Source organism: Fuscovulum ytuae (assembly GCF_029953595.1).
GTDB lineage: Bacteria > Pseudomonadota > Alphaproteobacteria > Rhodobacterales > Rhodobacteraceae > Paragemmobacter > Paragemmobacter ytuae.
In genome coordinates this window covers 1068282-1125423 of sequence record NZ_CP124535.1, presented here as the reverse complement: position 1 = coordinate 1125423, position 57142 = coordinate 1068282, and the positions used below count along the sequence as shown (strand labels likewise).

Below are 57142 nucleotides of genomic sequence, written 5' to 3'. Positions count from 1 at the left end.
AGGCCAAGCCAGTTGCCATAGGCCGCGACTTTGTCTTCGGCATCGACGGCGGCGATGCTGTCTTCGCAATCCATGATGGCGGAAAGCGCGGCCTCCATCCGGATATCGGCAAGGCCTGCGGGATCGTCTGCGCCGATGCGGTGGCCGGGGTCGATGCGCAAAACAAGGTGCAGGCCATGGTTTTTCAGAAGGACCGCCGAAGGGGCGTCGGCCTTGCCGCGGAAGCCTGCGAATTGGGTGGGGTCTTTCAGCGCAGGCGTCAGCTGGCCGTCCTTCACCGCATAGCGGGTGACATCGGCATGGCTGCCTTTGGCGAGCGGTGCCACGTCATCAAGAAAAGCCTTGGCCCAGGCGATGACGCGGGCACCACGGGCGGGGTCATAGTCCTTGCCCTGTGGCGCATCGCCCAAGGCATCGGTGCCATAGAGCGCGTCATAAAGCGACCCCCAGCGCGCATTGGCGGCATTGAGCGCGTAGCGCGCGTTCATCACGGGAACCACGAGTTGCGGGCCGGGCATGGCGGCAATCTCGGGGTCGGTGCCGGTGGTGCGGATGGTGAAATCCGGGCCTTCGGGCAGCAGATAGCCAATCTCGCGCAGGAAGGCCGTGTAGGCCGCCGCATCATGGGGCTGGCCTTTGCGGGCGCGGTGCCAGTCGTCGATCTGGGTCTGCATCCGGTCGCGCGTGGCAAGAAGGGCGCGGTTGATGGGGCCAAGCTCTGCCACAGCCGCGGCGAAGCCTTTCCAGAAGTGGTCTGCCGTCACGCCTGTTCCGGGCAGGGCGCGGTCTTCGAGAAAGGCGGCCAGTCTTGCGTCCACTTGCAGGCCGTGGCGATCCAGTCGTTCCATGCGTTTATTCCGTCTTGGGTATTGGGGTCTTCGGTATGCAACGGCACACATATATTCCGGGGCGCGCCGCTCGCAACATCGTGAGGGGAGGGATTTGATGCAAAAATCGATATTTCACTTTCCGAATTTCGCGGGGAATGCGGATAGTTTGATAACTGGCTAAGTTTTTTCTTTCGCGGCGCGGCTGGGGCTGATAGTTAGCGGAATGGCTAAGCAAGATCCCGACCTGTCGCTGCTGTTCCAAGCGCTTTCCGATCCCACGCGGAGGGCGATGCTGGAACGATTGGCGCGGGGGCCTGCGGCGGTGACGGAACTGGCCGCGCCCACGGGGCTGCGCCTGCCCACGGTGATGCGGCATCTGGCGGTGCTGGAGGGGGCGGGGTTGATCGTGACGACAAAGGACGGGCGGGTGCGATCCTGCGCGCTGGTGCCACAGGCGCTGGCCCCGGTGGAGGATTGGCTGGCAGGGCAACGCGCCGAATGGGAGGCGCGGCTGGACCGGCTTGAGGATTACGTGATGCGGCTGATGAAGGAGCGCGAGCGATGACTTCCGAAGACCTGCCGGGGTTCGACCCGGCGCTGGACCTTGTGTTGGTGCGCGAACTGGCCGCACCGCGCGCGGTGATCTGGGAGTGTTGGACCAAGGCCGAGCATCTGATGCACTGGTTTGTGCCACGCCCGCATCGGGTGACGGCCTGCCGTCTGGATGTGCGTGTGGGCGGGGCCTGCGATACGACGTTCGACGTTGATGGGACTGTGATGGAAAATCGCGGCGTCTATCTGGAGGTCGTCCCGCAAGAGCGGCTGGTCTTTACCGACACCTATACCGAGGGGTGGAAGCCTGCGGCAGAGCCGTTCATGACCGCGATCCTGACCTTTGAGGATATTGGGGGCGGGCGGACGCGCTATACCGCCGTTGCGCGGCATCGCAATGCCGATACGGCAAAGACCCATGCCGAGATGGGCTTTCACGATGGTTGGGGCACGGTGGCCACCCAGCTTGAGGCCTATGCGCAGGGGTTGATGAAGTGACCGGCTTTTCAACATTGCGTTTTGCGCGCAGCGTGGCGGCCCCGGTGGCGACGCTTTGGCAAGGCTGGACGGCCCCGGCAGCGCGGGCGATCTGGGCGGCCCCGTCGCCCGAGGTCACGGTGGAGTTTCTGGAGGCCGATACGCCAGTTGGCGGGCGGGAAGTGTCGCTTTGCCATGTGGCGGGGGAGGAGGATATCCGCTGCGAGGTGGTCTGGCTGGTGCTGGAGCCGGGACGGCGGAGCGTGAATTCGGAGGTGATCTCGCGTGGCGGTCTCACGCTTTCGGCGGCGCTGGTGACGGCGGAGGTTCAGGCAGACGGCGAGGGCGCGCGGATCGAGGTGACGGTGCAGCTTGCCGATCTGGCGGGCGGGATGGAGGCGGGCTATCGCACGGGCTTCGCGGCGGGCTTGGACAATCTGGCCGGGGTTGCGGGGCGGATGATGGTGATCTCGCGCCGGATCGAGGCACCTGTGGCGCGGGTCTGGGGCGCGTGGTGGGATGCAGACACCCTTCCGCGCTGGTGGGGGCCCGACGGGTTTTCCTGCCGCACGGCACGGATTGATCTGCGGGCCGGGGGCGAGTGGGTGTTTGACATGATCGGGCCGGATGGGACGGTCTGGCCCAACCATCATCGTTATGGCGCGGTGCTGCCCGAGGCGCGGATCGACTATGCGCTGCATGCGGGCGAGGGAGGGCCGAAACATGCGGATGCCTGGGCGCTGTTCTTGCCGGTAGAGGGCGGGACGGAGGTCACTTTGGGCATGGTCTTTGCCAGTGCCGAGGAATGGCAGGGGGCGAAAGGGTTCGGGGCAGAGGCGCTGGGCTTGCAGACCTTGGGCAAGCTGGCGGCGCTGGTCTAGCGGGGACCGAAGGCGGGATGGGCCGGATGGCCCATCCGATAACGGTGCAGGGTAGGATGGGCGGTCCGCCCCTGCGTTGCAGGAAGGGCGTTCAGGCGCAGAAAGGGCCAGTCGGCGGTGTCCCGGACAAGGCCGTGGCGGAGGATTGCGGGGTGCGTCTCGCCCAAGGCATGGCTGAAATAACCGTTCAGCCTTTGCCAGCGCGCTGAGACATGCACGGCCCCCTCGGCCTTAGTCAGCACGACATGCAGATGTCGGGCAGGATGACGACGGAATGCTGCGTCGCCGGATAATCGCCGAAGGCCGCCGCCCAAGCGGCGCGCAGAAGACCAATCCGGTCGGTCAGCCGGGAACCGCCCCCCACGTCTCGGCGCAGGGGGAAGACATAGGTCCCACCGGGAATGCGCAGGCGGCGATAATCGGTCAGCGTCTGTGGTTAGGCCATGCGGGTTACGGCTTCCTTTCCGCAGTATGGGCCGAATGGCACGTCCTACGCCCATCCCGGCAGCGATCGGAACAATAGCGCACCTCGTCCCAGACCTTTTCCCATTTCTTCCGCCATGCGAAAGGCCGCCCGCAGGTGGCGCAGATTTTTTCGGGCAGGTCACCCTTCTTGCGCATCTTGGCCATCAGAGGTCGAGGCTCATCTGTGCGGCATCGGTGCGCCGTTTGGGCCGGGGGCTGCGGTCATTGACGAAACGGGGATCGGCGCGGCTGGCATGGCGTTCGATGACCTCGGCCACCTCTTCGCGATAGGTCCGCTCTTTCCGCAGGCCCCAGCAGGCGTCGCGGGCGGCGCGGGCGGCGGCGGTGACATCGACGATGGGTTCGGGGTAAAGGCGGCCCAGCACGGCGCGGGCGCCGGGCCATTTCCACGGCTCTTGCAGGAAGGGATCGGGCACGGCGGCGAGTTCCGGCACCCAGCGGCGGGTGAAGGCCCCGGTCGGGTCTTGGTCGTGCCCCTGTTTCACAGGGTTGTAGATGCGGATCGTGTTGATCCCTGTCACGCCCGCCTGCATCTGCACCTGCGGCCAGTGGATGCCGGGTTCGTAATCGGTGAAGCGGCGGGCCAGCACCGCCCCCGTTGCACGCCAGTCGAGCCAGAGGTGATAGGAGGCCACGGCCATCACCATGCTGCGCATGCGGAAATTCAGCCAGCCCGTGGCGCGCAGATAGCGCATGCAGGCGTCAAGGAAGGGCAGGCCGGTCTCGCCCGCCTCCCAGGCGTGAAGGCGGACGGGATCGGGCGTCAGAGGGCGGAGCCTGTCGGCCGCGCGGTGAAGGGCGCGGATTTCGATCTGCGGTTCGCTTTCCAATTTCTGGATGAAATGGTCGCGCCAGGCCATGCGGGACTGAAAGCTCGCCAAGGCGCCGGGCCAGCGCCCGCCGGGCCGTTCGGCGGCGCGGGCGGCGGCGGCTTGCACCACCTCGCGCGACGACAGCGCCCCCAGCGCCAGATGGGCGGACAGCCGCGAACAGGCGCGTTCCCCTGTGAGGGGAGAGGACATGGCCGCGCGATAGGGTTCGCCGCGATGGGCAAGGAAACTGTCCAGAAGCGCCAACCCATGCCCGCGCCCCCCGGCCTGACGATGGGCGCAAGGGTCATCGGGCAGGCGCAGCGCGCGGGCTGACGGGATTGCCCCCGGTTCCACCCCCGCCACCGCCCGCAGCGCCGCCGGAGCGGCGACCTGCGGGGCGGCGGTGAAGGCGTCGCGCCGGCCTGCCCAGCCATTGCGGCTGGCCAGACGGCGGATCACGCCCTGCTGGGGCAGTTCGTCCCAGATCACCCCCGCCGTCCGTGCCCAAGCCGCCACGCGGCGGTCGCGGCCATAGGTCCAGAGATTACCGGTTTCCTCATGGCTCAGGATACGGGCGATGTGGTGCTGGCGGCACAGCCGGTCCAGCACCGAGACCGCATCCCCCACACGCAAGATCAGGGGGGCACCCAGCGCGCCGAGTGAGGACCGCAGATCGGCCAGCGCCTCGGCGGTGAAGGCCCAGTGTCGGGCTGAAGTGTCTGGCAATTGCCAATATTCAGGTTCCACGATGTAAAGCGGCAGCACCGCGCCCAATTCGGCCGCGCGGGCGAGGGCGGGGTGGTCGTGGATGCGCAGGTCGCGCTTGAACCAGATGAGAACATTCATGGAACATCTATCTAGCGGAAGCGAGAGATTCGTAAAGCCCCGGCATGGGCCCGCAACAGGGCGCGGCGCGGCCTTTCTGGAACTACTTCTTTAGAGGTATGCGGTCATACATTGGGATGGTGCGCGACTCTCCTTCGTTAGTCGCGCGGGAAGCCTCTTCGCCCGGACGGCGTAATACGTCATGTTGCGCTTACATCCTTATGGAGGGGGGATTGCCTCCCGCGCCCGCGACACCATGACTGTGACTGCCACCAAACCGGAGAAAGCGCCGCCGCCTCTGAAGGCATGGTTGTGGCGGTCTTATCTGCGGGCGGCGCTGGTGCCGCTGCTTCTGATCGAATTGACCTTTGTGGGGCTTTACTGGGGAACCAGCCGCGTCGTCTATGACCGCAGCGCGGATTCGATCACCGATATCTCGACGGCGGCCTTGGGCGATGCGGCGGCGCGCGAGGCCGAGGTGATCGCGCGGCGGCTGGAAACGATCGCCGCCCTGACGCGGGTCTATGCCGATGAGACGGGGCGGGCGCTGGCCACGCCTGCGCCAGAGGTTTCGGCTGAAGAGCGCGCGAACCATGCCCGCACGCCCGAAGGGGCCTTTTACAGCAAGGCGGATCGGGGCGGATCGGCGGTGTTCTATACGGGCATCGTCCCGGTCGGGCCTGCGGAAGAGGATAAGGTCTGGCGCACCCTCAGCCTTGACCCGGTGATGAAATCGATCCGGGCCAGCGACCCCTTGATCGCGCAGCTTTACGTGAACACGTGGGATTCGCTGAACCGCATCTATCCGTGGTTCGACGTGCTGGCGATCTATCCGCCGCAGATGGATATCCCCAGCTACAATTTCTATTACGAGGCCGATGCCGCCCATAACCCGGAACGCGGCGTCGTCTGGACCGATGCCTATGTGGACCCAGCCGGGGCGGGCTGGATGGTGTCGGCCATCGCGCCCGTCTATGGCGCCACGGACCCGGATCGGCTGGAGGCCGTGGTGGGCCTTGATATCACCACAAAGACCATCGTGGATCAGGTGCTTGACATCGCCTTCAAGGGCGACGGCTATGCCATCCTTGTCAGCCGCGACGGCACCATTCTTGCCCTACCGCCCGAGGCCGAGGGCGATCTGGGGGTGAGCGCGCTCTTGGAACACAGCTATGAAGAGGCGATCCTTCAGGACACGTTCAAGCCCGACACATTCAACATCTACCGCAGGCCGGAACTGTTCGATCTGGCGCAGGCGGTGCAATCGGCGGATGAAGGGGAACTGCACGTCGATCTGGGCCGCCCCATGATCGCCGCTTGGGCCACCATCGCAGGCCCGCAATGGAAGCTGATGGTGCTGACCAGCGAGGAGAGCATCCTTGCGGGTGCCACCACCCTGCGGGATGAACTGGCTTTCGTGTCTTGGGCGATGCTGGTCATTCTGATCCTGTTTTACGGCATCTTCTTTCTGATCCTGTGGCGGCGGTCGGTGGCGATGTCGGCCCGTGTGGCCCATCCCTTGGCCGAGATCGAGCGCAATATGGCCCGCATCACCGATGGTGGCACCTTGGCCGCCGATCACCGCTATGGTGTGGCGGAATTGCAGGCGGTGGGGGATCATCTGGTCCATATGGCTGCGCGTTTGCAGGCGGCGAATGCGGCCAAGGCGAATTTCCTGTCCGCCATGAGCCATGAGTTGCGCACGCCGTTGAATGCGATCCTTGGCTTTTCCGAATTGCTGAAGAACGACACAAGCCAGCCCCTGACGCCCGAGGCGCGGCGGCAGGTGCAAGCCATATCCGATGCGGGCTGGCAGCTTTTGCAACTGGTCGAGGGGGTGATCGAGTTAAGTCGGATCGAACGGGGCGAGGTGAAGAACAGCCGACAGCCCATCTCGGTCTTGCATTTGGCAGGGCAGGCGGTCGATGCGGCGCGACCGGGGCTGAAGCTGCATGACGTGACGCTGAAGGTCGAGGTGCCGGAGGGGGCGTTGCCCAAGGTGCTGGCCGATCCAGAGATCGTGCTGCGCATCCTGACGCATCTTGTGTCGAACGGGGTGAAGTACAATCGCGCGGGCGGGTCGGTGACGGTGTCTTTCGTACAGGAACCGGGGCGTCTGGCCATCAAGGTGACGGATACGGGCATCGGTATTCCAGCAGACCGGCAGACGCGGCTGTTCACGCCCTTTGACCGTCTGGGTCATGAGAATGGCACGATTTCCGGCACGGGGATCGGCCTTGCGATCTGCCGCCGTCTGGCCGATCTGACCGACAGCAGCATCGCTTTCGAAAGCCATGAAGGGCAAGGCAGCACCTTCACGTTGCGGGTTCCGCTGGCCTGAGGGGCGGCTTGCCTTCGCGCGGCGCGGTCCATAGCTTTCCCTGCAAAGGGAGTTGCCTCATGACCGTTTCGCCGCGCGCCATCCATCTGTCGGACTATCTGCCCTACACCCATCTGGTCGAGGAGGTGGCGCTGGTCTTCCGCCTAGCGCCCAAGGCCACGCGGGTGGCCGCGACCCTGCGCCTTGCGCCCAATCCGGCGCGGCCGGGGCGGCATGATCTGCGGCTGGACGGCGAAAACCTGCGCCTTCTGTCCCTGCGGCTGAACGGGGCGGCGTTGGAGTGCGCGCCAGATGACACGGGGCTGACGATCCCGGCCGCACATCTGCCCGATGGACCCTTCACCGTGGAGACAGAGGTGGAGATCGACCCCGAAGGCAATACCGCGCTCGAAGGGCTTTACATGTCGCGCGGCATGTATTGCACGCAATGCGAGGCGGAGGGGTTCCGCAAGATCACCTTTTATCCTGACCGTCCCGATGTGATGGCCCCCTTCCGCGTGCGGGTCGAGGGGGATCTGCCCGTTCTTCTGTCGAACGGCAATCCGACGGGGCAGGGGACGGGATGGGCCGAATGGGTGGACCCATGGCCCAAGCCTGCCTATCTGTTTGCCCTTGTGGCGGGCGACCTTGTGGCCCATTCCGCCCCCTTCCGCACCGCATCGGGGCGCGAGGTCGCGCTGAACATCTGGGTGCGCAAGGGCGATGAGGATCGCTGCGCCTATGCGATGGACAGCCTGATCCGGTCGATGCGCTGGGACGAAGAGGTGTATGGGCGCGAGTATGATCTTGATGTCTTCAACATCGTGGCCGTCGATGATTTCAACATGGGCGCGATGGAGAATAAGGGGCTGAACATCTTCAACTCCAAATTCGTGCTGGCCAGTCCGGAAACCGCGACGGATGACGATTTCGCCCGGATCGAGGCGATCATCGCGCATGAATATTTCCACAATTGGACCGGGAACCGGATCACCTGCCGCGATTGGTTCCAGCTTTGCCTGAAAGAGGGGCTGACGGTGTTCCGCGATCAGCAGTTTTCCGGCGACATGCGGTCCCACGCAGTGAAGCGGATCGAGGATGTGCTGCTTTTGCGCGCGCGGCAGTTCCGCGAGGATGGCGGCCCATTGGCCCATCCGGTGCGCCCCGACAGTTATGTCGAGATCAACAATTTCTACACGGCCACCATCTACGAAAAGGGGGCCGAGGTCATCGGGATGCTGAAGCGGCTGGTGGGGGATGAGGGCTATGCCAAAGCGCTCGACCTTTACTTCACCCGGCATGACGGGCAGGCGGCGACGATCGAAGATTGGCTGACGGTGTTTCAGGATGCGACGGGCCGCGATCTGACCCAGTTCAAGCGGTGGTACACCGAGGCGGGCACCCCAAGGGTGAAAGTCTGGGAGGAATGGGACGGCGCGACCTATACCCTGACCTTTGAACAGGAAAACCCGCCCACCCCGGGGCAGCCCGAAAAGGGGGCGAAGGTCATCCCCATCGCGCTGGGCCTGTTGAACCCCAATGGCGATGAAGTGCTGCCGACGACGGTGCTGGAACTGACGGAAGGGCGGCAGTCCTTCCGCTTTCCGGCGGCGACGCGCCCTGTCCCATCGATCCTGCGGGGGTTTTCCGCGCCTGTCGTGCTGGAGCGTGAGGTTTCCCCCGAAGAACGCGCCTTCCTTCTGGCCCATGACACCGATCCCTTCAACAAATGGGAGGCGGGGCGGGCCTTGGCCAAGGATCTTCTCGCGCGGATGGTGACCGACGGCGCAGCGCCGGGGCCGGATTGGCTGGATGCCATCGCGCGGGTGACATTCGACGAAACGCTGGACCCTGCCTTCCGCGCGCTGGCCCTGCGCCTGCCGGGCGAGGATGACATGGCTGCCACGCTGCATGCGGGCGGCGTGACGCCCGACCCCGCGCGCATCTGGACCGAACGGCGGCGGATGGCGGAGGCGCTGGCAAAGCGGCTTGGCCCGCAACTGCCGGGGTTGATCGAGGCTTTGGCCGAACCGGGGCCGTTCACGCCGGATGCCCGCGCTGCGGGACGGCGGTCTTTGCGCATTGCGGCCTTGAACCTGCTGACGCGTATCGACGGCGGGCGGGCGGCGCAGGCCGCCTATCGGGCGGCAAACAACATGACCGAAGAGGTCGGGGCGCTGGTTGCCTTGCTTGAGGCCGGGGCAGGGCAAGAGGAGCTGGTGGCCTTTGAGGCGCGCTGGGCCAAGGATCGCAACGTGATGGACAAGTGGTTTGCGCTCCAGATCGCCCTTGCCCATCCCGACCGGGCGGTGGGGGTGACCGAGGCGCTTACCCGGCATCCCGATTTCGACTGGAAGAACCCCAACCGCTTCCGTTCCGTGATCGGGGCCTTGTCGGGCAATCATGCGGGCTTTCACCATGCGTCCGGGGCGGGCTATCGGCTGGTGGCGGATTGGCTGCTGAAGCTTGATCCCCTGAACCCCCAGACGGCGGCGCGCATGTCGACGGCCTTTGACACATGGCCGCGCTATGATGCGGATCGGCAGGGGATGGTGCAGGCGGAACTGGCGCGGATGGCGGCAACACCGGGCCTGAGCCGCGATCTGGGCGAGATGGTGGGGCGGATGCGCGGTGTATAAGGCGCGCGCGTCAGCCCTTGGTTGACAGGGTTGGGCTTTGCTGGGGGGCGAACAGGCCGCCGCCTTGCCCTTGGCAATAGGGCTGCGCGCGGGTCCATGCGGCCATGGCGGTGCGTTTCTCGGCGCTGCGGAAGGGCATCCAGTCGCGCCCGATGCCTCTATTGCCGCCGCCCACCACCAGACCGTCACGCGCCACGGCCTTGGCCATCATCCGCGCGGCGCATTCCAGATTGCCTGAGCCATCCTTCAACTCGGCCACGGTATCGGCCTCACATTGATGGTAATCGGCGGATATGGGCGAAATTTGCATGATCCCGATATAGCGCCCCCCGCCCCCCGAGGCCTGCGGGTTCCATGTCGATTCATACCGCGCCACCGCCGACATCAGCCCCGCCCAAAAGGCGCGGCGATCTTCAAGCGAGGCTTCGGCATAGCCGGGGCACCATGTTTCCACGTCGGACGGGATGGTTTCGGCCAGCATCGCGTCATGTTCTTGCAGCGCGGCCAGCGTGTCGCGGGTCCAATCGCGCCCCTCAGGCCGGACATCCCATTGCATCGGAGGGGTGTGGCCGCTGGTGGAGAGGCTGGTCTTCCCCTCTGGCATCACACAGGCCGAGAGCGAGATCGCAGCAAGGAAAAGCGCGGCAAAACCCCGGCCGGACATGGCAAAGAAACGTGACATAGGCAACCAAACGGCAGCGACGCGCCCCCATGCGCGACCTGTGCCTTTGACCAAGCGCCGCCGGACCTGTCCACGGAAACGGATTGTTTCCACAGATCATGGGCGGAAATCCGCTTTCTTCGGGTGTATGGCGGCGACGCTGCCTAGAAATTGCCACAATTCGGCGCGAATTTTGCCTCTCGGTGTAAAGGCTTTGGCGCGCTGCTGCGCCGGGCCAAGTTAAAAGGTGTGACACTGCCATGTCGCGTATGCTTGCCCAGTCGGTCACGGCCGACCTGCTTGTTCGTTTGTTCAACAGGCTTTTGTTCCTGTTGCTCTTGCCAATCATCCTGATCATCGCGCTTGTGCCGACCCTGCGGTCCGTATCGGGCTCTCCGGTGCCGGCCTCGGTCGTGCAGCGCGGCCGAGGGCAGAGATCTAGGCCCGGTTCTGCATCCAAGGCGACTTGAAGCGTCGCGCGTGACGCCCTAGAGATGCCGTCGAACCTGAAACAGGACGGCAGCCCATGCTCGACATCCATACCGAGGCCCCGAAACCCAAGGTTATCGCCGGGGCAACTGGCGATTGGGAACTTGTGATTGGCATGGAAATCCATGCGCAGGTCGCGTCTGAGGCAAAGCTGTTCTCGGGCGCATCGACAGCGGTGGGGGCAGAGCCGAATTCCAACGTGTCTTTCGTCGATGCGGCGATGCCCGGCATGCTGCCCGTGATCAACGAATTTTGCGTGGAACAGGCGGTGCGGTCGGGGCTGGGCCTGAAGGCGCAGATCAATCTGCGATCGGCCTTTGACCGCAAGAACTATTTCTACCCCGATCTGCCGCAGGGCTATCAGATCAGCCAGCTCTACCACCCGATCGTGGGTGAGGGCGAGGTGATCGTCGAAATGGGCCCCGGCATCGCGCGGCGCGTGCGCATCGAACGCATCCATCTGGAACAGGATGCGGGCAAGTCGATCCATGACATGGACCCCAACATGTCCTTCGTGGATTTCAACCGCACGGGCGTCGCCCTGATGGAGATCGTCAGCCGCCCCGATATCCGCGGGCCTGAGGAAGCGGCGGCCTATGTGGCCAAGCTGCGCCAGATCCTGCGCTATCTTGGCACCTGCGACGGCAATATGCAGAACGGCAACCTGCGGGCCGATGTGAACGTGTCGGTCTGCCGTCCGGGCGATTACGAACTTTATCAGGCGACGCAGGATTTTTCGCATCTCGGCACGCGATGCGAGATCAAGAACATGAACTCGCTCCGCTTCATTCAGGCAGCCATCGAATATGAGGCGCGGCGTCAGATCGCCATTCTGGAGGATGGCGGCAAGGTCGATCAGGAAACCCGCCTTTACGATCCCGACAAGGGTGAGACGCGGTCGATGCGCAGCAAGGAAGAGGCGCATGATTACCGCTATTTCCCCTGCCCGGACCTGCTGCCCTTGGAGATCGAGCAGGCTTGGGTCGATGACATCGCAGCCTCGATGCCAGAGTTGCCGGATGCCAAGAAGGCGCGCTTCATGGCCGATTTCGGCCTGACGGATTACGATGCCAATGTGTTGACGGCAGAGTTGGACAACGCGGCCTTCTTTGAATCGGTTGCCAAGGGCCGCGATGGAAAGCAGGCGGCGAACTGGATCATCAACGAGTTGTTCGGTCGGCTGAACAAGGAAGGCAAGGGCGTGGCGGAGAGCCCGCTCTCGGCGGCGCAGATCGGCGGCGTGCTGGACCTGATCGCATCGGGCGAGATCACCACCAAGATGGCCAAGGACCTGTTCGAGATCCTGTGGAACGAAGGTGGCGATCCGGCCGAGGTGGCCGCCAAACACGGCATGAAGCAGGTGACCGATACGGGCGAGATCGAACGTGCGCTGGATGCCCTGATCGCGGCGAACCCCGAACAGGTGGAAAAGGCCAAGGTCAATGCCAAGCTTGCTGGATGGTTCACTGGGCAGGTTCTGAAGGCCACGGGGGGCAAGGCCAATCCTGCGGTCGTGAACCAGATGGTGGCCGCGAAGCTGGGCCTGTGAGGCGCGCGCGGTCGGCGGGAAAGCCCGCCCGCGCCGCGCGCCCCCTTCAAAGACCTGCCCGCCCCCGCTATTTTCGCCCCCGCAACCGACCGGAGCCCGCCTGATGTCGCGTCATGAATATAAGGTCATCCCCGCCCCCCGCCGCGGCACCAAATCGCGCGAGGCGAAGACGACTGAAGACCGCTTTGCGCTGACCCTGTCCAATCTGATGAATGAATTGGGCCGGGACGGTTGGGAATATGTGCGATCCGAAACGCTGCCCACGGAAGAGCGGGTGGGTTTCACCAAGACGCGGGTGGTGGAGCAGACGGTGCTGATCTTTCGCCGGACCATGGGCGCGGTGGCCGTGGTCGAAGATGGTGGGCTGCGCCCGGTCGTGGCCGCCGTTCCGACCGAGGCCCCGACGCCCCGGCTTGGCCCCGCCATAGAGCCTGCACCGGGGCTTGCCCCGTCGCTCCGGGCCGAGTGAGGCTTAGCCGCGCGCGGCGGCGTTTAGGGCCTGCGGCAACACCTCTTCCAGCACGTCAAGATCGCCGGGCTGCCCCGCGCTGATGCGGATGCAGCGGTCAAGGGGGGCAACCCCCGGCATGCGGATGAAAAGACCCCGGTCGATGCAGGCGGACAGCACGCCACGGGCAAAGGCCCCGTCGCGGCCGCAATCCACGGTGACGAAATTGGTGGCCGAGGGCAGGGCGGAGAGGCCATTGGCGGCGGCGATGGCGGCGATGCGGTCGCGCGCGGTGGCAACCTGCGCCTGCACCTGCCCCAGATAGGCCTGATCGGCCAGTGCCGCCATGGCCCCGGCCTGCGCGATGCGCCCCATGCCGAAATGGTTGCGCACCTTGTCGAATGCGCGGATCAGGTCAGGCGCGGCCAAGGCATAGCCCACCCGCAGCCCGGCAAGCCCGTAGCCTTTGGAAAAGGTGCGCATGCGGATCACGCGGGGATCGTCGGCCACGATGCGGGGGGTGGCGCTGGCAGGGGCCAGATCGATATAGGCCTCGTCCAGCACCAGAAGCGCGCCTTGGGGCAAGGCGTTGATCATCGCCTCAATCACCGTGCCGTCATGCCAGCTGCCCATCGGATTGTCAGGATTGGCAAGGTAGAGAAGCCGCGCCCCGGTGGCACGGGCCCTGTCGAGAAGCGCCTCCGGGTCTTCGTGATCGCCGCGATAGGGCACGCGATGAAGATCGGCCCCAAAACCCGCCACATGGAAGGCAAAGGTCGGATAGGCACCGAGCGAGGTAACGACGGCATCCCCGGGCCCTGCGACAAGGCGGACCAGCGTGCCCAGAAGCCCGTCAATCCCTTCGCCGACCATCACATGCGCGGGCGTCACCGCGTGATGGGCGGCGATGGCCGCGCGCAGGTCAGCCATTTCAGGATCGCCATACATCCAGGCGTCCTGCGCGGCGGCGGCCATGGCGGCCACCGCACGGGGCGAGGGGCCAAATCGGCTTTCATTCGCGCCAAGGCGTGCGCGGAAGGGGCGGCCAAGGCTGCGTTCCTGCGTTTCGGGCCCGACAAAGGGCACCGTGGAAGGCAGGCTTTCGGCTAGGGAGGTAAGACGAGGTCCGGTCATGCGGCGCAGGGAAGCAAGCCGCGTGGGGGAGTGCAAGGGGGCAAGAATTTTCATCCGAAAATTCTTGCCCCCCGAAACCCGAAGAATTTTCATACGAAAATTCTTCGGGTCATTTCGCCCAAGAATTTTCGAGAAAATTCTTGGGCTTGGGACAGGCAAGGATCAGTCGCGCAGGAAACGGCGGCGGGCCTCTTCGGCCATGGCCTGCCGCATCTCGACCTGCGCCAATTCGGCCTGAATCGCCATGCGGCGACCGGGGTCCGCCTCTTGGGCGAGCGTTTCCCGCAGGCGAGCGGCCTCTTTCTTCAGCACGATCTCTTCGGGCAGGACGCCCGCCTCTGCCATGATGCGGAAGCCCATGGCATCGCCTGCGCTGATAAAGGCGTCACCCGGACGGTCGGGCAGGGGTTTGCCTTCGCCTTCCAACCCCTGAAGATCGCCCTTCAGGCGGGCCTTCTGCATCTGGCGTTCGGCGAGGCGGGAAAGCCAAGACATGGGCCATCTCCTTTCCTGCCACTATCGCGCTTGGGGCAGCCAAGGAAAAGGGGGCTGCGCGCCCCCTTGCCCCTCCCTGCGGGGGGCTTCCCCCGCAGGATATCTTTCGACAGAAAATCTTAGCCGATCTCGGCCAGACGTTTCAGGGCGGCGTCCAGCTTTGCTGCCTCGTCCTCGCGCGCGGCCAGGTTTGCGCGGGCCTCATCCACCACCTCTTCGGGGGCGGAAGCAACGAAGGCGGGGTTGTTCAGCCGCCCCTTCAGCCCGCCAATTTCCTTGGACAGCTTGTCAAGCGTCTTGGACAGTCGCGCCTTTTCTTCGGCGATGTCGATGATGCCTTCCAAGGGCAGGGCAAAGGCCGCACCTTCGAGGGCGAGCGAGACGCTGCCCTTCGGCGTGGTAGCGGCCTCGGTCAGTGTTTCCACGCGCGCAAGGCGTTTGATCAGCATCTCATTTCGCGCCCAAGCCTGCCGCGCCTCGTCCGACAGCGTGGTTGCGACCAGATCGACCTTAAGGCCCACGGGCACATGCATCTGGGCGCGGGCAGAGCGGATCTCATCGATCAGAGTTGTGACCCAACCCATTTCGCGGTCGGCGGCGGGGTCGGCCAGCGACAGGTCGGCCGTAGGCCAATCGGTATGGACCAGCATCTTGGCGCGGCTGCCGGTGGTGGCCCAGAGTTCCTCTGTGAGGAAGGGCATCATCGGATGCAGCAGGATCATGCAGTGGTCGAGGACCCAAGCCATGGTGGCACGGGTTTCGGCCGCAGCATCGCCATCGAAAAGAGGTTTGGCGAATTCCACATACCAGTCGCAGACCTTGCCCCAGACAAAGCGGTAAAGCGCATCCGCCGCCTGATCAAAGCGATAGTCGGTCAGGGCGTCATCCACCTCGGCCAGCGTGCGGATGGTTTCGCCGATGATCCAGCTGTTGGCAGTGGCGGTGGCCTTGGGGGTGGCGGTTTGGGTGGCGTGGCCCTCCCAGACCCCGTTCATTTCGGCAAAGCGACAGGCATTCCAGAGTTTGGTGCCGAAATTGCGATAGCCCGCGATCCGCTGGGTGTCGAGTTTCAGCACGCCCCCAAGGCTTGCCATGGCCGCATTGGTGAAGCGCAGCGCATCGGCACCGTATTCGTCGATGATTTCCAGCGGGTCGATGACATTGCCCAAGGATTTGGACATCTTCTTGCCCTTGGCATCGCGCACGAGGCCATGCAGGTAGACCGTCTTGAATGGCACCTCATTCACCACGGCAAGCTGCATCATCATCATCCGGGCGACCCAGAAGAAGAGGATGTCTTGTCCCGTGATCAGGACAGAGGTCGGGAAATAGCGCTTCAACGCATCCGTTTCCTCTGGCCAGCCCAGCGTCCCGATGGGCCAGAGGCCAGACGAGAACCAGGTGTCCAGCACGTCGGGGTCGCGGGTCAGGGCCTTGCCGGGGGCCATGGCCTGCGCCTCGGCCTCGGTCGGGGCGCAGAAATGGTTGCCTTCCGCGTCATACCAGACCGGGATCTGATGGCCCCACCACAGCTGGCGCGAGATGCACCACGGTTCGATATTGTCCAGCCAGTGGTAATAGGTCCGCTCGCCGCTTTCGGGGATGATCTTGACCGTTCCGTTGCGGACGGCGTCCAGCGCGGGTTGCACAATTCGAACAGTATCGACGAACCATTGGTCCGTAAGCATGGGCTCGATTACAGTTTTCGAACGATCCCCGAAGGGCTGCATGATCTTCTTCGCCTCGACCAGCGGCACGGGGGCATCGGCCCCTTCGGCATCCTTTTTCAGGGCCGCCTTGCCCAGACGGGCGTCATCGGCGCGGGTCATCACGGCCAGACCTTCGGCGGTGATTTCTTCGACCACGCGCTTTCTCGCCTCGAACCGATCAAGCCCGCGCAGGTGATCGGGGACGAGGTTCAGGGCATCGGCCTCGGTCTCGGACAGAACCTGTTCGCCGCGCGCCACGGCCTGCGCGATCGAGGCCGCCTCGGCGTAAGCCACACCGTCGTCGCGCAGGCGCGCGCGGGTGTCCATCAGGCGATAGCAAGGGATGCCGCCGCGCTTGGCCACGCCATAATCGTTGAAATCATGCGCGCCCGTGATCTTTACCGCACCGGAGCCAAAGGTGGGGTCGGGATATTCATCCGCGATGATCGGGATCAGGCGGCGGTGTTCCTTTGGCCCCACCGGGATCTCGCAGAGCTTGCCGACGATGGCAGCATAGCGTTCGTCCGACGGATGCACCGCCACCGCGCCATCGCCCAGCATGGTTTCAGGTCGCGTCGTGGCGATAGAGATGTAGTCGCGCTCCTCATCCAGCACCACGTTGCCGTCGGCATCCTTTTCGACATAGCGATAGGTGGCCCCCCCGGCGAGCGGGTATTTGAAATGCCACATATGGCCGTCCACCTCGATATTCTCCACCTCAAGGTCAGAGATCGCGGTTTCGAAATGCGGGTCCCAGTTCACCAGCCGCTTGCCGCGATAGATGAACCCCTTGTTGTAAAGATCGACAAAGACGCGGATCACGGCGTCGTGGAAATTACCCTCTTCGCCCGCAGGCGCATTCGGGGCACCCGACATGGTAAAGGCCTCGCGGTCCCAGTCGCAGGAGCAGCCAAGGCGCTGCAACTGGCCGATGATCGTGCCGCGGGATTTTTGCTTTTGCTGCCAGACACGGGCGGTAAAGGCGTCGCGCCCCATGTCGCGGCGCGTGGGTTCGCCCTTCGCCGCCATCTCGCGTTCCGTGACCATCTGGGTGGCGATACCCGCGTGATCCGTTCCCGGCTGCCACAGCGTGTCATGCCCGCGCATCCGGTGCCAGCGCGTCAGGATATCCTGCAGCGTGTTGTTGAAGGCGTGGCCCATATGCAGCGACCCCGTCACATTGGGCGGCGGGATCATGACGCAAAAGCTTTCCGCGCCCGGCTTGGCATTTGCCCCGGCGCGGAAGGCCTTTTCCTCGATCCATTTGGCGGAAATCCGCGCCTCGGCCTCGGCGGCGTTGAAGGTCTTTTCCATCGGCATCGCATGCATCCCTGACTGTCGCGGGGGTTCTAGCGCGCGACGGGGGCGAGGGAAAGCGGCAGATGTCCGTGCGTGGGGTCAGATCAGGGGCAGGCCGTTCAAGGCTTGGATAAAGGTCGCCGTGACAAGCGCCGCATATGCCGCAGCACCGCCCCAGACCAGCGTCACCGCCCCCCGCGCATCGCCCATGCGGGTTGCGATCAGACCCCAGATCGGCAGGCCATGCAGCGCGTGGGTCGCAAGGAAATGCGCCACGCGCAGATCGCCCACCTCGCGCGACCAGCCAAGTATGGGCAGCGCGGCCCCGGTCACGGGCGTGCCCACGAAATGGCCGGGTTGGGCGGACAGATAGCCCGCCGTGATGACCGTGAGCACAAAGGTCAGGATCAGGCCAAGCGCGATGGACAGCCGGAGGCCTTCGGGCAGGCCGGTCGCCCTGTTGCGCCAGATGGAAAGGCCCATGGCAAGGCTTGCCGATGTCAACAGCACGGCAAAGGCCCCCATCAGGCTATAGACGGCGGCAAAGATCGGGTGATCGGTGTTGAAATGCGCCGCCGTGTTCAGGCTGGCCGCGCCCCAAAGCCAGAGGCATTCCGCCACGATGGCAAAGACAACCGCCCCGGTGAACCAGCGCCAGAGGCGGCTTTGGCGTGTCGCGGCGGGCATGAAGCGGGCAAAGAAGGCAAGGGTGATCGCGTAGATTGCCAGCGCATAGTGAAATTTCACAGGCTTCAGCCAAGGGCTGTTGCCGTGGAAGTCCCGCAGGTCCAGCGCCATGGCGGCATAAAGCGGGATCAGGCCAAGCGTGAGGATCAGCGCAAGCAGCGTCAGGGCGGGCGCATCCGTCCAGAGGCGGCGCAGATCGGGCAGGGCGGGGCTGGCAAGTGCGATTGTCATTGGGGTGTTCCAATCATGCGGGCGCGGGCCGTGAAGGCCGCGCGGAGGATGAGAAAGGCAAGAAAGCCTGCAGGACCAAAGAGGAAGGTCAGCGCAAGGCAGGGCAGGATCAGCAGGTGGGGGATGCCCGTCGCCTGCGCGGTGCGGGCAATCCATGCGCCGATCAGCAAATCAAAGGCGAGGTAATGCAGCCAACCCGCCAGCGCGACGGGCGGATCGGTGAAAAGCGCCATCACATCGGCCAGCGACCCGAACCCGCCCGGCGCATCGGCCCAATGCACAAGGATCAGCGCGGCATAGGCGACCGACAGGATGGCCGGGATGGCCAGCCCCGCCACGATCTGCGCCGCGCGGGGGGCGAGGGGCGAAAGCGCCAGTGCCAGCCATCCCAACATGGCCAGCGGCCCGGATGCGGCGAAAAGGACATGGGGATCGGTGGGCATCGTGGGCTCCTAATCTTGACACTGTCAGGATATGGCTGCACCGGCGCCTGTCAAGGAAAATCTTGCCAGTGACAAGATTGGGGGATATGCCGGGGATTATGACCGATCTTCCGCCCAAGCTGCGCCCAGCCCCTGCCGATCCTGCAGCGACGCGGCGCTATCATCATGGCGATCTGCGCGCGGCCCTTCTGGCGGCGGCCGAGGATGAATTGGCCGACCGGGGAATGGAGGGGTTTTCGCTGCGGCAGGTGGCCAAGCGGGCCGGGGTCAGCCATGCCGCGCCCGCACATCATTTTGGCGATGTGCAGGGGTTGCTGACGGCCTTGGCGGCGGAAGGTTTCCGCCAATTCCTTGCGGCGCAGGCCGCGCGCGAGGCGGTGGCCGGGCCAGAGCCCGACGCGCAACTGGTGGCGGCGGGGCTTGGCTATGTCGATTTCGCCATGACACGGCCCGCGCTGTTCCGTCTGCTCTGGCAATCCGAGAGGCCCGATTTCCGTGATGCCGATCTGGGGCAGGCGGCGGGGGCGGCGCATCAGCATCTGGTCGATCAGGTGATGGCAGCGGGCGGTGGCAGCACGGCGGATGAGGCGGCGGTCTGGGCCATGGCGCATGGTCTGGCCGATCTGATGGCGGCGGGGCGGCTGGATGCGTTGCGGACCCTGCCCGATGCAGCGCGCGAGGCGATGATCGCAGGCATCCTGCGGCGCGCGCTGCCCCAGTCAGCCGCGGGTTAAGGACGGATCAACATCCCGCCCGCTGCGTGCCCACAGTTTGCGGCACAGAAGGCGGCACAAAACAGGGCACAGCCGATGCAGGCTAAACCGCCCGGTCCAGACGGGTGGAAAGATGGATCAGGCTTTCGGAGGATTTCACCCCGGTGATCGTGCCGATCTGGTCCAACACCTGATCCAGAACCTGCGTATTGGGGCAGGCGATTTGCAACAGCAGATCAAAGCGGCCAGAGGTGGTGAAGACCCGCTCCACCTCGGCAATCGACTTCAGGCGTTGCAGGATTCCCGCCTGAGCGCGGGGTTCGATCGTCAGCAGAACCGACGCCCGCAACCGCCCCTGACGCGCCCCTTCGCCCAGTTTCAGGGTATAGCCAGCGATGACCCCGGTGGTTTCCAAACGCTCTAGCCGCGCCTGAATGGTGGATCGCGCAACCTTTAGTCGCCGCGATAGAGTGGCCACCGACATACGGGCATCCGCCCCCAAAAGCCCGATGATGTTGCGATCCAGTTCGTCCATGCATTTTGCCCGATCTTTTCGTCATTATAACGACGTTTCGCTACATTTATACAGTTTTGTCCGGTGAGTTTGTGCCCCATATGCCGCATCCTCAGTTGCAGGAAAAGGGCGGCTCATACGCACCTGGCCTGGTTGGAAAAACCGCGCAGGTGCCTTGCCGTCCCGTGAACATGCAACGGGGAGGGCTTGCGTCTTGTTGGCAGAAAGGATCACGCCGATGGGACTGTCCAAAACGATCTGGACCAATCCGACCGAATTCCTCCGCAACCAGCAGCCGGAGCATCCGGTGCTGTTTTTCTCGCCCTCGGCCCTGCAGGCCGCGGCGCGGCGGTTCATTGATGGCTTCCCCGGCATGGTGACCTATGCGGTGAAGTCGAACCCGGGCGAAGAAGTGGTCGAAAACCTCGCCGCTGCAGGGGTGCGCGGCTATGACTGCGCCTCACCCTTTGAAATCGACCTGATCCGCCGCCTCGCGCCTGATGCGGCCATCCATTACAACAACCCCGTCCGTTCGCTGGCCGAGATTGCCCATGCGGTGGAAAAGGGCGTGAAATCCTGGTCCGTCGATTCGCGGTCGGAACTGGAAAAGCTGATCGCCCACGTCCCGGCTGCGGACAGCGAAATCTCGGTCCGGTTCAAGCTGCCGGTGGCGGGCGCGGCCTATAATTTCGGGGCGAAATTCGGGGCGACGGCGGAACTGGCGACCGATCTGCTGCGCCGAGTGGCGGAGGCGGGTTTCATCCCGTCGATCACCTTCCATCCGGGTACGCAATGCACCGATCCCGCCGCATGGGAGGCCTATATCCGCACCGCCGCGCAGATCGCGCAGGATGCGGGTGTGACCATCGCGCGGCTGAATGTCGGCGGTGGCTTCCCGTCGCACCGCCTGATGGGCGTGGTGCCGCAGCTGGAGGCGACCTTTGATCTGATCGACCGCGTGGCGACCGAGGCGTTTGGTGCCGCCCGCCCGATGCTGATCTGCGAACCGGGGCGGGGCTTGTGCGGCGATGCCTTCACGCTGGCGGCTCGCGTCAAGGCGCTGCGCGATGATACGCATGTGTTCCTGAACGATGGCGTCTATGGCAGCCTGACCGAGCTTCCTCTGATCGGGGTGATCGACCGGGTGGAGGTTCTGTCGCCCGAGGGTGAAAAGCGCATGGGTGCGCCCCTGCCGCGCATCGTCTTTGGCCCGACCTGCGACTCGGTGGACCGTCTGCCGGGTGAAGTGCCGCTGCCGTCGGATATCGCGGAAGGCGATTACGTGATCGTGCAGGGGATGGGGGCCTATTCCACGGTCACCAACACCCGCTTTAACGGCTTTGGCGAATTGGCGCTGGCAACGGTTCTGTCGCTGAAGGTCTGATCACCTGTTAACGGATCATTAACCTGCGCCCCCGGCTGGACATTCCCCGCCGGGGGCGTAGTTTTTCGCGCAAGACGCGAAAGGAATCCCCGCATGAAATTCGGCCAATCACAACCCGCCCGACGGGTGGAAGATGTTCGTTTCCTGACTGGGGCGGGGCGCTATGTTGATGATATCGCACCGGAAAATGCACTGCGTGCGTGGTTTTTGCGGTCTGACCGGGCGCATGGGGTGATCACGGCGCTGGACGCGGCGGCGGCGCGGGATGTGCCGGGGGTGCATCTGGTTCTGACGGCGGAGGACCTGCATCAAGCGGGCGTGCAGACGGGGATGCGTTTTTCCCGCGTGACCAATCGCGACGGCAGCAAGGGGGCGGGGCCTGCGCGCCCCGTGCTGGCCGAGGGGCGGGTAAGGTTCGTGGGTGAGGCGATCGCCATGGTCGTGGCCGAAACGCTGGATCAGGCGCGGGATGCGGCAGAATTGATCGAGGTGGAGATTGATGAACTGCCGGTTTCCCTATCGCTGGAACCCGGTGGGGCGGCGATCCACCCAGAGGCGGCGGGGAACCTTGCCTTTGATTATGGCATAGGGCGCGAGGGAGAGACGGCGGCGGCGCTGGCCTCTTCGGCGCATGTCGTCCGGCTTGAGGTGATCCACAACCGGGTGATCGTGAACCCACTGGAGCCGCGCGGGGCTTGGGCCACATGGGATGAGGGCCGCCTGCATCTGGCCGTAAACGGGCAAGGCGTCTGGACCCAGAAGCGCGAATTGGCGCGGATGCTCGGCTTGGACGAGGCGGCGGTGCGGGTCACGAACCCCGATGTCGGCGGCGGTTTCGGGATGAAGGCCATGACCTATCCCGAATATGTGGTGATCGCGCAGGCGGCGCGGATGCTGGGCCGCCCCGTGCGCTGGATGGCGGAACGTGGCGAGGGGATGCTTTCGGATAATGCCGGGCGCGACCTGATCGCGCGGGCGGAGATGGGGTTCGACGCGGGGCTGAAGATTACCGGCTATCGGGTGACGGTGCTGTCGAACCTTGGGGCATATAGTTCGCAATTCGGGCAACCCATTCAATCGGAACTGTTTTCCAAGGTTCTGACCGGGGTCTATGATATCCCGAACGCTTGGCAGAACACCCTGGGTGTCTTTACCAACACCGCCCCCGTCGATGCCTATCGCGGGGCGGGGCGGCCTGAGGCGATTCTGACCATCGAACGGGTGATGGATGAGGCAGCGCGGGTTCTAGGCGCCGATCCGTTCGAGTTGCGGCGGCGCAACTTCATCCGCGCCTTCCCCTATAGGACAGTGACGGGGCAGGTGATCGACGTGGGCGATTTCCCCCGTGTGCTGGCGCGGGCCGAGCTTGAGGGGGATGTGGCGGGCTTTGCTGAACGGCGGCAGGCGAGCGCGGAGAAAGGCCTGCTGCGCGGATTGGGTCTGGCCACTTATATCGAGTCGATCCTTGGCGATCCGTCGGAAACCGCGCGTGTGGTGCTGGATGCGGATGGCGGGGCGACGCTTTATGTGGGCACGCAATCCAACGGGCAGGGGCATGAGACTGTTTATGCCCGGATGCTTTCGGGGATGACGGGGATTGATGTGGACCTGATCCGCGTGGTGCAGGGCGACAGCGATGCCATCCCCACGGGCGGTGGCACGGGTGGGTCGCGGTCGGTGACGGTTCAGGGCACGGCGACTCGCGCGACGGTGATACAGATGGTGGCGGGGTTCGAGGCGTTCTTGGCCGAAGAGACGGGGGTTGAGGGCATGCGCTTTGACGACCTTTCCTTTGGCGCGCCGGGATCGAACCTGCGCTTCACCTTGGCAGAGGCCGCCGAGATGGCACGTGCGAAGGGGCGGGACGATCTTTGCGACAAGGCGGCAACGATCACGCTTGAGGGGCGGTCCTTTCCCAACGGCGCGCATCTGGCCGAGGTGGAGATCGACCCCGAGACAGGGGAGGTGCGGCTGGACCGCTACACCGTCGTGGATGATTTCGGCACGCTGATCGCGCCGGAACTGGCCATCGGACAGGTGCATGGCGGGGTGGCGCAGGGGTTCGGTCAGGCGGTGATGGAAAATGCCGTGCATGATGAGGCGGGGCAGCTTTTGACGGCAAGCTTCATGGATTACGCCATGCCGCGGGCGGATGACCTGCCCTTTATCGGTTTCACCTCGGAACCCGTGCCGTCGATCCTGAACCCCTTCGGGATGAAGGGCTGCGGTGAAGCGGGCACGGTCGGGGCGCTTGGTGCGGTTTCGAATGCGGTGCGCGATGCGCTTGCCCTGCGCGGCGTGGGGCGGGTGGACATGCCCTTTTCGCCCCAGCGTGTCTGGCAGTGGTTGCAGGACGCAGAATGAAGAACGGCGGCCAAGTGGCCGCCGTGCTTGCAAAATTTCTGATCACTTAGCGGTGCTTCAGGTCGACGTAGTCGCGCTTCGTCTGCCCGACATAAAGCTGGCGCGGGCGGCCGATCTTCTGGTTCTTTTCGCCGATCATCTCTTTCCACTGCGAAATCCAGCCAACCGTGCGCGACAGCGCGAAGATCGGCGTGAACATCGAGGTGGGGAAGCCCATCGCATCGAGGATGATGCCGGAATAGAAGTCCACGTTGGGATAGAGCTTCTTCGAAACGAAATATTCATCCTCCAGCGCGATACGTTCCAACTCCTTGGCGACCTGAAGGGTGGGGTTGTTTTCGATCCCCATCAGGCCCAGCACCTCATCGGCGGATTCCTTCATCACCTTGGCGCGCGGGTCGAAATTCTTGTAGACGCGGTGGCCAAAGCCCATCAGGCGGAAAGGATCATCCTTGTCCTTGGCGCGGGCGATATATTCGGGGATGCGGTCAACGGTCCCAATCTCGCGCAGCATTTCAAGGCAGGCCTGGTTCGCTCCGCCATGCGCTGGTCCCCAAAGGCAGGCGATGCCCGCCGCGATGCAGGCGAAGGGGTTCGCGCCCGAAGACCCCGCCAGACGCACGGTAGAGGTGGAGGCGTTCTGTTCGTGATCGGCATGCAGCATCATGATGCGGTCCATCGCCTTGGACAGGACCGGATCGACCACATATTCCTCGGCCGGGACAGAGAAGCACATGTGCAGGAAGTTGCCCGCGTAATCGAGGCTGTTCTTCGGATAAACGAAGGGCTGGCCGATCGAATACTTATAGGCCATGGCGGCGATGGTCGGCAGCTTGGCGATCATGCGGATCGCGGCCACCTCGCGCTGCCACGGGTCGTTGATGTCGAGCGAGTCGTGATAGAAGGCCGACATCGCGCCCACGACGCCCACCATGGTGGCCATCGGGTGGCTGTCCCGACGGAAACCGCGGAAGAAGTAGTGCATCTGTTCATGCACCATCGTGTGGCGGGTCACGCGGCCCTTGAAATCGGCCAGCTGCGCGGCGGTCGGCAGTTCCCCGTAAAGCAGGAGGTAGCAGACTTCGAGATAGGACGATTTCTCGGCCAGTTGTTCGATGGGATAGCCGCGATGCAGAAGCTCGCCCGCATCGCCATCGATATAGGTGATCGCGCTTTCACAGGCGGCGGTGGAGGTGAAGCCGGGGTCGAAGGTGAAGACATCCGCCTCGGCATAGAGTTTGCGGATATCAAGGACATCCGGGCCAAGGGTGGGCGAGTGGACCGGAAGGTCATAGGTCTTGCCATCCAGCGTCAGCGTGGCGGATTTCTTGGTTTCGGCCATCTCTCAACATCCCTCGTTCTTGCCGTGGGAAATCCCGCGGCGTGGTGCAGCGATGCGGCCTTGCGAGGATCGGGCCTTAGCCCGCGGCATCCTCAAGCCGCGCAATCGTTTCGTCACGACCAATGACAAGCATCATGTCGTAAACACTTGGTGTCACACTGCGCCCGGCAAGGGCGGCACGCAGCGGGGCGGCCAGTTTGCCAAATCCGATGCCATGGGCCGTGGCAGTTTCGGTCAGGATCGGCTCTAGACCCTCTTTCGTCCAGCTAGCAGTTTGCAGGCGCGGCGTCAACGATTTCAGTATACCACGGGATACCGTATCAAGCGCCGGGGCTGCCGCAGCATCCGGCGAAATGGGCCGCGATGTCAGGGCGAAATGCGCCTTTTCAAGGAGTTCGGGGAAAGTCTTCGCCCGATCCTTGACGCAATAAAGTGCGCGCGACAGGAGGTCGCGTTGTGCGGCGGTCAAGGCGTCGCGGCCTGTGGCGGCGAGGAATGCCTCGATTTCATGCAGCAGCGCAGCATCATCGCTGGCAGCGATGTGTTGACCGCAGATGTTTTCCAGCTTTTTGAAATCGAGCCGGGCGGGCGAGCGGCCGATTCCGGGCAGATCGAACCATTCCATCGCCTGCGCAGACGTGAAGAATTCCGCATCGCCATGCGCCCAGCCAAGGCGCGACAGGTAATTGCGCATGCCTGCCGCCGGGTAGCCCTGAAGCTGATAGTCGCCCACGGCCGTGGCGCCGTGGCGTTTGGACAGTTTTTTGCCATCCGGCCCGTGGATCAGCGGGATATGCGCCCAAACGGGAATCGTCCAGCCCATCGCATCATAGACCATCTGCTGGCGGGCGGCGTTGTTCAGGTGATCGTCGCCCCGGATGACATGGGTCACGCCCATGTCGTGGTCATCCACCACGACGGCGAGCATATAGGTTGGGGTTCCGTCGGAACGGAGCACGATCATGTCATCCAACTGGTCATTGCGAAAGCGCACGGTTCCCTGAACGGCATCTTCGACGATGGTTTCACCCTCGCGGGGCGCGCGCATCCGGATGGCATAGTGGACCCCCTTCGGATGGGTGGCGGGATCGGCATCGCGCCACGGGCTTTGGAAAACGGCGTAGGAGACACCCTTCGCCTCTTGTTCTGCGCGGAAGGCGGCAATCTCTTCTTGCGTCGAGAAGCATTTATAGGCGGTGCCCCGAGCGAGCATTTCATGCGCGACTTCGGCATGACGATCCTTGCGGGCGAATTGGCTGACCGCCTCGCCATCCCAATCAAGGCCCAGCCAGCGCAGGCCTTGCAGGATGGCCGCCGTCGCCTCTGGGGTGGACCGTTCGCGGTCTGTGTCTTCGATCCGCAAGAGGAACTTGCCGCCACGGCCACGGGCGTAAAGCCAGTTGAAAAGGGCGGTGCGCCCACCGCCGATATGCAGATAGCCGGTGGGCGAGGGCGCGAAACGGGTGACGACCGGCGCTTGGCCGGGGCGGGCGGCGGAGGAGGCGTCGCTCATGGAGGTGTTAACCTTTCGGAAACCGGTCGGGTCTAGGGTCAGGCGCCTGTCTAGGCAAATGCGGGGCGGGAAACAAGGTGCGCGGGGTGGCGGTCCTCTTTGGCGGGATGGCAGAGGCGCTGGCCCGCCAGCGCGGGCGGTTGCTGCCCTTCTTTCCGGTGGGCTTGGGTTGTGGGATCGGGATCTGGTTCGGACAGACGCGGGAACCGGGGCTGGCTGTCCATGCAGCCCTTTTGGCAGGGATAGTGCTTCTGGCCCTGATCGCCTGGCGTTGGCCGCCCTGGCGGCCAGTGCCGATCTTTGTGGCGGCGTGCTTTCTGGGTTTTGTCATGTGCGGGCTGCGCGTGGCCGTGGTGTCCGCCCCGATCCTTGAGCGAGAGGTTTATGGTCCGGTCACGGGCCGTGTCGTGCTGATTGATCGGTCACAGGCCGGGGCATTGCGGATCACGCTGGATGAGGTCTGGATGGCGGAGATGCCGGCCGAGGAAACGCCCGCGCGGGTTCGCCTGTCCTTGCAGGGTGATCTGTCGGCCCATGCACCGCAACCGGGCGAGGTGGTGATGGTCACGGCCTTCCTGTCCCCGCCGCCGGGGCCGGTAGAGCCGGGGGCCTTTGACTTTCGCCTTGATGCCTTTTTCGATGGTCTGGGCGCGGTGGGCTATACCCGCCATCCCCTTCTGCTGTGGCAGGCTGCGGGGCCGGGCGAGGCCCAGATCGGGCGGCTGCGGGCGGCGCTGTCGGGCGCCATACAGGCGGCGATTCCGGGCGATGCAGGGGCCTTTGCCGCCGGGGTGATGACGGGAGACCGGTCTGGCCTATCGGTCGAGGCGGTGGCGGCGCTGCGGGATTCGTCACTGGCGCATCTTCTGGCGATTTCGGGGATGAACATGGCCTTCATAACGGCTTTTGTCTTTGCCCTGCTGCGCTTTGGTCTTGCCTTGATCCCGCCGGTCGCGCTGCGGGTGAATACCAAAAAGATCGCGGCGGTGGCGGCCTTTGGGGTGGCGTTCTTCTACCTGCTTTTGTCCGGGGCGAATGTTGCGACGGAGCGGGCCTTCATCATGGTGGCTGTGATGCTGGGGGCGGTCATGATGGACCGACGGGCCGTGACGCTGCGATCGGTGGGGATTGCGGGGACGGTGATCCTGCTCTGGCAGCCCGAGGCGATCCTTTCCCCCGGTTTTCAGATGAGCTTTGCTGCCACCATCGCGCTGATCCTTGGGTTCGGGTGGTGGACGGACCGGATGGCGCGGCGGAAGTGGCCTCGTGCGGCGCAGTTTGTGGCGACGCTGTTCCTGTCATCGCTTCTGGGGGGGCTCGCGACCGCGCCCTATGCCGCTGCGCATTTCAACCGGTTCACGGATTACGGGCTGATTGCCAATCTTCTGACCGGGCCTGTGATGGGGGCGATGATCATGCCGGCGGGGGTAATGGCGGCGCTGCTTTGGCCCCTTGGGCTGGCCCCTTTGGCCTTTTGGGTGCTGGAGATGGGATGCCGCTGGATACTGTTTGTCGCGCATGAGGTGGCGCGGCTGGAAGGGGCGGTGACGGGGATACCTGCCCCGCCTGCCGTGATGCTGCCCATGCTGACCTTGGGCCTGTGCTGGCTGTGCCTGTGGCAGGGGCGGGCGCGATGGGCCGGGGCGGTGCCGGTGGTGGTGGCCTTGGCGCTGTGGGGGCAGGGGGGACGGCCGGACGTGTTGATTGGCGGCGACGCTGCGGTGGGTGTTCTGGGGCCGGAGGGGCGGGCGCTGTCAGCCGCGCGGGGGCAGGGGTTTCTGCTTCGCAATTGGTTGGAGAATGACGGCGATCTGGCCGGGCAGGCAGCGGCTGCGGCGCGGGGCGGTTTTGCCGAGGGGCCCTTGGGGCGCGTCTTTGCCATCGGGGGGCGACGCGGGGTCATCCTGCGCGAAGGGGGCGATGCGACAGAGGCCTGCCGCCTTTTTGCGCTGCTGGTGCTGATGGAAGAGATGCCCTTGCCGAAGGGCGACTGCCTGATCGTGACGCCAGAACGGCTGGGCCGAAGTGGCACGCTTGCCATTGCGGCGGCGGGGGGCGGGCTGCGCGTGACCGCAACGCATAGCGGCAATCGTCCGTGGTCGCGCGGGGGGATAGAGGACCCCGCGCGTCTGTTGGCAGCCGGTCAATAGGTCCGGATCAATCCGACAAGGCGGCCTTGCACGCGAACGGCATGGTCAGGAAAAACGCGGGTTTCATAGGCAGGGTTCGCTGCCTCAAGCGCGATCATGGACCCACGGCGGCGGAAGCGTTTCAGCGTCGCCTCATGTTCTTCCACCAGCGCGACAACGATATCACCATTTTCGGCGGTGGATTGTTCGCGGATCACCACGATGTCACCATCATTGATCCCCGCGTCGATCATGGAATCCCCCTTTACCTCCAGCGCGTAGTGATGGCCGCGGCCCGACAGCATGGACCCCGGCACGGCGATGTGGTGGGAGATTTCGGCAATTGCTTCAATGGGCACACCGGCCGCGATCCGGCCCATGACCGGCAGTTCAAGGGCATGCACCGCTTCAACCGGGATGGCCGCGCGGGGCGGTTCGACCTTTGCCCCTTCGATAACACGGGGTTTGAAGCCGGGTTTTTCCATCGCCTCGGGCAGTTTGACGATTTCCAGCGCGCGGGCGCGGTGGGCGAGACGGCGGATGAAACCACGTTCTTCGAGCGCGGTGATCAGGCGGTGGATGCCGGACTTGGAGCGCAGATCAAGCGCCTCTTTCATTTCGTCGAAGGATGGGGGGACGCCATCGGCATCCATCCGCGTCTTGATGAAATCCAAGAGTTCCAGCTGTTTCCGGGTCAGCATCGGCCCCTCCATCGCGCCTGTGTTGGAGCAATGTTCTACCTGTGTTCCCGTTTTGTGTCAACCGGAACAGGGCGCGGGTCACAAGGGGATATAGTCCACCTCGGTTCCCGCAGGGCGCGGGCCATCGCCCAAGGGGCGGATCAGCAGCGCGTCAGCCTCGGTCAGGATGGTGATCAGGGCGCTGTCTTGTCGATCGAAGGGGGTGATGCGGGGCAGGCCCATGCTAGGGGCAAGCCGCGATCGCATGTAATGGGTGCGTGGGCCGGTGGGGCCGACATCTGCGCCAAGGACGGCGCGGGCGGTGGCGGGCGGGTATTCTCCAAGGCCAAGAAGGGCGCGCACCATGGGCAGCAGGAAGAGATGCCCGCAAACGATTGAGGAGACGGGGTTCCCCGGCAGGCCAAGCATCGGGATGCCACGCAGTCGGCCCGCCATCAGCGGTTTGCCGGGGCGCATGGCGATCTTGTAGAAGGCGCGCTCCATCCCCATGCTTTCGGCCACGCGACCCACCAGATCATGGTCACCGACGGATGCGCCGCCGATGGTGACAACAAGATCCGCCCCGTCGGCCATGGAGAGGACGGTGAAAAGCTCTGCCTCTGTATCGCGCGCAATGGGGAGGAGGCGGGCCTCGGCCCCCTCGGCCTCGACCAGCGCGGCGAGCGTATAGCTGTTGGAAGCGATGATCTGATCGTGGCGTGGGGTTTCGCCCGGCATGACCAATTCATCCCCGGTGGGGATGATGGCGACGATTGGGCGGCGGGTGACGGGCACCTCGGCGATGTTCATGGCGGCCAGAAGGGCAAGGTCGTTTGGCCGCAGGCGGCGGGGGGCCACTATGGCACCCGCGCGAAAATCCTGCCCGGCGGGGCGGATATGGGTGGCGGCATCGGCCCCGTCCCGGATCATGATCGTGTCGCCTGTGCGGGTGACGTCTTCCTGAATAACGACACGGGTTGCGCCATCGGGGATGGGCGCGCCGGTGAAGATGCGGACTGCCTGCGCAGGGCCGATGGTGCCGGACCATGCATGGCCTGCGCCAGCCTCACCGATCAGGATGAACTGGTCGCCGGGGGCCGGGTCGCCTTGCAGCGCATAGCCATCCATAGCCGAGGCGGGAAAGGGCGGCTGGTCGCGCGTGGCCATGACGGGGTGGGCAAGGACGCGGCCGGCCGCATGGCGCAGGGGCACGGTTTCCGCGGCGAGCGGACGGGTAAGGGCGAAGCATTTCGCCAGCGCCTCTTCAACCGAGATCACGGCGCGGCCTCGAACCGGCCGGACTTGCCGCCATCCTTCATCAGCAGGCGGATGCCTTCGATCTGCATCCCTTTTTCGGCGGCTTTCAGCATGTCGTAGATCGTCAGACAAGCGATGGAGACGGCGGTGAGCGCCTCCATCTCTACCCCAGTCTGGCCGCTGGTGCGGACGGTGGCGGTGACGATGACGCCGGGAAGGCTGGTATCCGGCGTCAGGTCAAGCGCGACCTTTGTGATGGGAAGGGGATGGCAGAGGGGGATCAGGTCGGCCGTGCGCTTGGCCCCCATGATGCCCGCAAGCCGCGCCACGCCCAGCACATCGCCTTTCTTGGCGCGGCCTTCGGTGACAAGGGCCAGCGTTTCCGCTGTCATCAGCACGCGGCCTTCGGCGATGGCGGTGCGGTCCGTGACCGGCTTGCCCGACACATCGACCATATGCGCGCGGCCCTCGTCGTCGAAATGGGTGAGGGGCGAGGCCATTGGCCTTACCTATGCCCGGTGAGAGGACGCGAAAGGATGGTGCGGGTCGCGCTCTCCACATCCTTTTGCCGCATCAGGCTTTCCCCGATCAGGAAGCAGCGCGCGCCATAGCGGGCGAGGTCGGCCAGATCGTCAGGCGTGTAAAGCCCGCTTTCCGAGATGATGAGCCGATCCTCCGGCACGCGACGGGCCAGATCGCGCGTTGTGTCGAGCGTGACCACGAACGTATGGAGGTTGCGGTTGTTGATCCCGATGAGCGGGGATTTCAGCCGCGCGGCGCGTTCCAGTTCGGCCAAGTCATGCACTTCAATCAGCACATCCATGCCCCAGTCGAAGGCGGCCTGTTCCAGTTCGGCGGCCTGACTGTCAGACAGCGAGGCCATGATCAGCAGGATGCAATCGGCGTGCAGCCCCCGCGCCTCGGTGATCTGATAGGGGTCGTAGATGAAATCCTTGCGAAGGCAGGGCAGATTGGTCGCCCGATGCGCGGCGGTGAGATAGCTGTCATCGCCCTGAAAGCTTGGCCCGTCGGTCAGGACCGAAAGGCAGGTGGCCCCCCCGGCCTCATAGGCACGGGCGAGGGCGGGCGGGTCGAAATCGGGGCGGATCAGGCCCTTGGAGGGGCTGGCCTTCTTAATCTCGGCAATCAGGCCATACCCCACATGGGCCGCCTCAGTCAGGGCGCGGGCGAAACCGCGCGGGGCGGGGGCGGCATTGGCGGCCTCTTCCAGATCAGCAAGGGAGCGCTGCACCTTGCGGGCGGCGACTTCCTCAAGCTTATAGGCCTTGATGCGTTCGAGAATAGTGCTCATGCCAGTTCCCTAGCGGGTGGAGGGGGGGAAGAAAAGGCCTTGGCAGGGCCTTTACTCCCCGGTGGTGATGCGCGCGACGGCGGCGACCTTTGCGCGAGCGGCGCCGCTGTCGATGGCGGCGGCTGCAATCTGCACGCCTTCGGGCAGGGTGGCGGCGCGGTCTGCAACGACAAGGGCCGCAGCGGCGTTCAGCAGGACGGCATCGCGATAGGCACCCATTTCCCCATCCAGCAGGGCGCGGAACGCCTGTGCATTTTCGGCGGGCGTGCCGCCAAGGATGGCTTCGAACGGGTGATAGGGCAGGCCCGCATCTTCGGGGCCGATGTCGAATTCGCGGATTGCCCCGTTTTCCAGTGCCACGACCTGCGACCGCGCGGCGATGGACAATTCATCCGTGCCATCCCCGCCATGCACAAGCCAAGCCTTTTCCGACCCCAGCGCCATCAGCGTTTCTGCCATGGGCCGCAACAGGCGTGCCGCGAAAGCCCCGGTCAATTGCCGCTTGGCCCCGGCAGGGTTCGTCAGGGGGCCTAGGATGTTGAAGATGGTTCGGGTGCCAAGCTCCATCCGCACCGGGCCGACATGGCGCATCGCCGGGTGGTGCATGGGGGCCATCATGAAGCCGATGCCTGCCTCGGTCAGGCATTTTTCTACGACATCGGGGCCGACCATGACATTCAGCCCCAGTTCCGTCAGCGCATCTGCCGAGCCGGATTTGGAGGAAAGGTTGCGGTTCCCATGCTTGGCTACCGGGACGCCCGCACCCGCCACGACAAAGGCCGTCGCGGTTGAGATATTAAGCGTACCCTTCCCGTCGCCCCCCGTCCCCACGATATCCATCGCACCCGCAGGGGCCGTAACGGGGTTGCATTTCGACCGCATCACGCTGGCGGCGGCGGCATATTCGTCCACCGTTTCCCCCCGTGTGCGCAGCGCCATCAGAAAGCCGCCCATCTGGGCAGGGGTGCCTTCGCCGTTGAAAAGGGCCTCGAAAGCGGTCTGAGCCTCGGCCCGCGTCAGAGGGCGTTCGGCGGCGATGCCGATCAGAGGGCGCAGCGCATCGCTCATGCTGGCACCGTTGCGGCCTTGGCCTCTTCCAGAAAGTTGCGAAGCAACTGATGGCCATGTTCAGAGGCAATGCTTTCAGGGTGGAATTGCACCCCTTCGATCAGCCGGTCTTTGTGGCGCAGGCCCATGATCGTGCCATCCTCAAGCCATGCGGTCACCTCTAGGCAATCGGGCAGGGTCGCGCGGTCGACGATCAGTGAATGGTATCGGGTGGCGAGGAAGGGCGAGGGCAGGCCGCGGAACACGCCTTTGCCCGCATGATGCATCGCGCCCATTTTGCCATGGACGATTTCATGGCAACGGATGACCTTGCCGCCAAAGGCCTCGCCAATCGTCTGATGGCCAAGGCAGACGCCAAGAAGGGGGATTCGCGCCTCGGCCGCCGCCGTGGCCAGGGGCAGGCAGATGCCCGCCTGTGCCGGATCACAGGGGCCGGGCGACAGGACGATCGCCTCGGGCCGCATGGCCAGAACTGCCTGCACATCCAGCGCATCATTGCGGTGGACGGCCACATCAGCCCCCAACTCGCCCAGATAATGGACGAGGTTGTAGGTGAAGCTGTCATAGTTGTCGATCAGAAGCAGCATCTTGCAGGGCCTTGCCGGATAGGGGATGAACCCATGGACGGGTCGGGCTATACATGGGCCGAGCGGAAGAGGGGCGTCAAGTCATAGTGGCGCATCCGAGGCCCTGAAAGGGCCACAAGAAGAAGGAGTGCAGGCGGTGATCCGGGGTTTCGTGACGGGCGTGATCTGGGGTGGCGTCGTTGCCGCGGCGGGTTTGGCGGTGATGTCCCAAGTGGCCCCTTTGCCGGGGGCCGCAACGGCACCGCAGGCAGATATCGCGCCGACCATCGAACCGGTGACAGCGCCCGAAGCGCTGCCATCCTTGCCAGAGCCGGAGCAGATGCCCGAGATCCTGCAAAAAGGGCCTGAACCGGACGAGGCCCCTGCGCCAGAGGTGGTGGAAGAAACCGACGGACCCGCAGTGGCAGAGGTGGCCGCGCCCCCTGCCGCAGATGCAGTGCCCGCCGATGCCATGCCAGACCCCCCCGCCACGGCCAGCGACCCTGTCGTGGAGGCGCTGCCCGCACCCGAAGCCACTGCCGAGAATGCCGCGCAACCTTCGGAAACAGAAGCAGAAATCCCTGCCGTTGCCCCTGCCGCGCCGATGACAGACGCCCCAGCCGCCCCCTCTATGCCAGAGGTTGCGGCCGCCGATGCGCCGATACCTGCCTTGCCGTACGAACCGCAGGTCCAGCCGCCCCCGGTTGCCCCAACCGCCCCGCTGGCAGAGGTAGCGCCACCCCAGCCGGATCAGGTGCCCCCTGCCGCTGCCCCGCAGGACGAGGCGCTGCTGACCCCGGCCCCAGAGGCAGAGGCGATGCCCGTCATCATCGCCCCGGTGGAGCCTGAGGAACCTGCGGGGCAACTTCAGACGGAAGGCACGCTTCAGGATCGTGTGGCAGGTGTGACGACCAACCGCCTGCCGCGGATCGGGGATGAACCTGCATCCGAGGCCGAGGCACCGCCCACGCCCGAGGTTTTGGCCGAGGGGGCGACGCCGCTTGATCTCTTTGCGCGGCCCTTCGCGAATGATGAGGGCAAGCCGCTTTTCGCGCTGCTTTTGATCGACGAAGGGGGCGATCCCGCCCTGCGCGCCGAAGTGGCGAAACTGCCCTTCCCGGTGACCTTCGTCCTTGATCCCCTGCGAGAGGATTCACTAACCTCTGCAATGGCTTATCGGTCGGCGGGGCAAGAGGTGGCGATGCTTGCCGTGGGCCTTCCGGCAGGTGCGACGGCGGCGGATATGGAGCAAAGCTTTCAGGCGTTGGACTTGGCCCTGCCCGAGGCTGTGGCAGTGGTCGATGCGATGGAAGGTGGCTTTCAAGACAGTCTCGATCTGGCGCGGCAGGCGGTGCCGATCGTGGCCGATCAGGGGCGCGGCCTTGTGACCTTTGACCGTGGCCTGAACCCCGCCGATCAGGTGGCCCGTCGTGAGGGCGTGCCCAGCGCGGTCATCTTCCGCATCCTTGATTCTGAAGGCGAATCCGTGCCGAAGATGCGCAACTACCTTGACCGCGCGGCCTTTAAGGCGGCGCAGGAAGGGGCGGTCGTCGTGATCGGCCGCCTGCGCCCCGATACGGTGGCGGCGATCCTTGAATGGACGGTCGAGGGGCGGGCGGCGAGCGTGGCGCTGGCCCCGCTGAGTGCGGTTCTGGAACGCCCGGCAAACAATTGAAAGACCAGCATTAACCCGCGTTTGGGGGTGATTTTCGCTGTGCCCTGTTTTGTGCCGCCTTTTGTGCCGCAAACTGTGGGCACGCAGCGCACGGTGATCCCGCATTAAGGTTAATGGTTTGCAAAGGGCCGGGAAGAGTTGCGGTGCCCCTCCAGCGCTCCCGGGCTGTGTAGGCTGTGCCCTGTTTTGTGCCGCCTTTTGTGCCGCAAACTGTGGGCACGCAGCGCACGGTCATTCCCGGTTAAGGTTAACGCAGGAGGGGGCCCGAGCAGCCGATCTCGGAGATCTGTGCGGGGGACCAAGCGTATGCCCTGTGCCGTCTGACACCCATCCGCCCATAAGGCTATCGCGGGGTCAAACGTGAGCCCGGCATTACACCCGCGATACTCCTTCCAAGCCTCTTCCTGCATAGGCCAAGCAAATGCCGCATAAGCATGAACGGCTAAGTTATCAAAACCCGCTGCCAAACCGGGCCCAGCCCGTGCGGCAGGACCGTTCCATTTTCTGTCTAAAACTATCCTCGGGGGGCAGACCGCCCCCCGGCACGGGGTGGTGACGCAACGGGGAGAAGATCAGCCGTTACCGCGCCGGGTGAAAAGACCCGCATCCTCGGCAGCGCGGCGCAGGGCGCGGGACTTGTTCACCGTTTCCTGATATTCCGCCTCAGGGTCGCTGTCATAAACGACGCCCCCTCCGGCTTGGATGTAAAGCGTTTCGTCCTTCAGCACGGCTGTGCGCAGGGCGATGCAAAAATCCATCTCGCCGTTGCACGCAAAATAGCCCACGCCGCCGCCATAGACGCCGCGTTTTTCGGGTTCCAACTCGTCGATGATTTCCATCGCGCGGACTTTCGGCGCCCCCGACACCGTCCCGGCCGGAAGCCCGGCCAGAAGGGCCGACAGCGCATCCTCGCCTTCCGCGATCTGGCCCACCACGTTCGATACGATATGCATGACGTGGGAATAGCGTTCGATGATGAATTGTTCGGTGGGCTTCACCGTGCCGACCTTTGACACGCGGCCCACATCGTTGCGCCCGAGGTCGAGCAGCATCAGATGTTCGGCCAGTTCCTTCTTGTCCGACAGAAGGTCCTGTTCCAGCGCCTTATCCTCTTCGGGCGTCACGCCCCGCTTGCGGGTGCCAGCGATGGGGCGGATCGTCACTTCGCCATCGCGCAGGCGGACAAGGATTTCGGGGCTGGCGCCCACGACTTGAAAGCCGCCAAAGTTGAAGAAGAACATGAAAGGCGAAGGGTTGGTGCGGCGGAGCGAGCGGTAAAGGGCGAAGGGCGGCGCCTCGAACCGCTGCGCCCAGCGTTGGCTGGGCACGACCTGAAAGATATCGCCCGCGCGGATGTAATCCTTGGCCTTTTCCACGGCGGCCTTGTAGCCGTCATGGGTGAAGTTCGACCGCGCCTCGCCCACGGGTGCCGCCTCGCCATAGTCGCGCGGGGCAGGGGGGGCGCGATCCAGATCGCGCAGCGCATCCATCACGCGTTCAGCCGCTTGGGCATAGGCGGCGCGGGCCGAGAGGCCCGATGCCACCCAAGCGGGTGCAACGAGCGTGACATCCCCCTTCACCCCATCCAGCACCGCCACGACCGAAGGGCGCATCAGCACCGCATCGGGAAGCCCCAGAGGATCGGGGTTCACATCGGGCAGATGTTCCACCAGACGGATCATGTCATAGCCCAGATAGCCGAACAGCCCCGCCGCGATGGCGGGCAGGCCTTCGGGCAGGTCGATCCGGCTTTCCGCAATAAGCGCGCGCAGCGTATCAAGCGGGTGGCCATCCAGCGGCGTGAAAGCGGCGGGGTCGAAACGGGCCTCGCGGTTGATGCGGCTTTGCAGGCCGTGGCATTGCCAGATGAGGTCGGGCTTCATGCCGACAACGGAATAGCGGCCGCGCACCTCTCCGCCTGTCACGCTTTCCAGCATGAAGGTATCGGCGCGCGCCTCGGCCAGTTTCAGCATCAGGGACACGGGGGTGTCCAGATCGGCGGCAAGGCGGGCATGGACAAGCTGATTGCGGCCCGCAGTCCAGCCCTTTTCGAAATCCTCGAAGGAGGGTTCAAGTTTCATCGCGCAAGGACCGTCAATTGAACTGGGCATGGACCGCGTTGATCGCGGTCTGGTCGATCTGGATGCCCGCCTCATTCGACAGCGCATTGGTGAACAGCTGGAAGGCATCCTGCGCCAGTGTCTGCTGTGCGCGGATCGAGATCGCCTCGCGCAGCGCGATCGCATCCTCGCCTTCGGTTTCGGCGGGAAGGATTGCGTCAAGCCGCAGCAGGCCCGTGAAGCCATCACCCTGCACCAGTTGCAGATCGCCTTGTTGCATGCCGAAGAGGGTGGGCAACAGGGTTTGCGGCACGCCTTCGATGAAGGCGTCGCGGGTCACGGCGCGGGTGACAGTGACGATGCCATAAGCGCCGAGCGAGGCGCCGGCGGCGACCTCGGCCTGCACGGCCTCGGCCCGGGCGGCAAGGGCCTTGGCCAGTGCATCGGCGCGCCATGCGGCGGTCACATCTTCGCGCACCTCATCGAGCGGGATGGGCGTGGGGGGAACGATCGCATCCAGACGCAGCGCGGCCAGCGCGCCATCGTCAAGCTGGATCACCTCGGGGAAATCGCCTTCGCCGATGGCTTCGGCGGCGGTGCGGAAATCGGGATAGGCTGCGATGCCTTCGGCGGTCTGGCCGGGGATATAGTCAAGCGTGGCCAGTTCCATCCCCGCATCCTGCGCGACCTCTTCGAGATCGGCACCGGAGGCGAGCAGATCGTCGATTTCTTCGATGCGCGCACCGATGGCACGGCGGGCGGCGGCGACGCGCATTTCGGCGGACAGGCTTTCGCGGGCCTCGTCGAAGGTGGTTTCCTGTGCAGAAAGGATCGCGTTCATGCGGAAGAGCGCGGGGCCGAGGTCGGACATGGCAGGGCCTGCGACGCCAGGTTCGGTCAGGGCGAAGACGGCCTCGCCCGCCGCGCCAAGATCGGCTTTGGAGACATCGCCAAGGTCGATGATATCAAGCGTCAGGCCACGTTCGGAGACAAGCTGATCGAAGGTGACCTCGCCCGCGTCGAGACGGGATTTCGCAGCCTGCGCTTCGGCCTCGGTCGGGTAGACGAGCCGTTCGACAAGGCGCTTTTCGGGGATCATGAATTCCCCGATGCGTTCATCGTAAAGCGCGCGGAGGGCGGTTTCGTCCACCTCCATCGTCGGGGCCAGCGCTTCGGGCAGCAATGCGACATAGGTGATGCGCTTGGCTTCCGGGCGGGTGAAGCGGTCGATATTGGCGTCGTAGAAGGTCTGAAGATCGGCGTCGGTCGGTGCGGCGAGGGGGGCGGAGAGGTCTGCCTCGGTCAGGGTGAGGAGCGAAAAGCTGCGCCGTTCGCCGGCATAGGCCGTGAGCGTGTCGGTGAGGGGGGCGGGGGCGGCAAAGCCACCCACCACCGCGCCTTGCAGGATGGAGCGGGCCACATCTTCGCGGATGCCGCGTTCGAACTGCGCCTCGGTCAGGTTGTTGCGTTCAAGGGTGAAGCGATACACTTCGCGGTCAAAGCTGCCCGCGTTGCCTTGGAAGGCGTTCATCTGCGTGATCTCGCCCGCGACGGTGGCGTCGCCCACGGAAATGCCGATGCGCGCGGCCTCATTATCCAGCGCGGCGCGGGTGATGACGGTTTGCAGAACCTGGGTATCCAGACCGAAAGCCTGCGCCTGCGAGAAGGGGATGGGCTGGCCCACCTGCGCCGAAAGGGCGTTCAATTCCTGCTGCAAAGCGCGGGCGTAGTCGTTCACTTCGATCTCGCGGTCGCCCACGCGGGCGAGCGTGCTGACCCCGCCGCCGAAATTGGTGACGCCAAAGCCGCCAAGGCCTAGCATCACAAGGACGAGCAGCACCCAGACGATATAGTTGCCGATGCCCTTCTTCTTGCGGGGGCTGTCTTCGGTTTCGGTCGTCTTCTTGGCCATTGGTCGCGCCTGTCCGGGCTGGGAATGTGTCGCAGCCTGTCTAGTGGGTCAGGGCGCGGGGGGCAAGCGGGGCTAGAGGCGCAGAGCAGACAGGCGGTGGAACAACTCGGTGATCCCGGAGGCATCGATATTGGCAAAAGCGATGCGCAGCTGGCGCGCGCCTTCGGGATGGGTGTCGGGCTGGAACATGGTGCCGGGCAGCATGAGGATCGATGCCTCATGCACCAGCCGTTTGGCGAGTTCGTCCGACGCCATGGCATAGGGGTGTTCGACATAGGCGAAATAGGCCCCGCAGCCGAGAAGTTTCCAATCCGGCAGGGCGGCAAAGCCCGTGGTCATGGCAACGCGGCGGGCGAGGATTTCGTCACGCTCCCCCGCCACCCATTGGGCAAGGTTACGCATCCCCCAAAGCGCGCCGATCTGGCCCAGTTGGCTTGGGCAGATGGCGACGGTGTCGAGGAATTTCTCGACCTCGGCCAGCCTTGCGGCGGAGGCCACGATGGCGCCCACGCGGTGGCCCGTCAGGCGATAGGCTTTGGAAAAGCTGTAAAGCTGGATCAGCGTGTCGTCCCAATCGGGATCGGCGAAAAGGTCATGCGGGCGACCGGAGCGCGCGTCGAAATCGCGGTAGGTTTCATCGACGATGAGCGCAAGGTCATGGGCCCGTGCGAGATCGCGGAAGGCTGCAAGCGTCTCAGCGGGATATTCCACGCCGCCGGGGTTGTTCGGGCTGACCAGAACAAGGGCGCGGGTCCGGGGGGTGATCAGGCGGGCGGCGGCCTCGGCCTCGGGGATAAGGCCCGGGCCTGCGGGCAGGGGGACAGCCTTCACGCCTTGCATATCAAGCCACATCTTGTGGTTGAAATACCAAGGGGTGGGGAGGATCACCTCATCCCCTGCGCCCGCCAAAGTGGACATGACGGCGGTGAAGGCCTGATTGCAGCCTTGGGTGATGGCGGTCTGATCGGGGGAGATGCTGCCGCCATAGGCCGCGGTCCATTGCGATGCGATTTCGGCCCTAAGGTCCGGCAGGCCAAGGACGGGGCCGTAAAGATGGGCGGCGTCATTGGTCAGCGCGGCCTCGGCCAGTGCCTGACGCAGGCCAAGGGGGGGCGGGTCTACCGGGGCGGCTTGGCTGACATTGATCAGCGGGCGGTCGGGCGGGAAGCTTGCCCCTTGCAGCCAGCGCCGCGCCTCCATCACCGGAGGCGGGAAGGTGGCGGCCATGGCGGGGTTCAGGGGCAGGGACATTGCAGGCTCCGGTCTTGCGATGGGGGCAGGATAGGGGCGGATCGGGCAGTCCGCGACTGCCGATTTGCACGATCAGACGCGCGTTTGCGACAGGCTGCGAGGGGGCTTTGCGCAAAAGGACGGGCGGCGGCGCGGGTGGCGGGCGTCGCATGAGTATTTGGACCAAGGTGAAACGGCAGCTTCATCTTGGCATAAATTCGCATCGCGCGCGGATCGTCCGGGCTGCGGCTTTGGGGTCAATCCTGCCCGCGGAAGGGCTGCACATATTGCAGCGCCATGTCCCAGGGGAAGAAGATCCAGGTGTCCTGGCTGACCTCGGTCACATAGGTGTCGACCTGCGGCTTGCCGTGGGGTTTGGCATAGACGGTGGCGCAATGTGCCTTGGGGTAAAGGCTGCGGATCAGTTCCAGCGTCCGGCCGCTGTCGACGAGGTCGTCGACGATCAGGATGCCGGACCCGTCGCCCATCAGATCGGCCTGCGGGGCCTTCACAACCTGCGCCTCGCGCCGCTGGTCCTGCGCGCCGCCGCCAGAGTGATAGGATTTCACGCTGATCGTATCGACCACGCGGATATCGAGTTCGCGGCTGACGATCATGGCGGGGACAAGGCCGCCGCGCGTGATGCCGACCACGGCTTTCCATGCGCCGCCTTCGCCCGGACCTTTGCCATCCAGCCGCCATGCCAGCGCGCGGGCGTCGCGGTGGATCTGGTCCCAGCTGACGTGGAAGCCTTTTTCATGCGGCAGGCGTTCGGCGGACATGGGCGTTTCCCTCTCAGGTTGCGGCGATCTTGATCCCCAGCAGGGCGAGAAGGCCGCCGAAGCTGCGGTCGATCAGGGTTTTCAGGCTGATATAGCGGGCGCGGGTGCGATCAAGGCTAAAGATGCGGGCGACAAGGCTGTTCCACGCGGTTTCGGCCGTGAAGATCAGGGCAAGGAGGGAGGCATAGACCCAAAGCGCGGTGCCCTGCGGAATGGTGCCAAGGAAAATGGCCGAGAACATCACGGCGGGTTTCGGGTTGGCGAGTTGCGTGAAGAGCCCAAGCCGGAAGGCCGAAAGGCCAGAACGGGGCAGGGGGCGGCTGTCATCGGAGACAAGCGGGGTCTTGGCGTCGCGCCACAGGTGGACGGCCATCCAGATCAGATAGGCCGCGCCGCCCAGTTTCAGCGCCCAGAGCAGGGCGGGGGCCGCAGCGAAGAGAAGGTTGAGGCCGAACATCGCGGCAGAGGCCCAGACGACCGCACCCGCCCCGATCCCCATGGCAAGCATGAACCCGGTGCGGAAGCCCTGGGTCAGGCCGGTGCGGGCCGACATCAGGACCGCAGGCCCCGGCGAGATGGCGGCAAAGATCACGAGGCCCGCAAAGGCGAGGAAGGCCGCAAAGGTCATTCCTTGCCGTTCCGCCCGGTCACTGCGTCTATATCGGGGGCGTCAACCGCCTTCATACCGACGACATGGTAGCCTGCGTCGACATGCAAATTCTCGCCCGTCGTCCCGGAGCCGAGATCCGACAGCAGGTAGAGCGCGGCCTTGCCCACCTCTTCCTGCGTGACGTTGCGGCGGAGGGGGGAGTTCAGTTCGTTCCACTTCATGATGTAGCGGAAATCGCCGATGCCCGAGGCGGCCAGCGTCTTGATCGGACCGGCCGAGATGGCGTTGACGCGGATGCCGTCCTTGCCAAGGTCTTCGGCGATGTATTTGACGCTTGATTCCAGTGCGGCCTTGGCCAGACCCATCACGTTGTAATGCGGCATGACCTTTTCGGCACCGTAATAGGTCAGCGTCAGAAGCGACCCGCCCGCCGGCATCATCGCCGCCGCGCGCTGGCAGATGGCGGTGAAGGAATAGACCGAGATATCCATGGTCATCAGGAAATTCTGTCGCGTCGTATCGACATAGCGGCCGCGCAATTCGTTCTTGTCGGAAAAGCCGATGGCGTGAACAACAAAGTCGATCTGGCCCCAGTGATCCTTGAGCCCGGCGAAAAGCGCATCCATCGACTCTTCTGATGCAACGTCACATTCGAAGAGCAGCGGCGTGCCGATCGAGGCGGCAAGGGGCTCGACGCGCTTTTTCAGCGCCTCGCCCTGATAGGAGAAGGCCATTTCGGCCCCATGATCGGCAAGGGCCTTGGCGATGCCCCAGGCGATGGATTTGTCATTGGCCAGCCCCATGATGAGACCGCGCTTTCCTGCCATAAGTCCAGTTGACATTGCCTGTCCCTCGCCCACCCTTTGCGTTTCAGGTGACGTGTAGGCGATCACGGGGGCTGCATCAAGGGTGGCCCAGTCAACAGGCCATGCGTAGGCAAGCGGGAAAAAATAATGGACAGAAGTGGTATATTTGCGGGGGACGATCCGTTTCAGATAGCGCGGGCTTGGCTTGCGGAGGCGGAACCGGTGGAACCGAACGACCCCAATGCCATCGCGCTTGCGACTGTGGATGCGCGTGGGATGCCGAATGTGCGCATGGTTTTGTTGAAAGACATCGAGGCGGATGCCTTTGTCTTCTATACGAATTACGGGTCGAAGAAGGGGCAGGAGATCGCCGCAAGCGGGAAGGCCGCCTTCGTGCTGCATTGGAAAAGCCTGCGCCGCCAGATCCGGGTGCGCGGGGTGACAGAGCGCGAAGAGGGCCCGCAGGCGGATGAATATTACGCCAGCCGCAGCCTGAAAAGCCGTCTGGGGGCATGGGCGTCGCGTCAGTCGGAGCCGCTGTCGTCGCGGGCGTCGCTGATGGCGGATGTGGCGAAGGTGACCATCGAACAGGGGCCAAACCCGGCGCGCCCGCCCTTCTGGGGGGGTATCCGCATCCGGCCCTTGGAGATCGAATTCTGGGCCGATGGGGCGTTTCGCTTGCATGATCGATTCCGCTGGACCCGCGAAAATCTTGGGGAAAGTTGGGAAATCAATCGGTTGAACCCGTGAAATTCGCGCTTCGTGAATGAAAGTCTTTAGAGAGATTAAAATTAGCCCCTTGAAACTGCCTACATATTCGCGGCATTACTTATGAAGGGCTAACACTGGGGAACGGCTCTCAAAATGACAGAGAATGATAGGCCGGTGCACGAGGTGCATGGCCGTGTAAAGTGGTTCGATCCTGGCAAGGGATTCGGTTTCATCGTCGCAGACGAAGGTGGGGCCGATATCCTGCTGCATGCAAATGTGCTGCGGAATTACGGGCAGAATTCGGTTGCTGATGGTGCGGTGATTTCGGTGAAGGTGCAGATGACCCAGCGGGGCGTGCAGGCGGTGGAGGTGCTGAGCATCGAACCCCCGCAGGGCGTGAGCTTTCCGCTGGGCGACGAAAGTGCCCCGGCCGACCCCGAAGAAATCGCGCAACTGCCGCTTGAACCGGCACGGGTGAAATGGTTCGATAAGGCCAAGGGATTTGGCTTTGCGAATGTCTTCGGTCGACCCGAAGATGTGTTCATCCATATCGAGGTTTTGCGCGTATCAGGTTTTGCCGACCTTCAGGCGGGCGAGGCGATCTGCCTTCGCATCGTGGACGGCAAACGGGGGCGCATGGCGGTGCAGGTGGTTTCGTGGGAAGCAGCAACTCGGCAGCTTGGATCCTAGCGACATGGGCTGGCTTGCTGCCCTTGGCGGCAAGCGCGACCTGCGCGCCCGATGCCGTGGAAATCCGCGGCCCATCGGGTGTGGCGCGGTTCACTGTGGAAGTTGCCGATGACGGGGCTGAACGGGCGCAGGGACTGATGTTCCGGGAAAGCATGCCGAAATCTGCCGGGATGCTTTTTGTCTATGAGGCACCGCAACGGGCGTCGTTCTGGATGAAGAACACGCTTATTCCCTTGGATATGATCTTTGCCGATGAAACGGGGCAGGTGACGCGGGTGCATTCCAATGCGGTGCCGGGCGATACGACCCCGATCGATGGTGGCAACGGCGTGCGGTTCGTGCTGGAGATCAATGGCGGTCTTGCCCGCCGAATGGGGATTGTCGAAGGGTCAGAGCTGCGTCATCCGGCGATTCCGCAAGCGACGGCGATCTGGCCATGTGAATGACCCAAGACCGCTTTCCATCCCGCAAGGAAGCGGGTATGGAGGCAACGTTCGGGGCGTGGCGCAGTCTGGTAGCGCGACGGTTTTGGGTACCGTAGGTCGTAGGTTCGAATCCTATCGCCCCGACCAATCCAACAACGGATTTGGCTCTGCCTGAAGGTGGGGCTGTCGTAAGGCCGCAGGCTGCGCCCTTGCAGTGCAATTATTATCGAAGTGATATTAATTAATTCGGGTGACTCGGCCCGATTTCTGGGCGTTTCCGGCGGAAATCTGCATGTCTTTGGTAAACGCGGCAGGGTTTGCGTGCGGCTGAGGCCTCTCCGATGGCTCCCGAATTTGGAAATGTGACGGCATTGTCGGGGCGCTTTTGCCATGCGCCCTTGCACAGGCGGAGGAATTTTCCCATCCTGTCGCGGTAGGGTTGTGACAAGTGGTGAATGTGTGCGCGTTCTGGTGGTTGGGGCCGGTCTGTCCGGTGCGGTGATCGCGCGGGTGCTGGCCGAGGCGGGCGTTGCATCCACTGTACTGGAGGCCCGCGATCACGTGGCGGGCAATTGCCATACCGAACGCGATGCCGAAACGGGCGTCCTGGTGCATCTGCACGGCCCCCATATCTTTCACACCGATGATGACGAGGTTTGGTCCTTCGTAAACCGTTTCGCGCGGTTTCGTCCTTTCGTGAACCGGGTGAAGGCGACGGTGGGCGCGCGCGTCTATTCGCTGCCCATTAATCTGCACACGATCAACCAGTTCTTTTGCAAAAGCTTTCGCCCCGAAGAGGCGCGCGCCTTCATCGCCGCGCAGGCGGATGGGGGCAATGCCGATCCGGCGAGTTTTGAGGGTGAGGCGCTGCGCCTGTTGGGGCGGCCGCTTTATGAGGCGTTTCTAAAGGGTTATACCGTCAAGCAATGGGGGATGGCACCGACCGATCTGCCAGCATCGATCCTGAAGCGGTTGCCGCTGCGGTTCAATTACGACGACAACTATTTCTTCCACCGCCATCAAGGCATGCCAGAGGCGGGATATACCGCGATGGTGGCGGCGATGTTGGATCATCCCTTGATCGAGCTGCGACTTGCCGCGCCCTTTCGCGCGCAAGGGGCGGGGGCGTGGCGGCATGTCTTTTATTCCGGGCCGCTGGACGGGTATTTCGATCATGGGTTGGGGCGGCTGCGCTATCGCACGCTGGATTTCGAGCGGTTTACGGACCTTGGCGATCATCAGGGCTGCGCGGTGATGAATTACCCCGACGCCGAAGTGCCCTTCACGCGGGTGACGGAACACAAGCATTTCGCGCCATGGGAAGAGCATGCGGCGACGGTCTGCTATCGCGAATATTCCCGCGATTGTGGCCCCGGCGATCTGCCCTATTACCCGATCCGGCTGGTGGCGGATCAGGCGCTGTTGGCGGCCTATGAGGCGCGGGCGCGCGAGTTGCGGGGGGTGACCTTTGTGGGGCGGCTGGGAACTTATCGCTATCTCGACATGGATCAGACGATCCGGGAAGGCTTGGATGCCGCGCGGCGCTTTCTGCGGGCCGGGGCGGCGATGCCAGCCTTTGCGGCGGATGGGGTCTAGGGCCGGGTTGCGGCGGGAACGGTTTCTTGTAGCCTGAAGCGCAGGGCGGCGCAGGAGGCGGGCATGGCGTTTCGGACGATGGAATGGGTGACCGAGGGGCCTGTCTTGCGCCTGTTGGATCAGCGCGTGCTGCCCGAGGTGGTGCGCTATCGCGATCTGGCCACGGCCGAGTCGGTGGCGGGGGCGATCCGCGACATGACGGTGCGCGGTGCGCCGGCCATCGGGGTGAGCGCGGCCTTCGGTCTGGTCATCGCGGCACGGCAGGCGGGCGGGGCGGATTTGCGGGCGGTGTTGCCTGCGGCGGATGCCGTGCTGCGGGCGGCGCGGCCCACGGCGGTGAACCTGTTCTGGGCGTTGGACCGGATGCGGGCCTTATGGGAGGCAGGCGCGGATGCGGCGCGGTTGGAGGCGGAGGCCCTGGCGATGGAGGCCGAGGATGTGGCGGTGAATGAGGCGATTGCCGCCCATGCGCGGGCGATCCTGCCGCAGGAGGTGACCTTCTTTCACCATTGCAACACCGGGGCCTTGGCGGCGGTGGGCGTGGGCACGGCGCTGGGCATCATCCGGCGGGCGCATGAGGCGGGGCATAAGGTTTTCGCCTATCTCGACGAGACACGTCCCCGCTTGCAGGGGGCAAAGCTGTCGTCCTTTGAACTGATGGAATATGGCGTGCCGCATGCGGTGGTGGTGGATGGGGCATCGGCCCATATCATGCGCAAGCGACCGGTGGATATTGCCGTCGTGGGCTGCGACCGTGTGGCGGCCAATGGTGATACGGCCAACAAGATTGGCACCTATAACCTTGCGCTGGCGGCGCAGGATAACGGGGTGCCCTTCTACGTGGCCTGTCCGACTTCGACCATCGACATGGGCACGCCCACGGGGGACGGGATCGAGATTGAGGAACGCGCGGAGGAGGAGGTGCTGGTCGTGAACGGGGCCAGCATTGCGCCCAACGGTGCGCGGGCCTTCAATCCGGCTTTCGATGTGACGCCCAATCGATTGATTGCGGGGCTGATTACCGAAAAGGGGATCATCCGGCCGCCCTTTGACGTAAACCTGCGGGCGCTGTTCGGGGGCTAGGGCGCTAGGCGGGCGGGATGTCCACGCCGGGGATGAAGGGTTTGATATCCAGCAGCGGCGTGCCATCGAAGGCATCGGTCGCGTCGATGCCGACGCGGCCTGTGGTAAGGTCGATAGAGAGCAGGCGCACGACACCCAGCGCAATGGGATTGGGCCGTGCGGGCGAGCGGAGCGCGAAGGTGCCGGTGGGCGCGGGCCTGTGGCGGGGCGATTGCACCGCAAGATCGCGCCTTGCGCCGCCTGTCCAGTAAAGCAGGATCACGGCATCGCCGGGAGAAAGCCCTTGCAGGGCGGGGCGATAGGGGAGGTCGATTTCAAGCCGGGCGGGGGTGGCGCGGGCGCGCGCCTCGGCGATGTTCTTGGGGCTATCCTCGGCAGACCAAGGGGACCGGACATGGCCGATGAAGGCCAGTGTCGCGTCGTGCTGCGTGGCGGGATCGGGGAAAAGCCGTTGCTCGCCGGGGCGGATCGGATCGTCAGGATGGGCCATTCTGCGCCTTTGGTTACCCGCAGATCGTGGCGCGGGGCGATGAAGGGCGCAATGCGGCGGTCGGGCGCGGGGGATCAGGCGAGGCCGTGGCGCAAGAGGACCGGGCGACCCGCCACCTCGGCCACGACGCGGCTGTCGGGCCAAATGCGGAAGAAAACGGTCGGGCCAAGATCGGTGGACAGGCGCGGGGGCGGGGCGATGAGGCGGGCAGACGCCAGCGCGAACCAGCCCGCGCCATGGGCGAGCGCCATGGGGCGCAGGCCAAGTTCGGCCAGCTGGGCCGCGTCGAGCGTGGCGCAACCCATCGCCTCGACATCGACAAGACGCTGGGCGGCAAGATCCCAGATCGGGTCGCCGATCGACAATTCCTCAATCCGGCAGACATCATCGGGGGCGGCACCCACGCGGATCGTCAGCCCTTCGGAGAACATCGTGATTTCAACGGCCTGCGCGATATCCTTCGCCTCGGGTGCGAAGGTTTCGGGCGCGACGGAACCTTTTGGAGGGAGGAAGCCCATGCTCAGCACCCCCCGCACGGTTTGCGGGCGGGCCAAAGGCCAAAGGACGCGTCGCAAAGGGCGACGAAAGGCACACACACAGACATCACATTCCCCGGCAGCTTGGGACATAAACACATTCCGCCTATGGCAACCCGGCCCCCACCGGATCGTTACACTTTTGCCCGGCTTCGGCCGGACACGGGACGCGGCATCCCGAAGTGGCTACAGTTTTACCCAAATGTTGCCATGTCGCAAGCCAGATGGACGTTCCCGCCGCGACAATGACGCAATTCGCGGGCCGAGGGCGGCAGCGGTGACAATCCGGAAACGATCGGGCCGCGGGCCGATGTGTCGTTAACCATTCCGGGTGATGCGGGTCAGGGATTTGCGCGGTTCGGGCCTGAGGTGATTCGTAATCCGGCGTTTTTCTGGGGAACGGCGCCGGTCTCTTTGATGGGGCACGAAACTTGATGCGCGGGGCTGTCTGCCAAGGATGGGCAGGGTGCGCCGCGCTTTGGGGGGTGTTTTGCGCCTGCGTGCCCGGGCGGCAGGCTGGGGCGGGGCTGCCTCTTTTCGCGGCAGTGAAATCTTTTTTGACCGATGGGTAAATTTGGATAACGCTGGGTCACGCGACAAGCGCCGCGCGGCACGGTTCAGTGACAGCGGCGAAGACACGGGGGTGACATGCTGGACCTGCTGGTAAGGGCGGGGCGTCTTTCGCAGGGAAAGACGCCGGTCGATATTGCGGTGAAGGATGGGCAGATCGTCGAGATCGCCCCGCAGATTGAGGCCGAGGCAGGCAGGGTGATCGAGGCGGGCGGGCGTCTTGTGGCCCCGCCTTTCGCTGACCCGCATTTCCATATGGATGCGACCTTGTCCCTTGGTCTGCCGCGGCTGAACCGATCCGGCACATTGCTGGAGGGGATCGCGCTGTGGGGGGAGTTGAAGCCGCTTTTGACGGTGGAAGCCGTGATGGAGCGCGCGCTGCGCTATTGCGATCTGGCGGTGGCGCAGGGGCTTTTGTCGATCAGGACGCATGTGGATGTTTGCGATGATCGGTTGACGGCGGTCGAGGCACTTTTGGAGGTGAAGCGGCAGGTCGCGGGCTATATCGACCTGCAATTGGTCGCCTTTCCGCAGGATGGGCTTTATCGCGACCCGACGGCGCATCGGAACCTGATCCGTGCCTTGGATATGGGCGTGGACGTGGTGGGGGGCATCCCGCATTTCGAACGCACCATGCAGGCGGGGGCCGAGTCGGTGCGTGCGCTGTGCGAGATTGCGGCTGAGCGAGGGCTGCCTGTCGATCTGCATTGCGATGAAAGCGATGACCCGATGAGCCGCCATATCGAGACGCTGGCGGCGGAAACCGTGCGCTTGGGCCTGCAAGGGCGGGTGGTGGGCAGCCATTGCACGTCGATGCATTCTATGGACAATTATTATGCGTCAAAGCTGATCCCGCTGATTGCCGAGGCGGGGCTGCATATCGTGCCAAATCCCTTGATCAACATCACGCTGCAGGGGCGGTCGGATACCTATCCCAAGCGGCGCGGGATGACGCGGGTGCCGGAACTTAGGGCGGCGGGGGTGAATGTGGCCTTCGGGCAGGATTGCACGATGGACCCGTGGTATCCTTTGGGATCGGCGGACATGCTGGAAGTGGCGCATATGGGGGTGCATGCCGTTCCCATGACCTCGCGCGAGGCGATGGCTTGGGCCTTTTCGTCGGTCACGGTGGGGGGGCATCTGGCGATGGGCCTGCCTGATCCGACCCTGCGGGTGGGCGGGCCCGCGACGATGGTGATCTTGCAGGCGCGCGATCCGATTGAAGCGGTGCGGCTGCGCGCAACGCGGCTGGCGGTGATCCGGTCAGGCCGGGTGCTGGCCGAGACGGCGCCACGTTTGGCGCGGCTGGATTTGCCGGGGCGTCCGGCAGGGCTGGACCCTGCGGATTACGCGCCGATGGCAGAAGATTGAGACAACAAGCAACCAAACGGGGAGAAGTGAGATGAGATTTTCGACAACGCGCCGGAGCCTGATGATCGGGGCGGCGGCCACGCTGGCGCTGCCCGCCTATCTGCGTCGGGTGAATGCCCAAACGGCGATCAAGGTGGCGGGGGTGCATGCCTCGCCGGTAGAGAACGCGTGGAATTCCCGCATCCATGCCGCGATGCAGGCAGCGGCGGCGGATGGGTTGATCGAATATGAGTTCAGCGAAGGCGTGGCTGCGACCGATTATTCCCGTGCGATGCGGGAATATGCGGAAGGCGGCGCGAAGCTGATCTGGGGCGAAAGCTATGCGGTGGAGGCCGAGGCGCGCGCGGTGGCAGCGGATTACCCGGAAACCGCCTTCTTGATGGGGTCGTCGGGCGGACCAGAAGGCGATAATTTCGGCGTCTTCGGCACGCGCAACCATGAAGCGGCCTATCTGGCGGGGATGCTGGCGGGGAAGATGTCTGCGACCAATACCTTCGGGTCGGTCGGCGGCTATCCGATCCCGGAGGTGAATCTGCTGATCAACGCCTTCCGCATGGGCGTGAAAGAGGTGAACCCGGAGGCGAAGTTCCTGAACGGTTTCATTGGCGCATGGTTCGACCCGGCCAAGGCCAAAGAGGCGGCGGTGGCGCAGATCGACGGCGGGGCGGATATCCTGTTTGGCGAGCGGATCGGGACGGCGGATGGCGCGCAGGAGCGGGGGGTGAAGGCGATCGGGTCGCTGATCGATTACACGCCGCGCTATCCGGGGACGGTGTTCGCCAATGCGATCTGGAACTATCGCCCAACCATTGATGCCATTGTGGCCGATGTGGTGGCAGGGCGTCCGGTGGGGCGGGATTACACCGAATATTCCTTCATGAAATATGGCGGGAACGAGTTGATCTTCGTGGCCGAAGAGGTGCCCGCCGACGCGGTCCCCGCGATGGAGGAAAAGCGCGCGGCGATTGCGGCAGGGACTTTTGAGGTGCCGATCGACGCGAACGAGCCTGCCTGAGCCTTGCAGGACGCGACATCCCTAGCGGCGGCGATCGCCTCGGGTGCGGTTCCCGCTGCCGAGGCGATGGCGGCATCGGTCGCGGCGGCGGATCGGTTCGGCGCGGTGGTGCGGGTGGAGACTGCGGCGGGGCCCATCGGGGATGGGCCCTTTGCCGGAGTGCCGTTTCTGGGCAAGGACCTTGGATCGGGGGCGGCGGGTCTGTCCCCGGTCGCAGGGTCTGCGGCTTTGGCGCGGCGGCGGGTGGATCAGAAGACGGATAGCGATCTGTTCGCGCGCTTTCGTCGGGCGGGGCTGGTGCCCTTTGGCCTGACGCGGGTTCCGGAGTTTGGCTTGGCGTTGACCTCGGACCCTTGTGTGAACCCTTGGGATGCAGGGCTGTCGCCCGGTGGGTCGTCGGGCGGTGCGGCGGCGGCTGTGGCGGGAGGGATCGTCGCCATGGCCCATGCCACGGATGCGGCGGGGTCCATCCGTGTGCCTGCGGCCTGCTGCGGGTTGGTGGGGTTGAAGCCTTCGCGCGGCGCTGTGCCGATGGGGCCGGATCAGGGGAACTGGCTCTTGGGGCTGGCGAGCGAATTGGTTCTGGCGCGGTCGGTGCGGGATGTGGCCATGGCCTTTGCGGCGGTGGCAGAGCCTTGGGCCGGGGGGCGCCCCTTTGGCAAAGGGCCTGTGGCGATGGTTCTGCCCGACGGGTGCGCAGCGGCGCAGGTGGCCGGGGTCGAGGCTGTGGCAGAGGTGCTGCGCGGGTTTGGGCTGACGGTGGAGCGGCGGGATTTTCCCGTGGCGATGGCGGCGCGGGCAGGACGGGTGGCGCAGGGGGTGCTGACGGCGTCCTTGGCGGAGTGGATGGGGTTTCTTGGGGTAAAGGGCGAAGAATTGACGCCCATCGCGGCGGCGGTGATGGCGGAGGGCTGCGCCATGACAGGGGCGGAGGTCTTTGCCCTTGGCCGCGAGATGGCGATTCTGACGGCGGAGTGGGAGGCGTGGATGGGAGAGGTGGATGCGGTGATTTCCCCCGTGCTGCGCGATGGCGTGCCCAAAGTCGGGGCTTTTGACATGGGCGCGCGGGATGTGGCGGCGCATTTCGCGCAGATTTCCGATATCGCGCCCGGGGCGGCGCTGGCCAATGCGGCGGGATTTCCGGCGGTTGTGGTGCCCGTTGCGGGGGCGGGCATCCCAGTGGGGGTGCAGATTGCCGCGCGGGCAGGATGTGACCGGGCGCTTTTGGCACTGGCGGCGCGGGTGGCGGGGGGGCTGCCAGAGGTGGCCTATCCCTATCCGGTCGCGGGGCATCCCTAAGGGGTTGCGATTGTCGTGGATATGCTAGGGTCGGGGTGGTGACAGGGGGGCAGGGATGATTGCGGGGGCTTCGGGACCGGTTCTGGAATTGGTCGGGATCAGCAAGCGCTTTGGCGCATTGGTGGCCAATGACGATGTGACCTTATCCTTGAGGAAGGGCGAAGTGCTGGCCCTTTTGGGGGAGAATGGCGCAGGCAAGACGACCCTGATGAACATCCTTTTCGGCCATTATGCGGCGGATGCGGGGGTGGTGCGGGTGATGGGACGGAACTTGCCGCCCGGTCGGCCACAGGCGGCCATCGCGGCAGGCGTGGGGATGGTGCATCAGCATTTCACGCTGGCGGGCAATCTGACCGTGCTGGAAAACATCGTGATCGGGTCGGACTCCCTGTGGAAGGCGGGGATGAACCGCGATGGGGCGATCCGCAAGATCGAGGAATTGGCGCGGACCTTTGGCCTTCCGGTGGACCCTCTGGCGCGGGTGGGTGACCTTTCGGTGGGCGAACGGCAGCGGGTGGAGATCCTCAAGGCCCTGTATCGTGAGGCGCGCGTTCTGATTTTGGACGAGCCGACCGCCGTGCTGGCGCGGCCTGAGGCGGAGCAGTTGTTCCGTATCCTGAAGGGGATGGCGAAGGGGGGGCTGTCGATCCTGTTCATAAGCCACAAGCTGCATGAGGTGATGGGAGCCTCGGACCGGGTTGTCGTGCTGCGTCAAGGGCAGGTGGTGGCAGAGCGGGTGACGGCAGAGACAAGCCCGCCAGAACTGGCCGAGTTGATGGTGGGGCGGGCCGTGGCGCGGCCCAAGCGGCAGGCCCATGCGGCGGGCGCGCCGGTGGTGGTGGCGCGGGGGCTGCGGGCAAGCCGGGGCGGCGGCATGGGCTTGGACGGCGTCGATTTCGAGGTGCGCGAGGGGGAGATCCTTGGGATCGTCGGCGTGTCTGGGAATGGGCAGGCGATGCTGGGGCGGGTGCTGTCGGGGCTGGCGCGGCCCGATGCGGGGACGATCAGCTTTCAGGGGCGGGATATCGCGCGGATGACGCCCCGGCAGGCGGTGCGGATGGGATTGGGGCGGGTGCCGGAGGACCGCCATGCGCAGGGCGTGGTGGGTGATCTGGCCGTCTGGGAAAACGCGGTGCTGGAGCGGCTGCGAGACTATGCGCGCTTTGGTTTTGTGAAGCGGCGGGCGGCGATGGATTATGCCGAGGCCCTGATAAAGCGGTTCGACATCCGGGGGGCGGGGCCGCGCAGCCGGACAAGGGCGCTGTCGGGGGGGAATATGCAAAAGCTGATCCTTGGGCGCAATCTGGCGGCGGGGCCGAGGTTCCTTTTGGCCAATCAGCCGACGCGGGGCTTGGATGAGGGGGCCATTGCGGCGGTGCATCAGGAATTGTTGCAGGCGCGGGCCGAGGGGGCGGCCATCCTGCTGATATCCGAGGATTTGGATGAGGCGGTGGGATTGGCGGATCGGTTGCAGGCCATCGTGAAGGGGAAGCTGTCGGTCCCCATCGCGGCAGAGGCGGCGGATGCGCGCAAGCTGGGCCTGATGATGGCGGGGGTCTGGGGGACGCAGGATGCGCATTGAGCGGCGGGACGAGGTATCGGTTGCGGCGCTGATCCTTGCGCCTCTCGCGGCGGTGCTGGCAGCGCTGATCCTTTGCGCAGGGTTGATCGCCATGGCGGGGGTCAGCCCCTTGACGGCCTATGCCGAGATGCTGCGCGGGGCCTTTGGATCGCGTCTGGCGGTGACCGAGACGCTGACGCGGGCCTCGCCCCTGATCCTGACGGGGCTGGCGGCGGCGGTCGCCTTCCGGGCGCGGCTGTGGAACATCGGGGGGGAAGGGCAGTTCTACATGGGGGCGCTGGCGGCGGCGGCGCTGGGCCATTCGGTGGTGGTGGGCATGCCCCTGCCTGCCGCTTGGGCGGTGATCGCAGGCGGCGCAATGGCGGCAGGGGCGGTGCTGCTGTTGATCCCGGCGCTGTTGCGGCTGCGCTTTGGGGTGGATGAGGTGGTGACGACGCTGCTTCTCAATTTCGTGGCGCTTTTGTTCGTGGGGCTGATGGTGGAGGGGGTGCTGAAGGACCCGATGGCCTTTGGCTGGCCGCAATCGGTGCCGGTCGCGGCACGGTTGCGGTTGCCTGATCTGGTGCCACGGTCGCGGTTGCATGTGGGGCTGGTGCTGGCGGTGATCGTGGCGGGGATCATCTGGCTGGTGCAGGCGCGGACGGTGTTCGGGGCCGAGACGCGGGCGGCGGGCCTGAACCCGCAGGCCGCAGCCTTTGCGGGCGTGCCGATTACGGCGACGCTGGCCAAGGTGGCGGTGCTGTCTGGGGGGCTTGCCGGGCTTGCAGGCGCGATCGAGGTGCTGGGTCCGGTGGGCTATGTCACGACCACCCTGTCGCCGGGGTTCGGCTATGCCGGGATCGTGGTGGCCATGCTGGCGGCGTTGCATCCGGCGGGGGTGGTGGCGGCCTCGGTCTTCGTCGCCACGATCTTTGTGGGGGCCGATGCAATGAGCCGGGCGACGGGCGTGCCGTCCTTCATCGCGGATGTGATCATGGCGGTGGCGCTTTTATCGATGCTGGTGGCGCTGCTTTTTGCAACCTATCGGGTGCGGACATGACAGAAGCCTTGGATATTCTGACAACGGCAAGCCTTTGGGCCGCAGTGCTGCGGATCGCGACGCCGCTGATCTTTGGCGTGCTGGGCGCGCTGATCTGCGAGAGGGCCGGGGTTTTGAACCTTGGGATCGAGGGGATCATGACGCTCGGGGCCATGGTCGGTTGGTTGACGGTGTTCTGGGGCGGTGATCTTTGGCTGGGGCTGGCGGTGGCGGTGCTGGCGGGAATGGCGATGGGCTGGCTGCATGCGATGCTGACGGTGCCCTTGGGCCTGTCGCAGCATGTGTCGGGTCTGGGGATCACGCTTTTGGCGTCGGCGCTGGCCTATTACCTTTATCGGTTATGGGTGGAGGTGGGTGATCTGCCGCCCACCATTCAACCCTTTCAGCCGCTGGCGGTGCCGGGTCTGTCGTCGATCCCCTTTCTGGGCGAGGCGGTCTTTACCCAGATGCCGCCCACCTATGTGGCGCTGATTATGGTCGTGCTGGTGGCTTGGTTCCTGAACCGGACGCCTGCGGGTTTGGCGCTGCGGATGACGGGTGAGAACCCGCATGCGGTGGAGGCGCAGGGGCTTAATCCGATGCGCATCCGCATCTGGGCGGTGATGGTGGGATCGGGGCTGATGGCGCTGGGCGGGGCCTTCCTGACGACGGCGGCCTTCAACAGCTTCTTCCCGACCATGGTGCAGGGGCGGGGATGGATCTGCATCGCGCTGGTGGTGTTTGCCTCGTGGCGGCCGGGCAAGGCGCTGCTGGGGGCACTTTTGTTCGCGCTGTTTGATGCGTTTCAATTGCGCCTGCAAACGGTGGTGGAGGGCGTGCCTTACCAGCTGTTCCTGATGGCGCCCTATGTCCTGTCCATCGTGGCGTTGATCCTTGTGGCGCGACGGGCACGGGTGCCAGAGGCGCTGATGCAGCCCTATCGGCGGGGCGAACGCTAAGGGCTTAGGTTCGGCCTAAGCCGTGGCGAAGGAATTGCGTGTTTCGGCAAGGGTCGGTCTTGCCTACAGCTTTGGCATGAGCTGTGGGAGAGGAGGGCGCGCGATGGCGGTCGAGACGGTCGAGACCTTGGTGATCGGCGGCGGGCAGGCGGGGCTGGCCATGAGCGCGCATCTGCGCGCCGCAGGGCGGCCCCATCTGGTGCTGGAGCGGGCGCGCATCGCCGAACGCTGGCGGACGGAGCGGTGGGATTCGCTGGTTGCCAATGGTCCGGCTTGGCATGACCGTTTTCCGGCGGCGACCTTTGGCGATATCGACCCCGACAGCTTTGCCACGAAAGACCGGATCGTGCGCTATTTCGAGGAGTTTGCGGCAGAGATCGACGCCCCCATCCGCTGCGGGGTGGAGGTGACGGCGCTGAGGGCGGCGCCTGCGGGCGGGTTCCGTGCGGAAACGAAGGATGGCGTGATCGAGGCGGCGAATGTGGTCGTGGCGACGGGGCCGTTTCAGAAGCCCGTCTTTCCCGCGATGATCCCCGAAAGCGCGGGTGTGATGCAGATCCATTCCAACCATTACCGCAATCCCGGGCAGTTGCCGGAGGGTGCCGTGCTGGTGATCGGGGCGGGATCGTCGGGCAGCCAGATCGCGGATGAACTATTGCGGTCGGGGCGCGAGGTCTGGCTTTCGGTCGGGCCGCATGACCGCCCGCCGCGCGCCTATCGGGGCCGGGATTTCGTCTGGTGGCTGGGGGCCTTGGGCAAATGGGATGCCCGTGCGCAGACGCCGGGGATGGAGCATGTGACGATTGCCGTCAGCGGCGCGCAGGGTGGCCATACGGTGGATTTCCGCGCCTTTGGCAACCGGGGGATGCAACTTGTGGGGCGGACGATGGGTTATGACGCAGGGCGGCTGTCC

Annotated in this window: 52 protein-coding genes and 1 tRNA gene (2 of these 53 only partly in view); 25 read left to right on the top strand and 28 right to left on the bottom strand. The window is 64.8% G+C overall.

Going from position 1 to position 57142, the window contains the following annotated elements:
• Positions 1-848 carry the 5' portion of a malate synthase G gene (locus QF092_RS05495; RefSeq protein ID WP_281468390.1) on the bottom strand. 1303 nt of this gene lie to the left of the window's left edge, so only the first 848 of its 2151 coding nucleotides appear in the window; it begins with the start codon at positions 846-848; its stop codon lies beyond the left edge, outside the window.
• A gap of 205 nt (positions 849-1053) precedes the next feature.
• On the opposite strand from QF092_RS05495, the gene QF092_RS05490 reads away from it, so the two are divergent.
• The 3 genes from QF092_RS05490 to QF092_RS05480 are packed head-to-tail and all read left to right on the top strand — an operon-like array spanning position 1054 to position 2740.
• On the top strand, positions 1054-1395 hold the full coding sequence (locus tag QF092_RS05490; RefSeq protein ID WP_281468388.1) for an ArsR/SmtB family transcription factor: 342 nt from the start codon (positions 1054-1056) through the stop codon (positions 1393-1395).
• Complete coding sequence (locus QF092_RS05485) at positions 1392-1880, top strand: SRPBCC family protein (RefSeq protein WP_281468386.1); 489 nt, start codon at positions 1392-1394, stop codon at positions 1878-1880. The genes QF092_RS05490 and QF092_RS05485 overlap by 4 nt, the downstream gene beginning before the upstream one ends.
• Positions 1877-2740, top strand: a complete 864-nt coding sequence (locus QF092_RS05480) for an SRPBCC domain-containing protein (protein ID WP_281468385.1) — start codon at positions 1877-1879, stop codon at positions 2738-2740. The genes QF092_RS05485 and QF092_RS05480 overlap by 4 nt, the downstream gene beginning before the upstream one ends.
• Here QF092_RS05480 and QF092_RS05475 read toward each other — a convergent pair.
• From QF092_RS05475 to QF092_RS05460, 4 genes are all read right to left on the bottom strand, one after another.
• A complete protein-coding gene (locus tag QF092_RS05475) occupies positions 2737-2982 on the bottom strand; it encodes a hypothetical protein (RefSeq protein ID WP_281468383.1) in 246 nt (81 codons plus the stop codon). The genes QF092_RS05480 and QF092_RS05475 overlap by 4 nt on opposite strands.
• Positions 2976-3104 carry a hypothetical protein gene (locus tag QF092_RS05470; protein WP_281468381.1) on the bottom strand — a complete coding sequence of 43 codons (129 nt, stop codon included), beginning with the start codon at positions 3102-3104 and terminating at the stop codon, positions 2976-2978. Before QF092_RS05470 ends, QF092_RS05475 begins: the two co-directional genes overlap by 7 nt.
• Before the next feature lie 86 nt (positions 3105-3190).
• Positions 3191-3370 (bottom strand): DUF2256 domain-containing protein, encoded by a 180-nt coding sequence (locus tag QF092_RS05465; RefSeq protein ID WP_281468379.1) that lies wholly within the window; start codon positions 3368-3370, stop codon positions 3191-3193.
• Positions 3370-4884, bottom strand: coding sequence for an FAD-binding domain-containing protein (locus QF092_RS05460; RefSeq protein WP_281468377.1), 1515 nt, complete (start codon positions 4882-4884; stop codon positions 3370-3372). Before QF092_RS05460 ends, QF092_RS05465 begins: the two co-directional genes overlap by 1 nt.
• A 235-nt stretch (positions 4885-5119) precedes the next feature.
• Here QF092_RS05460 and QF092_RS05455 point away from each other — a divergent pair, with 235 nt between their 5' ends.
• Positions 5120-7204, top strand: coding sequence for a cache domain-containing sensor histidine kinase (locus QF092_RS05455; RefSeq protein WP_281468375.1), 2085 nt, complete (start codon positions 5120-5122; stop codon positions 7202-7204).
• 59 nt (positions 7205-7263) lie between these two features.
• The gene (gene pepN, locus QF092_RS05450; protein ID WP_281468373.1) at positions 7264-9822 is read left to right on the top strand and encodes an aminopeptidase N; all 2559 of its coding nucleotides are present in this window, start codon (positions 7264-7266) and stop codon (positions 9820-9822) included.
• Between the two features lie 10 nt (positions 9823-9832).
• Here pepN and QF092_RS05445 read toward each other — a convergent pair whose 3' ends face one another.
• Complete coding sequence (locus QF092_RS05445) at positions 9833-10504, bottom strand: transglycosylase SLT domain-containing protein (RefSeq protein WP_281468371.1); 672 nt, start codon at positions 10502-10504, stop codon at positions 9833-9835.
• Between the two features lie 505 nt (positions 10505-11009).
• On the opposite strand from QF092_RS05445, the gene gatB reads away from it, so the two are divergent.
• Both gatB and QF092_RS05435 read left to right on the top strand, forming a co-directional pair.
• A complete protein-coding gene (gene gatB / locus QF092_RS05440; RefSeq protein WP_281468369.1) occupies positions 11010-12521 on the top strand; it encodes an Asp-tRNA(Asn)/Glu-tRNA(Gln) amidotransferase subunit GatB in 1512 nt (503 codons plus the stop codon).
• 103 nt (positions 12522-12624) lie between these two features.
• Positions 12625-12990 (top strand): DUF4177 domain-containing protein, encoded by a 366-nt coding sequence (locus tag QF092_RS05435; protein ID WP_281468367.1) that lies wholly within the window; start codon positions 12625-12627, stop codon positions 12988-12990.
• A gap of 3 nt (positions 12991-12993) precedes the next feature.
• On the opposite strand, the gene QF092_RS05430 is transcribed toward QF092_RS05435, so the two are convergent.
• The 5 genes from QF092_RS05430 to QF092_RS05410 all read right to left on the bottom strand — a co-directional run bounded on the left by QF092_RS05430 (position 12994) and on the right by QF092_RS05410 (position 18967).
• On the bottom strand, positions 12994-14103 hold the full coding sequence (locus QF092_RS05430) for a pyridoxal phosphate-dependent aminotransferase (protein WP_281468365.1): 1110 nt from the start codon (positions 14101-14103) through the stop codon (positions 12994-12996).
• Between the two features lie 162 nt (positions 14104-14265).
• The gene (locus tag QF092_RS05425) at positions 14266-14598 is read right to left on the bottom strand and encodes a DnaJ family domain-containing protein (protein ID WP_281468363.1); all 333 of its coding nucleotides are present in this window, start codon (positions 14596-14598) and stop codon (positions 14266-14268) included.
• A gap of 119 nt (positions 14599-14717) precedes the next feature.
• On the bottom strand, positions 14718-17627 hold the full coding sequence (locus tag QF092_RS05420; protein ID WP_281468361.1) for a valine--tRNA ligase: 2910 nt from the start codon (positions 17625-17627) through the stop codon (positions 14718-14720).
• 78 nt (positions 17628-17705) lie between these two features.
• On the bottom strand, positions 17706-18524 hold the full coding sequence (locus QF092_RS05415) for a hypothetical protein (RefSeq protein WP_281468359.1): 819 nt from the start codon (positions 18522-18524) through the stop codon (positions 17706-17708).
• On the bottom strand, positions 18521-18967 hold the full coding sequence (locus QF092_RS05410) for an ABA4-like family protein (protein ID WP_281468357.1): 447 nt from the start codon (positions 18965-18967) through the stop codon (positions 18521-18523). The genes QF092_RS05415 and QF092_RS05410 overlap by 4 nt, the downstream gene beginning before the upstream one ends.
• A gap of 98 nt (positions 18968-19065) precedes the next feature.
• Here QF092_RS05410 and QF092_RS05405 point away from each other — a divergent pair, with 98 nt between their 5' ends.
• Entirely contained in the window at positions 19066-19701 is a 636-nt protein-coding gene (locus QF092_RS05405; protein WP_281468355.1) for a TetR/AcrR family transcriptional regulator, read from the top strand.
• Positions 19702-19783: 82 nt separating this feature from the next.
• Here QF092_RS05405 and QF092_RS05400 read toward each other — a convergent pair whose 3' ends face one another.
• Positions 19784-20215, bottom strand: a complete 432-nt coding sequence (locus QF092_RS05400) for an Lrp/AsnC ligand binding domain-containing protein (protein ID WP_281468353.1) — start codon at positions 20213-20215, stop codon at positions 19784-19786.
• Positions 20216-20432: 217 nt separating this feature from the next.
• Here QF092_RS05400 and QF092_RS05395 point away from each other — a divergent pair, with 217 nt between their 5' ends.
• Positions 20433-21578: a type III PLP-dependent enzyme gene (locus tag QF092_RS05395; protein ID WP_281468351.1), complete on the top strand. Its 1146-nt coding sequence runs from the start codon at positions 20433-20435 to the stop codon at positions 21576-21578.
• 93 nt (positions 21579-21671) lie between these two features.
• The gene (locus tag QF092_RS05390; protein ID WP_281468349.1) at positions 21672-23942 is read left to right on the top strand and encodes a xanthine dehydrogenase family protein molybdopterin-binding subunit; all 2271 of its coding nucleotides are present in this window, start codon (positions 21672-21674) and stop codon (positions 23940-23942) included.
• A gap of 46 nt (positions 23943-23988) precedes the next feature.
• On the opposite strand, the gene gltA is transcribed toward QF092_RS05390, so the two are convergent.
• Entirely contained in the window at positions 23989-25284 is a 1296-nt protein-coding gene (gene gltA / locus QF092_RS05385) for a citrate synthase (RefSeq protein ID WP_281468347.1), read from the bottom strand.
• A gap of 76 nt (positions 25285-25360) precedes the next feature.
• The gene (gene gltX / locus QF092_RS05380) at positions 25361-26797 is read right to left on the bottom strand and encodes a glutamate--tRNA ligase (protein WP_281468345.1); all 1437 of its coding nucleotides are present in this window, start codon (positions 26795-26797) and stop codon (positions 25361-25363) included.
• Between the two features lie 86 nt (positions 26798-26883).
• Between gltX and QF092_RS05375 the strand changes: the two genes are divergently transcribed.
• A complete protein-coding gene (locus QF092_RS05375; RefSeq protein ID WP_281468343.1) occupies positions 26884-28947 on the top strand; it encodes a ComEC/Rec2 family competence protein in 2064 nt (687 codons plus the stop codon).
• On the opposite strand, the gene lexA is transcribed toward QF092_RS05375, so the two are convergent.
• The 6 genes from lexA to QF092_RS05345 all read right to left on the bottom strand — a co-directional run bounded on the left by lexA (position 28941) and on the right by QF092_RS05345 (position 33830).
• Positions 28941-29627 (bottom strand): transcriptional repressor LexA, encoded by a 687-nt coding sequence (lexA, locus tag QF092_RS05370; protein ID WP_281468342.1) that lies wholly within the window; start codon positions 29625-29627, stop codon positions 28941-28943. The two genes, QF092_RS05375 and lexA, sit on opposite strands and share 7 nt — an antisense overlap.
• A 78-nt stretch (positions 29628-29705) precedes the next feature.
• Positions 29706-30884 (bottom strand): molybdopterin molybdotransferase MoeA, encoded by a 1179-nt coding sequence (locus QF092_RS05365; protein WP_281468340.1) that lies wholly within the window; start codon positions 30882-30884, stop codon positions 29706-29708.
• The gene (moaC, locus tag QF092_RS05360; protein ID WP_281468338.1) at positions 30881-31363 is read right to left on the bottom strand and encodes a cyclic pyranopterin monophosphate synthase MoaC; all 483 of its coding nucleotides are present in this window, start codon (positions 31361-31363) and stop codon (positions 30881-30883) included. Before moaC ends, QF092_RS05365 begins: the two co-directional genes overlap by 4 nt.
• Positions 31364-31368: 5 nt before the next feature.
• A complete protein-coding gene (gene trpC, locus QF092_RS05355) occupies positions 31369-32175 on the bottom strand; it encodes an indole-3-glycerol phosphate synthase TrpC (RefSeq protein WP_281468336.1) in 807 nt (268 codons plus the stop codon).
• 51 nt (positions 32176-32226) lie between these two features.
• Positions 32227-33243, bottom strand: coding sequence for an anthranilate phosphoribosyltransferase (gene trpD, locus QF092_RS05350; RefSeq protein WP_281468334.1), 1017 nt, complete (start codon positions 33241-33243; stop codon positions 32227-32229).
• Entirely contained in the window at positions 33240-33830 is a 591-nt protein-coding gene (locus QF092_RS05345; protein WP_281468333.1) for an anthranilate synthase component II, read from the bottom strand. Before QF092_RS05345 ends, trpD begins: the two co-directional genes overlap by 4 nt.
• 136 nt (positions 33831-33966) lie before the next feature.
• On the opposite strand from QF092_RS05345, the gene QF092_RS05340 reads away from it, so the two are divergent.
• Positions 33967-35484, top strand: coding sequence for a divergent polysaccharide deacetylase family protein (locus QF092_RS05340; protein ID WP_281468331.1), 1518 nt, complete (start codon positions 33967-33969; stop codon positions 35482-35484).
• A gap of 572 nt (positions 35485-36056) precedes the next feature.
• Here QF092_RS05340 and trpE read toward each other — a convergent pair.
• The 6 genes from trpE to fabI all read right to left on the bottom strand — a co-directional run bounded on the left by trpE (position 36057) and on the right by fabI (position 42920).
• Positions 36057-37565: an anthranilate synthase component I gene (gene trpE / locus QF092_RS05335; RefSeq protein WP_281468329.1), complete on the bottom strand. Its 1509-nt coding sequence runs from the start codon at positions 37563-37565 to the stop codon at positions 36057-36059.
• 13 nt (positions 37566-37578) lie between these two features.
• Positions 37579-39456 (bottom strand): peptidylprolyl isomerase, encoded by a 1878-nt coding sequence (locus tag QF092_RS05330; protein WP_281468327.1) that lies wholly within the window; start codon positions 39454-39456, stop codon positions 37579-37581.
• A 72-nt stretch (positions 39457-39528) separates the two neighbouring features.
• Positions 39529-40707: an aminotransferase gene (locus tag QF092_RS05325; RefSeq protein WP_281468325.1), complete on the bottom strand. Its 1179-nt coding sequence runs from the start codon at positions 40705-40707 to the stop codon at positions 39529-39531.
• 236 nt (positions 40708-40943) lie between these two features.
• A complete protein-coding gene (gpt, locus tag QF092_RS05320) occupies positions 40944-41468 on the bottom strand; it encodes a xanthine phosphoribosyltransferase (RefSeq protein WP_281468323.1) in 525 nt (174 codons plus the stop codon).
• A 13-nt stretch (positions 41469-41481) separates the two neighbouring features.
• Complete coding sequence (locus tag QF092_RS05315; RefSeq protein ID WP_281468321.1) at positions 41482-42096, bottom strand: LysE family translocator; 615 nt, start codon at positions 42094-42096, stop codon at positions 41482-41484.
• Positions 42093-42920, bottom strand: coding sequence for an enoyl-ACP reductase FabI (fabI, locus tag QF092_RS05310; RefSeq protein WP_281468319.1), 828 nt, complete (start codon positions 42918-42920; stop codon positions 42093-42095). Before fabI ends, QF092_RS05315 begins: the two co-directional genes overlap by 4 nt.
• Positions 42921-43031: 111 nt before the next feature.
• Here fabI and pdxH point away from each other — a divergent pair, with 111 nt between their 5' ends.
• From pdxH to mtnA, 6 genes are all read left to right on the top strand, one after another.
• Positions 43032-43634 (top strand): pyridoxamine 5'-phosphate oxidase, encoded by a 603-nt coding sequence (gene pdxH, locus QF092_RS05305; RefSeq protein WP_281468318.1) that lies wholly within the window; start codon positions 43032-43034, stop codon positions 43632-43634.
• A 114-nt stretch (positions 43635-43748) separates the two neighbouring features.
• Entirely contained in the window at positions 43749-44285 is a 537-nt protein-coding gene (locus QF092_RS05300; protein ID WP_281468316.1) for a cold-shock protein, read from the top strand.
• Positions 44252-44731, top strand: a complete 480-nt coding sequence (locus QF092_RS05295; protein WP_281468314.1) for a DUF192 domain-containing protein — start codon at positions 44252-44254, stop codon at positions 44729-44731. The genes QF092_RS05300 and QF092_RS05295 overlap by 34 nt, the downstream gene beginning before the upstream one ends.
• 49 nt (positions 44732-44780) lie before the next feature.
• Positions 44781-44857, top strand: a tRNA-Pro gene (locus tag QF092_RS05290).
• A 312-nt stretch (positions 44858-45169) separates the two neighbouring features.
• On the top strand, positions 45170-46306 hold the full coding sequence (locus tag QF092_RS05285) for a UDP-galactopyranose/dTDP-fucopyranose mutase family protein (RefSeq protein WP_281468312.1): 1137 nt from the start codon (positions 45170-45172) through the stop codon (positions 46304-46306).
• 63 nt (positions 46307-46369) lie between these two features.
• Positions 46370-47389, top strand: a complete 1020-nt coding sequence (gene mtnA, locus QF092_RS05280) for an S-methyl-5-thioribose-1-phosphate isomerase (protein ID WP_281468310.1) — start codon at positions 46370-46372, stop codon at positions 47387-47389.
• Between the two features lie 4 nt (positions 47390-47393).
• Here the strand turns inward: mtnA and QF092_RS05275 are convergent, their stop codons facing one another.
• Entirely contained in the window at positions 47394-47879 is a 486-nt protein-coding gene (locus tag QF092_RS05275; protein ID WP_281468308.1) for a TrmO family methyltransferase domain-containing protein, read from the bottom strand.
• Positions 47880-47953: 74 nt separating this feature from the next.
• Positions 47954-48397, bottom strand: coding sequence for a hypothetical protein (locus tag QF092_RS05270; RefSeq protein WP_281468306.1), 444 nt, complete (start codon positions 48395-48397; stop codon positions 47954-47956).
• Between the two features lie 666 nt (positions 48398-49063).
• On the opposite strand from QF092_RS05270, the gene QF092_RS05265 reads away from it, so the two are divergent.
• The 7 genes from QF092_RS05265 to QF092_RS05235 all read left to right on the top strand — a co-directional run.
• Positions 49064-50356: an amidohydrolase family protein gene (locus tag QF092_RS05265; RefSeq protein ID WP_281468304.1), complete on the top strand. Its 1293-nt coding sequence runs from the start codon at positions 49064-49066 to the stop codon at positions 50354-50356.
• Positions 50357-50387: 31 nt separating this feature from the next.
• Positions 50388-51371, top strand: coding sequence for a BMP family protein (locus QF092_RS05260; protein WP_281468301.1), 984 nt, complete (start codon positions 50388-50390; stop codon positions 51369-51371).
• 3 nt (positions 51372-51374) lie between these two features.
• Positions 51375-52670, top strand: a complete 1296-nt coding sequence (locus tag QF092_RS05255; RefSeq protein WP_281468299.1) for an amidase family protein — start codon at positions 51375-51377, stop codon at positions 52668-52670.
• 55 nt (positions 52671-52725) lie between these two features.
• Positions 52726-54252 carry an ABC transporter ATP-binding protein gene (locus QF092_RS05250; RefSeq protein ID WP_281468298.1) on the top strand — a complete coding sequence of 509 codons (1527 nt, stop codon included), beginning with the start codon at positions 52726-52728 and terminating at the stop codon, positions 54250-54252.
• Positions 54242-55291 (top strand): ABC transporter permease, encoded by a 1050-nt coding sequence (locus QF092_RS05245; RefSeq protein WP_281468296.1) that lies wholly within the window; start codon positions 54242-54244, stop codon positions 55289-55291. The genes QF092_RS05250 and QF092_RS05245 overlap by 11 nt, the downstream gene beginning before the upstream one ends.
• On the top strand, positions 55288-56229 hold the full coding sequence (locus tag QF092_RS05240) for an ABC transporter permease (RefSeq protein ID WP_281468294.1): 942 nt from the start codon (positions 55288-55290) through the stop codon (positions 56227-56229). The genes QF092_RS05245 and QF092_RS05240 overlap by 4 nt, the downstream gene beginning before the upstream one ends.
• A gap of 103 nt (positions 56230-56332) precedes the next feature.
• A protein-coding gene (locus tag QF092_RS05235) for a flavin-containing monooxygenase (protein WP_281468292.1) crosses the window boundary here: on the top strand, positions 56333-57142 show its 5' portion. 429 nt of this gene lie beyond the right edge of the window; only the first 810 of its 1239 coding nucleotides appear in the window; the start codon lies at positions 56333-56335; its stop codon lies beyond the right edge, outside the window.

Coding starts and splice junctions, on each gene's coding strand:
- QF092_RS05420 (WP_281468361.1), bottom strand. CDS start 17,627: ATGCCGATGGAAAAGACCTTCAACGCCGCCGAGGCCGAGGCGCGGATT.
- pepN (WP_281468373.1), top strand. CDS start 7,264: ATGACCGTTTCGCCGCGCGCCATCCATCTGTCGGACTATCTGCCCTAC.
- trpD (WP_281468334.1), bottom strand. CDS start 33,243: ATGAGCGATGCGCTGCGCCCTCTGATCGGCATCGCCGCCGAACGCCCT.
- QF092_RS05405 (WP_281468355.1), top strand. CDS start 19,066: ATGACCGATCTTCCGCCCAAGCTGCGCCCAGCCCCTGCCGATCCTGCA.
- QF092_RS05490 (WP_281468388.1), top strand. CDS start 1,054: ATGGCTAAGCAAGATCCCGACCTGTCGCTGCTGTTCCAAGCGCTTTCC.
- QF092_RS05325 (WP_281468325.1), bottom strand. CDS start 40,707: ATGTCCCTGCCCCTGAACCCCGCCATGGCCGCCACCTTCCCGCCTCCG.
- QF092_RS05435 (WP_281468367.1), top strand. CDS start 12,625: ATGTCGCGTCATGAATATAAGGTCATCCCCGCCCCCCGCCGCGGCACC.
- gatB (WP_281468369.1), top strand. CDS start 11,010: ATGCTCGACATCCATACCGAGGCCCCGAAACCCAAGGTTATCGCCGGG.
- QF092_RS05265 (WP_281468304.1), top strand. CDS start 49,064: ATGCTGGACCTGCTGGTAAGGGCGGGGCGTCTTTCGCAGGGAAAGACG.
- gpt (WP_281468323.1), bottom strand. CDS start 41,468: ATGTCCGCCGAACGCCTGCCGCATGAAAAAGGCTTCCACGTCAGCTGG.
- trpC (WP_281468336.1), bottom strand. CDS start 32,175: ATGAGCACTATTCTCGAACGCATCAAGGCCTATAAGCTTGAGGAAGTC.
- QF092_RS05270 (WP_281468306.1), bottom strand. CDS start 48,397: ATGGGCTTCCTCCCTCCAAAAGGTTCCGTCGCGCCCGAAACCTTCGCA.
- QF092_RS05260 (WP_281468301.1), top strand. CDS start 50,388: ATGAGATTTTCGACAACGCGCCGGAGCCTGATGATCGGGGCGGCGGCC.
- QF092_RS05245 (WP_281468296.1), top strand. CDS start 54,242: ATGCGCATTGAGCGGCGGGACGAGGTATCGGTTGCGGCGCTGATCCTT.
- QF092_RS05345 (WP_281468333.1), bottom strand. CDS start 33,830: ATGCTGCTTCTGATCGACAACTATGACAGCTTCACCTACAACCTCGTC.
- trpE (WP_281468329.1), bottom strand. CDS start 37,565: ATGAAACTTGAACCCTCCTTCGAGGATTTCGAAAAGGGCTGGACTGCG.
- QF092_RS05300 (WP_281468316.1), top strand. CDS start 43,749: ATGACAGAGAATGATAGGCCGGTGCACGAGGTGCATGGCCGTGTAAAG.
- gltX (WP_281468345.1), bottom strand. CDS start 26,797: ATGAGCGACGCCTCCTCCGCCGCCCGCCCCGGCCAAGCGCCGGTCGTC.
- QF092_RS05425 (WP_281468363.1), bottom strand. CDS start 14,598: ATGTCTTGGCTTTCCCGCCTCGCCGAACGCCAGATGCAGAAGGCCCGC.
- gltA (WP_281468347.1), bottom strand. CDS start 25,284: ATGGCCGAAACCAAGAAATCCGCCACGCTGACGCTGGATGGCAAGACC.
- QF092_RS05445 (WP_281468371.1), bottom strand. CDS start 10,504: ATGTCACGTTTCTTTGCCATGTCCGGCCGGGGTTTTGCCGCGCTTTTC.
- moaC (WP_281468338.1), bottom strand. CDS start 31,363: ATGGCCTCGCCCCTCACCCATTTCGACGACGAGGGCCGCGCGCATATG.
- QF092_RS05465 (WP_281468379.1), bottom strand. CDS start 3,370: ATGGCCAAGATGCGCAAGAAGGGTGACCTGCCCGAAAAAATCTGCGCC.
- QF092_RS05415 (WP_281468359.1), bottom strand. CDS start 18,524: ATGACAATCGCACTTGCCAGCCCCGCCCTGCCCGATCTGCGCCGCCTC.
- QF092_RS05485 (WP_281468386.1), top strand. CDS start 1,392: ATGACTTCCGAAGACCTGCCGGGGTTCGACCCGGCGCTGGACCTTGTG.
- QF092_RS05250 (WP_281468298.1), top strand. CDS start 52,726: ATGATTGCGGGGGCTTCGGGACCGGTTCTGGAATTGGTCGGGATCAGC.
- QF092_RS05400 (WP_281468353.1), bottom strand. CDS start 20,215: ATGGACGAACTGGATCGCAACATCATCGGGCTTTTGGGGGCGGATGCC.
- QF092_RS05460 (WP_281468377.1), bottom strand. CDS start 4,884: ATGAATGTTCTCATCTGGTTCAAGCGCGACCTGCGCATCCACGACCAC.
- QF092_RS05390 (WP_281468349.1), top strand. CDS start 21,672: ATGAAATTCGGCCAATCACAACCCGCCCGACGGGTGGAAGATGTTCGT.
- lexA (WP_281468342.1), bottom strand. CDS start 29,627: ATGCTGACCCGGAAACAGCTGGAACTCTTGGATTTCATCAAGACGCGG.
- QF092_RS05430 (WP_281468365.1), bottom strand. CDS start 14,103: ATGACCGGACCTCGTCTTACCTCCCTAGCCGAAAGCCTGCCTTCCACG.
- QF092_RS05315 (WP_281468321.1), bottom strand. CDS start 42,096: ATGACCTTTGCGGCCTTCCTCGCCTTTGCGGGCCTCGTGATCTTTGCC.
- fabI (WP_281468319.1), bottom strand. CDS start 42,920: ATGTCAACTGGACTTATGGCAGGAAAGCGCGGTCTCATCATGGGGCTG.
- pdxH (WP_281468318.1), top strand. CDS start 43,032: ATGGACAGAAGTGGTATATTTGCGGGGGACGATCCGTTTCAGATAGCG.
- QF092_RS05275 (WP_281468308.1), bottom strand. CDS start 47,879: ATGGCCCATCCTGACGATCCGATCCGCCCCGGCGAGCAACGGCTTTTC.
- QF092_RS05410 (WP_281468357.1), bottom strand. CDS start 18,967: ATGCCCACCGATCCCCATGTCCTTTTCGCCGCATCCGGGCCGCTGGCC.
- QF092_RS05330 (WP_281468327.1), bottom strand. CDS start 39,456: ATGGCCAAGAAGACGACCGAAACCGAAGACAGCCCCCGCAAGAAGAAG.
- QF092_RS05240 (WP_281468294.1), top strand. CDS start 55,288: ATGACAGAAGCCTTGGATATTCTGACAACGGCAAGCCTTTGGGCCGCA.
- QF092_RS05455 (WP_281468375.1), top strand. CDS start 5,120: ATGACTGTGACTGCCACCAAACCGGAGAAAGCGCCGCCGCCTCTGAAG.
- QF092_RS05395 (WP_281468351.1), top strand. CDS start 20,433: ATGGGACTGTCCAAAACGATCTGGACCAATCCGACCGAATTCCTCCGC.
- mtnA (WP_281468310.1), top strand. CDS start 46,370: ATGGCGTTTCGGACGATGGAATGGGTGACCGAGGGGCCTGTCTTGCGC.